The organism is Niabella hirudinis (assembly GCF_051201075.1).
Classification (GTDB): domain Bacteria; phylum Bacteroidota; class Bacteroidia; order Chitinophagales; family Chitinophagaceae; genus Niabella; species Niabella hirudinis.
Genome location: NZ_JBPEHJ010000007.1, coordinates 115,344 through 173,014 on the forward strand (window position 1 = coordinate 115,344; position 57,671 = coordinate 173,014).

General features: G+C 47.3%; 47 protein-coding genes and 1 pseudogene (1 of these 48 only partly in view). 28 read left to right on the forward strand and 20 right to left on the reverse strand.

Annotated elements, in window-relative coordinates; translation table 11 throughout:
* The 5 genes from GGU45_RS14560 to GGU45_RS14580 form a co-directional block, all read left to right on the forward strand.
* Positions 1 to 100: the final stretch of a SusC/RagA family TonB-linked outer membrane protein gene (locus GGU45_RS14560; RefSeq protein WP_435225898.1), read on the forward strand. The gene continues 2,915 nt to the left of window position 1, outside the view; the window shows 100 of its 3,015 coding nt (coding positions 2,916-3,015); its start codon lies beyond the left edge, outside the window; it ends in the stop codon at positions 98 to 100.
* Between the two features lie 49 nt (positions 101 to 149).
* Complete coding sequence (locus tag GGU45_RS14565; RefSeq protein ID WP_435225900.1) at positions 150 to 1,811, forward strand: RagB/SusD family nutrient uptake outer membrane protein; 1,662 nt, start codon at positions 150 to 152, stop codon at positions 1,809 to 1,811.
* A 26-nt stretch (positions 1,812 to 1,837) separates the two neighbouring features.
* Positions 1,838 to 4,357 carry a DUF5703 domain-containing protein gene (locus GGU45_RS14570; RefSeq protein ID WP_435225902.1) on the forward strand — a complete coding sequence of 840 codons (2,520 nt, stop codon included), beginning with the start codon at positions 1,838 to 1,840 and terminating at the stop codon, positions 4,355 to 4,357.
* Between the two features lie 444 nt (positions 4,358 to 4,801).
* Positions 4,802 to 5,104 carry a ThuA domain-containing protein gene (locus GGU45_RS14575; RefSeq protein WP_435225904.1) on the forward strand — a complete coding sequence of 101 codons (303 nt, stop codon included), beginning with the start codon at positions 4,802 to 4,804 and terminating at the stop codon, positions 5,102 to 5,104.
* A gap of 672 nt (positions 5,105 to 5,776) precedes the next feature.
* Positions 5,777 to 8,122 carry a DUF5703 domain-containing protein gene (locus GGU45_RS14580; RefSeq protein ID WP_435225906.1) on the forward strand — a complete coding sequence of 782 codons (2,346 nt, stop codon included), beginning with the start codon at positions 5,777 to 5,779 and terminating at the stop codon, positions 8,120 to 8,122.
* A gap of 18 nt (positions 8,123 to 8,140) precedes the next feature.
* Here the strand turns inward: GGU45_RS14580 and GGU45_RS14585 are convergent, their stop codons facing one another.
* Positions 8,141 to 9,040, reverse strand: coding sequence for a serine hydrolase (locus GGU45_RS14585; protein ID WP_435225908.1), 900 nt, complete (start codon positions 9,038 to 9,040; stop codon positions 8,141 to 8,143).
* Between the two features lie 176 nt (positions 9,041 to 9,216).
* Positions 9,217 to 9,663, reverse strand: coding sequence for a SufE family protein (locus GGU45_RS14590; RefSeq protein ID WP_435225910.1), 447 nt, complete (start codon positions 9,661 to 9,663; stop codon positions 9,217 to 9,219).
* Between the two features lie 230 nt (positions 9,664 to 9,893).
* Between GGU45_RS14590 and GGU45_RS14595 the strand changes: the two genes are divergently transcribed.
* Together GGU45_RS14595 and serC are read left to right on the forward strand one after the other, a co-directional pair.
* Complete coding sequence (locus GGU45_RS14595; RefSeq protein WP_435225911.1) at positions 9,894 to 10,139, forward strand: hypothetical protein; 246 nt, start codon at positions 9,894 to 9,896, stop codon at positions 10,137 to 10,139.
* Positions 10,140 to 10,279: 140 nt separating this feature from the next.
* Entirely contained in the window at positions 10,280 to 11,362 is a 1,083-nt protein-coding gene (gene serC / locus GGU45_RS14600; RefSeq protein WP_435225913.1) for a 3-phosphoserine/phosphohydroxythreonine transaminase, read from the forward strand.
* A 678-nt stretch (positions 11,363 to 12,040) separates the two neighbouring features.
* Here serC and GGU45_RS14605 read toward each other — a convergent pair.
* From GGU45_RS14605 to GGU45_RS14615, 3 genes are all read right to left on the reverse strand, one after another.
* Complete coding sequence (locus tag GGU45_RS14605; RefSeq protein WP_435225915.1) at positions 12,041 to 12,823, reverse strand: alpha/beta fold hydrolase; 783 nt, start codon at positions 12,821 to 12,823, stop codon at positions 12,041 to 12,043.
* 101 nt (positions 12,824 to 12,924) lie between these two features.
* Entirely contained in the window at positions 12,925 to 13,422 is a 498-nt protein-coding gene (locus tag GGU45_RS14610; protein ID WP_435225916.1) for an SRPBCC family protein, read from the reverse strand.
* Entirely contained in the window at positions 13,394 to 13,750 is a 357-nt protein-coding gene (locus GGU45_RS14615; protein WP_435225917.1) for an ArsR/SmtB family transcription factor, read from the reverse strand. Before GGU45_RS14615 ends, GGU45_RS14610 begins: the two co-directional genes overlap by 29 nt.
* Positions 13,751 to 13,983: 233 nt before the next feature.
* Between GGU45_RS14615 and GGU45_RS14620 the strand changes: the two genes are divergently transcribed.
* Positions 13,984 to 14,967, forward strand: coding sequence for a family 43 glycosylhydrolase (locus GGU45_RS14620; RefSeq protein WP_435225919.1), 984 nt, complete (start codon positions 13,984 to 13,986; stop codon positions 14,965 to 14,967).
* Between the two features lie 152 nt (positions 14,968 to 15,119).
* Positions 15,120 to 17,960, forward strand: coding sequence for a DUF8487 domain-containing protein (locus tag GGU45_RS14625; protein ID WP_435225921.1), 2,841 nt, complete (start codon positions 15,120 to 15,122; stop codon positions 17,958 to 17,960).
* Between the two features lie 34 nt (positions 17,961 to 17,994).
* Here the strand turns inward: GGU45_RS14625 and ligD are convergent, their stop codons facing one another.
* From ligD to GGU45_RS14640, 3 genes are all read right to left on the reverse strand, one after another.
* On the reverse strand, positions 17,995 to 20,541 hold the full coding sequence (gene ligD, locus GGU45_RS14630) for a DNA ligase D (protein ID WP_435225923.1): 2,547 nt from the start codon (positions 20,539 to 20,541) through the stop codon (positions 17,995 to 17,997).
* 11 nt (positions 20,542 to 20,552) lie between these two features.
* Positions 20,553 to 21,329: a non-homologous end joining protein Ku gene (gene ku / locus GGU45_RS14635; protein ID WP_435225925.1), complete on the reverse strand. Its 777-nt coding sequence runs from the start codon at positions 21,327 to 21,329 to the stop codon at positions 20,553 to 20,555.
* Between the two features lie 66 nt (positions 21,330 to 21,395).
* Positions 21,396 to 21,593 (reverse strand): DUF6496 domain-containing protein, encoded by a 198-nt coding sequence (locus GGU45_RS14640; protein ID WP_435225926.1) that lies wholly within the window; start codon positions 21,591 to 21,593, stop codon positions 21,396 to 21,398.
* A 413-nt stretch (positions 21,594 to 22,006) separates the two neighbouring features.
* Here GGU45_RS14640 and GGU45_RS14645 point away from each other — a divergent pair, with 413 nt between their 5' ends.
* Entirely contained in the window at positions 22,007 to 23,401 is a 1,395-nt protein-coding gene (locus tag GGU45_RS14645) for an ATP-binding protein (RefSeq protein ID WP_435225927.1), read from the forward strand.
* A gap of 14 nt (positions 23,402 to 23,415) precedes the next feature.
* Here GGU45_RS14645 and GGU45_RS14650 read toward each other — a convergent pair whose 3' ends face one another.
* Positions 23,416 to 23,772 carry a response regulator gene (locus GGU45_RS14650; RefSeq protein ID WP_435225928.1) on the reverse strand — a complete coding sequence of 119 codons (357 nt, stop codon included), beginning with the start codon at positions 23,770 to 23,772 and terminating at the stop codon, positions 23,416 to 23,418.
* Positions 23,773 to 23,951: 179 nt separating this feature from the next.
* On the opposite strand from GGU45_RS14650, the gene GGU45_RS14655 reads away from it, so the two are divergent.
* On the forward strand, positions 23,952 to 25,328 hold the full coding sequence (locus GGU45_RS14655) for a sigma-54-dependent transcriptional regulator (RefSeq protein WP_435225930.1): 1,377 nt from the start codon (positions 23,952 to 23,954) through the stop codon (positions 25,326 to 25,328).
* A gap of 43 nt (positions 25,329 to 25,371) precedes the next feature.
* On the opposite strand, the gene GGU45_RS14660 is transcribed toward GGU45_RS14655, so the two are convergent.
* A complete protein-coding gene (locus GGU45_RS14660; RefSeq protein ID WP_435225932.1) occupies positions 25,372 to 25,833 on the reverse strand; it encodes a PA2169 family four-helix-bundle protein in 462 nt (153 codons plus the stop codon).
* A 345-nt stretch (positions 25,834 to 26,178) separates the two neighbouring features.
* Here GGU45_RS14660 and GGU45_RS14665 point away from each other — a divergent pair, with 345 nt between their 5' ends.
* Positions 26,179 to 28,035, forward strand: a complete 1,857-nt coding sequence (locus GGU45_RS14665; protein ID WP_435225934.1) for a beta-N-acetylhexosaminidase — start codon at positions 26,179 to 26,181, stop codon at positions 28,033 to 28,035.
* Positions 28,036 to 28,087: 52 nt separating this feature from the next.
* Here the strand turns inward: GGU45_RS14665 and GGU45_RS14670 are convergent, their stop codons facing one another.
* Positions 28,088 to 28,519: an SWIB/MDM2 domain-containing protein gene (locus GGU45_RS14670; protein WP_435225936.1), complete on the reverse strand. Its 432-nt coding sequence runs from the start codon at positions 28,517 to 28,519 to the stop codon at positions 28,088 to 28,090.
* A gap of 86 nt (positions 28,520 to 28,605) precedes the next feature.
* A complete protein-coding gene (locus tag GGU45_RS14675) occupies positions 28,606 to 29,628 on the reverse strand; it encodes an LLM class flavin-dependent oxidoreductase (RefSeq protein WP_435225938.1) in 1,023 nt (340 codons plus the stop codon).
* A gap of 120 nt (positions 29,629 to 29,748) precedes the next feature.
* On the opposite strand from GGU45_RS14675, the gene GGU45_RS14680 reads away from it, so the two are divergent.
* Entirely contained in the window at positions 29,749 to 30,153 is a 405-nt protein-coding gene (locus tag GGU45_RS14680; protein ID WP_435226147.1) for a M13-type metalloendopeptidase, read from the forward strand.
* A 35-nt stretch (positions 30,154 to 30,188) separates the two neighbouring features.
* On the opposite strand, the gene GGU45_RS14685 is transcribed toward GGU45_RS14680, so the two are convergent.
* Positions 30,189 to 31,616 (reverse strand): GDSL-type esterase/lipase family protein, encoded by a 1,428-nt coding sequence (locus tag GGU45_RS14685; RefSeq protein ID WP_435225940.1) that lies wholly within the window; start codon positions 31,614 to 31,616, stop codon positions 30,189 to 30,191.
* A gap of 42 nt (positions 31,617 to 31,658) precedes the next feature.
* On the opposite strand from GGU45_RS14685, the gene GGU45_RS14690 reads away from it, so the two are divergent.
* The 14 genes from GGU45_RS14690 to GGU45_RS14755 all read left to right on the forward strand — a co-directional run bounded on the left by GGU45_RS14690 (position 31,659) and on the right by GGU45_RS14755 (position 46,609).
* Complete coding sequence (locus GGU45_RS14690; protein ID WP_435225941.1) at positions 31,659 to 32,549, forward strand: AraC family transcriptional regulator; 891 nt, start codon at positions 31,659 to 31,661, stop codon at positions 32,547 to 32,549.
* Positions 32,550 to 32,690: 141 nt separating this feature from the next.
* A complete protein-coding gene (locus GGU45_RS14695; RefSeq protein ID WP_435225943.1) occupies positions 32,691 to 33,623 on the forward strand; it encodes a dihydrodipicolinate synthase family protein in 933 nt (310 codons plus the stop codon).
* Positions 33,624 to 33,708: 85 nt separating this feature from the next.
* The gene (locus GGU45_RS14700; RefSeq protein ID WP_435225944.1) at positions 33,709 to 35,193 is read left to right on the forward strand and encodes an aldehyde dehydrogenase (NADP(+)); all 1,485 of its coding nucleotides are present in this window, start codon (positions 33,709 to 33,711) and stop codon (positions 35,191 to 35,193) included.
* 113 nt (positions 35,194 to 35,306) lie between these two features.
* Positions 35,307 to 36,308, forward strand: coding sequence for a 4-hydroxyproline epimerase (locus GGU45_RS14705; RefSeq protein WP_435225946.1), 1,002 nt, complete (start codon positions 35,307 to 35,309; stop codon positions 36,306 to 36,308).
* A gap of 163 nt (positions 36,309 to 36,471) precedes the next feature.
* The gene (locus tag GGU45_RS14710; protein ID WP_435225948.1) at positions 36,472 to 37,710 is read left to right on the forward strand and encodes an NAD(P)/FAD-dependent oxidoreductase; all 1,239 of its coding nucleotides are present in this window, start codon (positions 36,472 to 36,474) and stop codon (positions 37,708 to 37,710) included.
* A gap of 220 nt (positions 37,711 to 37,930) precedes the next feature.
* The gene (locus GGU45_RS14715) at positions 37,931 to 39,256 is read left to right on the forward strand and encodes a DUF6055 domain-containing protein (protein WP_435225950.1); all 1,326 of its coding nucleotides are present in this window, start codon (positions 37,931 to 37,933) and stop codon (positions 39,254 to 39,256) included.
* 183 nt (positions 39,257 to 39,439) lie between these two features.
* Positions 39,440 to 41,014 (forward strand): sulfatase family protein, encoded by a 1,575-nt coding sequence (locus tag GGU45_RS14720; protein WP_435225951.1) that lies wholly within the window; start codon positions 39,440 to 39,442, stop codon positions 41,012 to 41,014.
* 66 nt (positions 41,015 to 41,080) lie between these two features.
* Positions 41,081 to 42,490 (forward strand): sulfatase, encoded by a 1,410-nt coding sequence (locus tag GGU45_RS14725; protein WP_435225953.1) that lies wholly within the window; start codon positions 41,081 to 41,083, stop codon positions 42,488 to 42,490.
* 1 nt (position 42,491) lies between these two features.
* Positions 42,492 to 42,797 (forward strand): hypothetical protein, encoded by a 306-nt coding sequence (locus GGU45_RS14730; RefSeq protein WP_435225955.1) that lies wholly within the window; start codon positions 42,492 to 42,494, stop codon positions 42,795 to 42,797.
* A gap of 62 nt (positions 42,798 to 42,859) precedes the next feature.
* Positions 42,860 to 45,049, forward strand: a complete 2,190-nt coding sequence (locus GGU45_RS14735; protein WP_435225957.1) for an alpha-galactosidase — start codon at positions 42,860 to 42,862, stop codon at positions 45,047 to 45,049.
* Between the two features lie 149 nt (positions 45,050 to 45,198).
* Positions 45,199 to 45,471: a hypothetical protein gene (locus GGU45_RS14740; RefSeq protein ID WP_435225958.1), complete on the forward strand. Its 273-nt coding sequence runs from the start codon at positions 45,199 to 45,201 to the stop codon at positions 45,469 to 45,471.
* A 174-nt stretch (positions 45,472 to 45,645) separates the two neighbouring features.
* The gene (locus tag GGU45_RS14745) at positions 45,646 to 45,846 is read left to right on the forward strand and encodes a hypothetical protein (RefSeq protein ID WP_435225960.1); all 201 of its coding nucleotides are present in this window, start codon (positions 45,646 to 45,648) and stop codon (positions 45,844 to 45,846) included.
* 1 nt (position 45,847) lies between these two features.
* The gene (locus tag GGU45_RS14750) at positions 45,848 to 46,171 is read left to right on the forward strand and encodes a helix-turn-helix domain-containing protein (protein WP_435225961.1); all 324 of its coding nucleotides are present in this window, start codon (positions 45,848 to 45,850) and stop codon (positions 46,169 to 46,171) included.
* Positions 46,172 to 46,291: 120 nt separating this feature from the next.
* Entirely contained in the window at positions 46,292 to 46,609 is a 318-nt protein-coding gene (locus tag GGU45_RS14755; RefSeq protein ID WP_435226149.1) for a DUF6438 domain-containing protein, read from the forward strand.
* A 90-nt stretch (positions 46,610 to 46,699) separates the two neighbouring features.
* On the opposite strand, the gene GGU45_RS14760 is transcribed toward GGU45_RS14755, so the two are convergent.
* Positions 46,700 to 49,120 carry a glycoside hydrolase family 95 protein gene (locus tag GGU45_RS14760; RefSeq protein ID WP_435225963.1) on the reverse strand — a complete coding sequence of 807 codons (2,421 nt, stop codon included), beginning with the start codon at positions 49,118 to 49,120 and terminating at the stop codon, positions 46,700 to 46,702.
* 145 nt (positions 49,121 to 49,265) lie between these two features.
* The gene (locus GGU45_RS14765; RefSeq protein ID WP_435225965.1) at positions 49,266 to 49,559 is read right to left on the reverse strand and encodes an aldehyde dehydrogenase family protein; all 294 of its coding nucleotides are present in this window, start codon (positions 49,557 to 49,559) and stop codon (positions 49,266 to 49,268) included.
* Here GGU45_RS14765 and GGU45_RS14770 point away from each other — a divergent pair.
* Positions 49,548 to 49,613: pseudogene (locus GGU45_RS14770) on the forward strand (hypothetical protein); the annotation flags it as partial. The gene GGU45_RS14765 and the pseudogene GGU45_RS14770 overlap by 12 nt on opposite strands.
* Positions 49,614 to 49,690: 77 nt before the next feature.
* Here GGU45_RS14770 and hepC read toward each other — a convergent pair.
* From hepC to GGU45_RS14795, 5 genes are all read right to left on the reverse strand, one after another.
* Entirely contained in the window at positions 49,691 to 51,670 is a 1,980-nt protein-coding gene (gene hepC, locus GGU45_RS14775; RefSeq protein WP_435225966.1) for a heparin-sulfate lyase HepC, read from the reverse strand.
* A gap of 100 nt (positions 51,671 to 51,770) precedes the next feature.
* Positions 51,771 to 53,315 (reverse strand): fimbrillin family protein, encoded by a 1,545-nt coding sequence (locus tag GGU45_RS14780; protein WP_435225968.1) that lies wholly within the window; start codon positions 53,313 to 53,315, stop codon positions 51,771 to 51,773.
* A 238-nt stretch (positions 53,316 to 53,553) separates the two neighbouring features.
* Positions 53,554 to 54,672, reverse strand: a complete 1,119-nt coding sequence (locus tag GGU45_RS14785; RefSeq protein WP_435225969.1) for a clostripain-related cysteine peptidase — start codon at positions 54,670 to 54,672, stop codon at positions 53,554 to 53,556.
* Positions 54,673 to 54,872: 200 nt separating this feature from the next.
* A complete protein-coding gene (locus GGU45_RS14790) occupies positions 54,873 to 56,321 on the reverse strand; it encodes a fimbrillin family protein (protein ID WP_435225970.1) in 1,449 nt (482 codons plus the stop codon).
* Between the two features lie 34 nt (positions 56,322 to 56,355).
* Positions 56,356 to 57,564 (reverse strand): glycoside hydrolase family 88 protein, encoded by a 1,209-nt coding sequence (locus GGU45_RS14795; protein WP_435225972.1) that lies wholly within the window; start codon positions 57,562 to 57,564, stop codon positions 56,356 to 56,358.
* Positions 57,565 to 57,671 lie beyond the last annotated feature (107 nt).

Sequence of the window (57,671 nt, forward strand, 5' to 3'; positions counted from 1 at the left end):
TACCAAATGGAGGGGATGGGACCCTGAAACAGGGCAGGGATTTGCGCCCGGTATACCGTTTATGCGTGAGTATTCCCTTGGCGTTAACGTTGAATTTTAAAAGCAACAATTTACAAAAAGCAGCACGCTGCGATCTAAAAAGTAAACTGATGAAAAAAGTAACATACTTGTTTTATATGCTGGTAGGAATTGTACTTATTACTTCCTGTAATAAGGATAAATGGCTGGAAGAGGTCCCTCTTGATTTCTATTCACCAGCAAACTCATATGCCAAACCAGCAGATTTTAATGCCGCAATTGCCCGCATATATCAAAATACCGGAATTCTACATAACAGGGGCAGTGATGCTTCTTTTCCACTTGAGTATCCATCCGATGTTTCGCTCGATAACCACGGAATTACGCACGACCTGAATTCATATACAAACAGCCTCATTCCCGAAAACAGGTTTGTATTACAGTTCTGGACAGACGCATACCGCATTATTTTCGATTGTAATACCATTCTGGACAGGATAGATAAACCCGAAATTGTCTTTCCAACAGACAAGGATAGGGCCGTTGTAAAGGCGGAAGCATCTTTTCTAAGAGGTTACGCCTACCGGCTGCTTGGTATATTATACGGAGGCGTTCCGCTGGTTCTTAAAGAAGTAACGGAGCCTAAACGTGACTTTGTTAGAGCTTCGGTTGATGATGTCTGGACGCAGGTTATTTCCGACTATACCTTTGCCGCTGCCAATTTGCCGGATCAGTCAGAACTTAAACAGGATGGGAGACTAACTAAAGCCGCCGCGCAACATGCACTTGCCGAAGCTTATATTATTACCAAACAATGGGATAAAGCCATCGCGGCGGCCAGTGCAGTTATTGATAATCCGGCTTATAGGTTAATGACAGCGCGTTTTGGTACCTGGAAGGATAAGGCCGGAGATGTTTATAGTGATTTGTTTAGACGCGGCAATATAAACTACAAAGGAAAAGCAGGTGTTAACACAGAAGCCATTTGGGTTGATCAGTATGAGTACCTGGTGCCTGGTGGCGGTCATCCCAATTCAATTGCTTCATTCTTAGGCCCCGTATATTGGCAGCTTACCGGCAATGACGGCAAGAACCTTTTCATAGGGCCTACTACTCAAATGGGGGGGCGTGGAACGGGCTGGCTTATTCCTACAAATTATGTAATGAACGAAATTTGGACAGATGCCAACGATATACGTAATTCAGCATACAATATTATTCGTGATGTAAAGGCTGACAATCCGGCGTCTGCTTATTACGGAAAATATATTGTCGCCAGCGGCGCATTTACAAACTTTAATAATGCATTAAATAGATGGTGGCATCCTGTTTATACGAAAACCACACCAATAAATGATTTCCCTGCAGAAGTGATTTCCAATCCGGCAACCGGCCTTACGCTAAATACAGCAAATCAAACCTACAACGATACCTATTTTTTCAGACTTGCTGAAACGTATTTATTACGGGCAGAGGCGCATTTAGGCGCAGGACAGGCACAGCTTGCTGCTGACGATATTAATAAAGTAAGGCAACGGGCTAATGCAGCTCCGGTAGCGGCATCTGACGTAAATATATCTTTCTTGCTGGACGAACGTGCACGCGAACTTTGCTTCGAGGAAAAAAGGGTGTTAACACTTATGAGGTTAGGTTTGCAGAAGGAGCGGGTGGACAAATACAATGTAATGACTAAGGGACAAATCCTGGATAGAAACAGATTGTGGCCCATTCCCCAGAGCGAAATTGAAAAGAATACGGAAGCAGTGCTTGAGCAGAACCCCGGGTACAATTAAACAGGCAATTATAATATATTTAAGGTATGAACGAAGAACGAAAAAATCGGTACAACAGGCGAAAATTTATTCAGACGGCGGCAAAACAAGCTGCTGCAACAACGCTGGTTTGGTATGGATTGTCTGACATGGCCGCCATTGCACAACCCATGACGCAACCTGCTGAGGGGAGCGTTTCTGACAACGTTTTACAGGAATTGAAGCAGTATCATATAGTGTGGGATGCACCGGCCAAAAACTGTGCAGACTCCATGCCTCTTGGCGGACACGATACCGGTGTGAATGTTTGGGTTGAAAACGGAGATTTGCTTTTTTATATTCAGAAAAGTGGCAGTTTCGATGAAAACGGCGAATACCTCAAACTGGGAAGGATCCGGGTACGGTTGGATCCTAATCCTTTTGAACAATTCACTTCTTTTCGGCAGGAACTGAAACTTTCTGAGGGTTATATTGATATATCGACTGAAAACTCAAAACCAGATGGCGAGTTATTTAAAACAAAGCTACGCCTTTGGGTCGATGTTAATAGAGCCGTGGTGCATGTCGAAATAGAATCGGATGAGCCACTAAATGCAACGGCAGCTTATGAAAGCTGGCGTTATGAAGATAAGGACCTGGCCGAAACAATTGGCCGCGAACGCTTCGGCTGTTTTGAGCTGGAAGGTTATCCCGGCAAAGTAGTTAAACGAAAGGATCAAATATCGTTTACGCCCAAAGGTGTGTTGTTTTATCATCGTAATGCGGGTGATAAACTGATTCCGGGGATGTTGATTAAACAACAGGGACTGGAAGCTGAAGAGGCTCATATAACCGATGATCTCAAAAACAGAACATTCGGGGGTATACTTATGGGAACAGACTTTGTCCGGTACGGCACCGGGGAGGGGGCTTACCAGAATACTCCATATAAATCCTGGATAATAAAAAGCAGAACCCCACAAAAAAAACATCATTTAATAGTTGCGGGATACATTAAACAGACGGAATTATTTGGCGACTGGAAAGCCGGCTTAGAAAAGCTGGCTTCGGAGGCATTAAAAGATAAAAGTGCATTTGCCGCATCTTGCTTATGGTGGAGACATTTTTGGATACGCAGCTATATTTGTATTTTCCCTGGTAAACCAGACCCTGCCAATCCTGTTTGGCAAATGAGTAGAAATTACCAGCTTTTCAGGTACCAGCTGGGATGTAATGTTGCAGGAGAATATCCCTCTAAATTTAACGGCGGCAACCTTACATTTGATCCGGTGTTAACTGAACCCAAACATACCTATGATCCTGACTGGCGTGCATGGGGAGGTGATGTGTTTACAGCGCAAAACCAGCGTCTGTTGTATTGGCCAATGTTAAAGTCCGGCGACTTTGATGCGATCACCGCTCAATTTGATTTGTACAAAAAAGCCTTACCAGGTGCAACGGCAAGGGTAAGAGCACATTTTGGGCATAAAGGGGCCATGTATTCGGAGTACATTGGTGTACCAGGGCTCGCCATTGGTTCCGGCTGGGGGTGGAGCGGTGCAAAAAAAAGAAACAGAGGTCCTGAAATTCCATTCGGTGCGCCCGAAGCTAATGGATTAGCAGGTTATGATCAACCAGCCGAAGCGGGGATTATGGCCAATGCTTCTATTGCGTATCATTGGGAATCACAATTGGAGCACGCATACATGATATTGGAATATCACCGTTTTACGCGCATTGATATTGGCTCCTATATGCCGTTTATAAAAGCAGCCGTTGTTTTTTTCGATGAGCACTACAGACTTCGGCAAAAAATGAGGAACGGTAAAGAACTGGATGCGGCGGGCAAATTGGTGATTTTCCCTTCCACGTCCTGTGAATCTTACAAGGGAGCCACTAACCCCACAGATTTACTGGCTGGCCTAAAAGCATGTTTGAAATCTTTATTGGCGCTTGACGAAAAATATGTTACACCTGGAGAAAGAAAGTACTTTAAGGACTATTTATTAAGAGTTCCTGATTATTCCTTTGGTGAAAACAATGGGCAAAAGATCATCAAACCGGCCGAAAAATGGTTGAGAGAAGCGAACGTAGAAATGCCGCAATTTTACCCGTTGTTTCCCTTCAATCAGTTTAAAATGGAGGATGCTGAAATAGCGGCTTTTAAAAATGCATACAGTCAGGCTCCTGCATTTAGAAAGGGAGTGGTGATGAGCTGGCACCAGGATGGTATTTTCTTTGCGCGTATGGGTATGACCGAAGACGCAGCAGCTTACAATACCAAAAAACTGAAAAACAGTGAGCGGAAATTTCCGACTTTTTGGGGACCCGGTCATGATTGGACTCCCGATCATAACTGGGGAGGATCGGGGATGATAGGGCTTCAGGAAATGCTGATGCAAACAGTAGATGATAAGATCGTACTGTTACCTGCCTGGCCTGGAGACTGGGATGTTTCGTTTAAATTACATGCACCGCATGAAACTGTTGTTGAGGTAGAATACATAAACAGGAAGTTCAGGAAGCTGAAAGTAATGCCGGCCTCACGTCAAAAAGATATTATACTTCCAAAAAGTGTGGTTTCTTGATCTGCTTCCCTCGTGGTGCTATCTTCTAACACATCTATAAAATCTTTATAGTGACGATTTGTCAAGGATTGATTGGAAAACGAATCAATTATTAGTGAAGACCCTGGAGTGACCAGTCTTGATCAGTAACGTGGAAATACAAATATTAAATCGCAAATGTTTAGAAAAATATGGTTTATTAAACTAATATCATTGGAAAAGTAGTTGCAGCAGTTTTACTGTGTATGTTATTTCAGTATTCATCCATATTCGCACAGTCTGAGTTCGAATTTAGAAACACACGCATACTGGTATACAAGAAAAATGGAGAAGGATTTGTGCATGAGAACGTGCCTTATGCGGCAGAAGCTATTATGAAGATGGGTAAACAGCATGGATTTGTCGTTGATACGACTTCCGACCTGTTATTTCGCAAAAGAGTTATACCCGGGTACACGAGTGGTAATGGTGAGTGATTTTTATACCTTGGATACAACCAATGATGTGCGGTTGAAAGCTCATTTAAATCAAAGACAGGAAAAGAATAAAACCGGTTTTTGGGCTCGTTATGTGCCTAGTGCCTGGTATCATGACTTTGATGGTGGAGTGACTTGGTGTACGACCCTGGGACACGATAAAATAGACTACAGTAATCCTGTTTTTCTTGAACATCTTCCGGGCGGAATTGAATATGTAGCAAAGGCTGTTAAAGCACTTGACTTTTCCAGGGCCTACGCAAAAGAAATAGATGACCCGGTTAAATATTAAAAGATTGACAACTATAGTAACAATGTGACATCAATTTTAATTTACGGGTAGTATGATGAGGGTGGTAACTAGTCTGACTAATATCACCCTTTCTGCTGCGAGTTTCTTTTTCAGACATTATGGTAAGTAGTGGGGCTATTACCAAAGGAGATAAGTTTGTGATACAAATTTTATCAATTTAGCACTAACTGGCTGATGTGTACTTCAAAATCATTGCACGGTATACATCCTGTTGAAGACAGGACGGCTTTTTAGGGTAAAATAGTGTAGGTATTGGAGAAAACTGCGCTGGTTTTTGCCAGAGGATTTTTTTATTTTGAAAATGTATTTTTTGTATAGCGCTGCTGATTGCAATAGATCAGCGACAGGCGGAGAAGTCGCTTTGACCTTCCGGAGAAAGAAAACAATGAATAATACAATGAACAGAAAAGAGATAGCAGGCCGGCTGATGTTTTTCGTCTGCGTGCCTGGCTTTGTACTACACTGAAGGCACAGCAAAATGCGGCCGGTTCAATTTTTAGAAAAGGGATGTTTGGGCACAGTACACATTTTAAGAGTTATTTCAATCTTCTGATGTTAGTGTACATCCCGGACCTGCCGGAATGATCGTTCGGGCGGGCGCGGGTGAGGCTGCCGGAACATGGTTGCAGTAAAAGTTTAAACAACTGAGTAATGAATAAAGAAAAGAGGACAGGACTGGTTTCGCAGATACTGAAATGCATACATGGCAGAAAGCCGGGCCGGTTGATGTGCATGCTGCTGTTGGGTGTTTCTACGTATACGGCGGGACAATCTTTAGAGCCATTTAACCTCCATTTTACCACGCAGGGCAAGGGCTCGGAAGCATCGATGATCCTGGGCAACGGGGATATAACGGCCAATGCATGGGTAGACCGGCAGGATCATCATCTTTACTTTTATATAGGAAAGAGTGATACGCATAACGACCAGGACCAGCTATACAAAGTAGGGAAGATCAAGGTGGGCTTTTACCCCAATATACTCGTGGAGGATAAAGACTATGTAGAAACGTTTCGCATTGCGGACGCCACCTACCGGATTAAGACAAAATACGCGACACTTACCCTTAGAGTGGATGCCAATAACCCGGTGATCTTATTGGACGCAAAAACAACGATCCCGGCTAAGATGACGGTAACGGCCCAGCTAATGCGCCCACCCCGGAGCGGCGCACCGGATGAGGCCTGCGATCGCCTGGTAAAGGGGCGCAGTTCAGACCTGCTTTTTTATTACCGTAACCGGTCCACTGCTTTCTTTGATGAAAATATGCGGGTATTGCACCTGGATGGGTTGCAGATCAATAACCCTCAAAAAAATAAAACCTTTGGTGCACTGGCTACCGGCAGCGGGCTCCACGCTTTGCAGGACAGTATGCTGGTTTCTGCGGCTGCCCGCAAAGCCTTTAATCTTAAAATTGCCGTACTGACGGCGCAAACCGCCACAGAGCAGCAGTGGATAGACAGCATGCAACGGATGGCCGGCAAAACAGACCGGATCCCGGGCGGGCAGATGTGGCGCAAACATCAGCAGTATTGGAGCGCCTTCTGGAACCGGTCATTTATCAATGTCAGCAGTACAACTGTGGAAAAGGATACCCTGCAGGCGGTTACCAAAAGCTACCTGTACCAGCGGTATATCCTGGGTATTTGCGGCCGGGGTAACTTTATGATGCAGTTTAACGGCGCCAGCATCGTAAATGATACCTATACACACCCGCTTAAAACCGCCATTAATACCGTTTCGGGCAAAAGTGCAGACTACCGTAACTGGTCGCCGGTATTGCTTTGGCAAAACCAGCGCCTGCCTTATTTACCCTTGCTTGCCAGCGGCGATTGGGAGCTGATACAGCCCATGATCCGCTATTATACGGAGGTGGTATATCCTGTAGATAAGCTGATTACAAAAAGGAACAAACACCAGCCCGGGGTTGCTTTTGAAGAAAGCGCCACTACCTATGGGGCCATATTGATGAATGTTTTTGGCAATGAGCAGGAGCGACGGGAACGGAAACTAACCGATCCGAAAGACTTTAAAATGCCCCACCTCCAGGATCATATTGTATGCGGGCCCGAGCTGGTGAGTTATTTCCTCGATTATTATAGCTATACACAGGACGAAAACTTCCTCCTGGAAAAATTGCTGCCCATAGCCCGGGATGTAGTATTGTATTTTGACAAGGCATTCCCGCGGGACAGTGCCGGAAAGCTGGTGATCAAAGATTTTAAAGTGCTGGAGACCTATCCGCATGCTACCAATCCTATTGTATTGATCGGAGGGTTGAAATATATACTGCCCCGGCTGGCGCAGTTGAAACAAGCGGATCAGGATTTTAAAGATCAATGCACCCGGCTACTGCAGGAGTTGCCCGGATTTTATACCTATCATGAAGGAGGGCTTTCCATTTTGAAGCCGGCACAGCAGATCACCATTCATCAAAATGTGGAATACCCTGAGTTGTATGTGGTCTTTCCGTTCCGGATCTTTGGAATTGGAAAACCCAATATTGATCTGGCCCTTCATACCTTTAATACCCCGTCTTACTTTGGCACAAAAAATATTAGTGGTTATGAGTCCCGCTCGTATATCAGTTTGCCCAATGGTCTCCGGCGAAGAATGATTTCTTCCTGGCATACAACGGGTATCCAGGCATCCTTGCTGGGATTAAAGGAGGAAGCTGCATTTATTGTAAAGCGTAATTTCCTGTTGAATGATAAGGGCGTTCGTTTTCCCTGTTTCTATTCAAAAGTGGCTTTTGACTATCCGCCCGATATACAGCATGGCGCCATTGCAATGACCACTTTGCAAACCATGCTGCTGCAGAGCGAAGACGACAGGATCCTGTTATTTCCCTCGTGGAAAAAGGAATGGAATGTGCATTTTAAATTAAAAGCGGCTAAAAACACCACCATCGAATGCGAGCTGATCAACGGCCGGGTCAAAAAACTAAAGGTCACCCCTGCAAACCGGGCCGCGGATGTGGTGAATTTATTGAAGTAGAAAGGGCAACTTTTAACATTAATCGATCTTTTCAAAAGCTGTAAACCGGTGTTTGGGCTCGTAGTAGTTCCATATAATATTTGCCAGCTTTCGTGTTAGTACCTCGGCTTCATTATTATCGGTCCAGCTCCGGTCTTTATTATTTTTGGTCAAAATGCAAAAAACGAAATCGCCCCCCGGGGCATTGACGAGCACCACTTCTCCCCGGGCATCATCTACCGAGCCGGTTTTGCAAATGGTACTAACAGTTGCCGGCAGCTGCGATAAAGAGCGGCCATTATAAAACTGGTTTTTTAAGTAGCGATACATCTTATCGGAATACCGCGCGTTAATAACTTTGCCCTGCCGGATCAGGGTAAACAGCTGGGCCATTTCTTTGGGCGTGGTTTGTCCCCAGCCATATTGCTTCCATATATCCTGCCGGCCTGCGGTCCGGGAGTTTACTTTTGTATGGGGCAATCCCAATTGGTCCATGATTGTGTTAATTGCAGCGCCACCGCCTGCCAGCTCCTGCAACCAGATAGAGGCCACGTTGTCGCTATAGGTAAGCATCAGGGAGATCATCGTGGAAAGATCTGTACGCGCACTGTCCTTGTAAAACTGCATCAGCCCCGAACCGCCGTATATCCGTTTGGCATCGTATACAAATTCCTGAGACAATTTGAGTTCATTTTTCGCGATCTTATTAAAAACACCCGCCAGGATGGGTATTTTGACAATGCTGGCAGTAGGAAAGACGGTATCCGCATTTACCGCTACAGCCCTGTTTTTTTTTAGATGGTGCACATACACACCAATGTCTCCATGAAAATCACTGACCGCGCTCCGGATCAGGGCCGTTAATTTCCTGTCTTCTTTTTGGGCATGGCCCAACGTGCAAATAAAAAATAAGCTGGCAAGCAAAATGTATTTTGACATGGATAAACCGTTTTTGACAAATATATGAAATGCCCCGGGGATACGTTATGGCCGCACCAAACCGGACCGTTGAATTTGCCAAAGTTTACGGAAAATAAAAAGCCATTCCTGTACAGGCAATGGCGCCGGAAAAACCGGTTGCTGAAAAACAACTATTGAAAAGGGAAATAAAGCAATTATGATTCCCGCTCCGGAGCAACATTCAGATGCTGCACAATAGCGAGGGATTTTATGCGTTGTATTACGGAAAGAAAATCCCGCATCCAGGATGCCGACAAGTAATTGAACAGTTTGATCTCATGCAAAAAATAAAGATCAGCATTGGTAATAGCCGCCACCGTATGGCCGGAGTATACTTTTAAAAGCAGATTTACCAACCCCCGGGTGATGCCATGCTCACTATCGGCTTTAAAAAAGATGCGGCCATCCTGCTTATAAGCCATTACCCATACTTTTCGGCGGCAACCGGTTACCAGGTTCTGGTCATTCCTCTCAACAGGGTCCATTGGCTGAGATTCATTGGATACCTTTTTCAAATGCCTGAAGTAAGAAAACTTGTTAACGGCTGTGGCCAGGTTTTCAAACTCGGCGATTATTTTGTCCTGCATTTTATTAATGTCCATATAAGGTAGTTTAGTAATACTTTGCCCGGGATAAATTATTGAGTTGCTGTAGGCAAACAATGCTCCTTTGGTATCCCTGCTCGGTAGAAATGGATAATATATTTGGCTATATGTAAAACGCTGAAATGCCCCATAATAGTATATATGTGCAAAAAAATCAACAGTTACGGCAAAATCGATTGGATATGAGGGAGTTCTGAATTGCTTACCTTTGTGGATAAATAGATATTATGGATTATAAATGTACGTTAGACAACGCAGACAGCTTTTTGAATCAGCTAAAATTGCACCGGGACCGAAAGGAAAAAGTAGCTGTTTTATCCGATTTGGGAGGCTGGGAGCGGGCAGAAGGAATGATCCGCGAAATTGTACATAAAGCGGGTGCCGATTATCTGGTGCTGGATAATGGCAGTGCTCTTGATATTGCAAAAATCGTTGCTGTAAACGGTGTATTTAAAACCGATTGCTCCTGTTGAACAATGGATACATGAACAAAAGGCATGGTTTTTCAAGAAAAATCAGCAAACGGGAGCGCATTAGATTTTAATTAAAATATTTAATAAGCTGCAGGGTTCTTATTAATTTCGCACCTCATTATTAAAACCAGTTTTTTAGAATGGAAAGAGTCTACAATTTTTCGGCCGGGCCCTGTGCATTACCGGAGCCGGTGTTATTGAAAGCACAAAAAGAGTTATTGAACTATAACAATACCGGAATGTCCGTAATGGAGATGAGTCACCGATCGAAGGATTATATGGCCATTATCGAATCAACGGAGCAATTGTTTCGTGAGCTGATGCAGGTTCCGGACAACTATAAAGTATTGTTTTTACAAGGCGGCGCTTCCAGCCAGTTTGCCATGGTGCCGCTGAACCTGATGAACGGGAATAAAAAAGCCGATTATGTCAATACCGGGGTTTGGTCCGATAAGGCAATCAAGGAAGCATCGCGCTATGGAAGCGTTAATGTGGTGGCCAGCTCGAAGGATAAAACCTTTAATTATATTCCCAGGCTGGATCCGGCTGCTTTTACGCCGGATGCGGATTATTTTCATATTACCACCAACAATACCATTTACGGAACCCGGTTTAATGAATTGCCGGATACCGGGAATGTGCCCTTGGTAGGGGATATGTCCTCCGATATCCTTTCCAAATATTATGATGTTCGGAAGTTTGGATTGATCTATGCCGGTGCGCAAAAAAATATGGGAGCAGCGGGTGTTTGCGTGGTTGTTGTAAGGGAAGATCTGTTGGGAAACGCCATGGATTTTACGCCCTCCATGATGAATTATAAAAATCATGCAGATAACGGATCCATGTTTAACACACCGCCTACCTATGGTATTTATATCTGTAAGCTGGTGTATGAGTGGCTGAAGGAGCAAGGGGGTGTGGAAGCGATCGCCGCAATCAATATTGAAAAAGCAAATCTGCTGTACACGTATATCGACAATTCGGCACTGTTCAGTGGCACTGCAGCCGCGGAAGACCGCTCTATTATGAATGTACCCTTTATCACAAAGGATCATACATTAGATGACCTTTTCTTAAAGGAGGCAGCTGCCAGCGGGTTTGTAAACCTGAAGGGGCACCGTACCACCGGCGGCATGCGGGCCAGCATTTACAACGCTACTTCATTGGAAACCGTTCAGAAGCTGGTCGATTTTATGAAACAGTTTGAAAAGGCACATGCTTAAACATGCCCGTACCCCAATGGTAAGGAGCTGTCTCAAAGTCGCTTTACAGCATAATGTTGTTCTGAAGATGTCATCCCGGGCTTGACCCGGGATCTATTCTTGTTTCAGCATCTATTGACAAAATCATCTTTAGATGCCGAAACAATCCCGATCGCCATCGCATGTGCGTCAAGTTAATTTTTGCCCCGGGAGCTGCAGCGCAGCGCTGATCCTGTTAGTAAACGACCATACGGGTAATAAAGGTGCAGCGCACCGGTAATCATTGCGGTTTGTACAAGCCGTGCACAGGAAATTACCGCCGCGCTGCGGCTACGGGAGGTTTTGGAGGTTCATCGTTATAAGGGTCAACGGCGCGCTGCGCCTGTTTGCTATTAAAAGATGCGATCTTTTTGGCGCGAAAGGCTTACCCGTACTACATTTCATGGCAACATGATCTGTTCTTAACCTGACGCACATGCGATCGCCATCGGGACGGCATGACAAAATAGAGACTTTTGATACAGCCTCTTATTTTTTATCTTTATCGCATGTTGCATCCCTTCATCGCCACGGTATGCAGGTATACCACATTTCCGCATGCGGAGGCTGAATATTTCCCGTCTCTTTTTTCTGAAAGAAAGTATAAACAGCCCCGATAATCGATACCTTATCCCAATGTGTTTACACTGGTTGCCCTTCTCACCGTTTCTCTTTATCCAGAAATTGCTCTATCAGCAATACAAAGGATTTGTAAGGGGTTTGCCCTTTTTGCGGAGCGGTGATTTCGCCCATATATTCGCCGTGCCCGCCGGGAAGGATCGCCAGGCTGCAATGCGGTATTAGCCTCGATATAGCAATAACGTGTTCGGGCGTAGCCACATCAGCATCCCCGTTTACCAGCAATACCGGCGCCTGTACAAACCGGAGCGCATCATCACTCACATCGGTAAGATGCAATACCCGGTCTTTGCATTTTTGAAAAAGTGTCAGCAGCTTTGTGCTGTCCGGCGTTAATTTTAGAAAAGCATCTTTATAAGGTTGGGGCATCTGCTCTAATGTTCCGTTTTTCATAAACTCCCAAAATTGCGGCAGCGTTCCGTTGCGTTTCAGCAACACCGATCCGGCAACGATCCGTTTACAAAGCGCAGGGTGCCGGAGGGCGATCTGCAATGCGGTATTTCCGCCATTGCTAAAGCCAAAAATATCGGCCTTTGATATGTTCAGGTTGCCGAGTAATGCAGCCACATCATCAGCGTCCTGTTCAAAGGAGAGGGCGGTGTTGCGGTCGCCCGTACGCCCATGGGCCTGCAGCTCAACGCAGATGAGTTGCCGGTGTGGCGCCAGCAGCGGGATAATGCGGCCAAAAGAGGTTTGTATCGTAGAGCCCCCGCCGTGGATCAGTACAAGCGGCGCTCCTTTTCCATAGATCTCGTAATACATTTTTATCCCGTTTACTTCGGAGTAACCTGTTTGTATCGGCATCGGATTATTTTTTATATTAACCGGTAAATGTTGTTGAATTTTTTGCTCCTGCGCCCCGGCTGTTAACAACAACAGAGGCAGGAACGTAAATAAGAACGGTTTCATAACAATTGCTTGAGCCGGTTAAACATTAAGATCCAGCTGGGGAGCGCTCCTGTTTTTTGGGCCAGTGCGGCCGGTACCGTTTGCCGGAGCAGGATCCGTGTTTTGTTGCCCAGCGGTTCAAAGGTTACCGTAACCGTTGTCATTACGGGCCAGTCGGGGGCCATACCGGCCGCTTCCGCCGTAATATCCTCCCCGTTTTCATTGGTAACTACCAGGGTAAATACCAGTTGCCGCGGAGCGGTTATTTCCAGGTAATGCCCCTTGCACCAGCAATCTCCGTGAACCGTGCTGTGGATGCAGGAATGAAAAGATCCGCCCTCCCGGACATCGATGGTTTTAAAGCGGATGGAGCATCCATCCGGGGCATACCACTGGACCAGCTGTTCCGGGTTTGTCCAGGCCTCAAAAACCCGCGCTGCTTCTGCATTAAATACATGGGTTATTTCCACTGCTTGCCTCAAAGCGCTATCGTCTTTTGCTGTTTTTTGTTGCATGACTTTTCTTTTGTGGTTTTGTATTTTCTAAATAATTGTCCAATGCTGCAAACCGGCTTTCCCATAGCGTTTTGTATTGGGTTACCCAATCGGATACCTCGCCCAGCGACTCCAAACAGGCCGTGCAATACCGTTCCCGCCCTTTTTGGGCAACCACCAGGAGCCCGCACTCGGCCAGGATTTTTACATGAACCGATACCGCCTGTCTGCTTACTTCAAATGCTGCTGCAATGGCATTCAGGTTCCGTGGTTCAAACGCTACAAGATCGATGATCTGCCGCCGGATGGGGTCTGCAATAGCCTGGAATACATCGCGTCTGATAATCATAATATGCAATTGAATGATTGCAAATATATGCGCAATTAAATGATTGCGCAAATTTTTTTAGTATGGAGGTTACAGAGGTCTGTGTTATCGCCACTGAAACATAGAAGCACAGACTCTTTTGATGCTCTGGCAATAGCCGCTGCTTTTAAGGTAGAAAACCCCCAAGCCTTCAGTGCCTCAGCGCTTCAGTGGCAATATCCTATTTTTGCGCATTCAACAAAACAGTTTCTGAAATGAACCGTTTAAAAATAATGATGCTCTGTCTGCTGGCACTGCCGGCGCTGCTTTTTTCGCAAAATGTAATTAACCCCGGGGCGGTATGGCCCGATGATAAGGGCGAACATATACAGGCCCATGGCGGCGGCATTATTAAATTGGGAAAAAAATACTATTGGTATGGCGAAGCCCGCCGTGCAGATAATGATCCCGACTACCGGTATGTGGGCTGCTATGAGTCTCGGGACCTGGTGCACTGGAAGAACCGTGGGCCCGCGTTAAAACTTTCAGATCCGGAACAGCTGGGACATCGTTGGGTACTGGAACGCCCTAAAGTGTTTTATAACAAAGGGAGCAAAACCTATGTCATGTATTTTCATCTTGATGATGCACGCTATAAATTGGCGCGGGTTGGAGTAGCCATTGCCAAAACACCACAGGGGCCCTTTAAATATCTCAAAAGTTTCAGACCCCTTGGGCTCGAAAGCCGCGACATCGGCCAGTTTATTGATGACGATGGCACAGCGTATCTTATTTTTGAAAGCAGGCCTACCAAAGGTTTTTATATCGCCGCCCTGTCAAACGATTACCTGGATGTAGTAAAGGAAGTTTGCTTTATCCGTTCGCCGCTGGAAGGGGGCGCCGTAGTGCATTATAAAGGGCTCTATTATGCTATTGGCTCCGCACTTACCGGCTGGAATCCCAATCCGAACAAATATGCCACTGCAAAAACACTGGCCGGGCCCTGGTCGGAGTTTAAAGACATGGCACCCCCCGAAACCAATACCTACGGGTCGCAGTCTACAATGATGCTGAAGGTAGCAGGAACAAAATCCACCACCGTTATTTTTATGGCCGATCAGTGGAAGCCCAAAACGCAGTGGGACTCGCGCTACCTCTGGATGCCGCTCCAGATAGGTGACGGACGCCTCTGGCTGCCGGAACCGCAGCCCTGGATACTGAATGTAAAAACCGGTGAATGGAAATCAGCGGTCCGGTAATGCCGGATCACAATAAAATCTATTCTTTTCAGCATCCTCTCCATTCTTTAATTGAAGCAGGTTCCCCATCTTCGCAGGGCGTAATGGCAGCTACTTGTCTATACAGCGATCTGTTGCCGCTGCCCTGATTTTTGAAATATAAAAAGACATATATGAAACCTTATGTTCGGCTTACTTTTGGTCTGCTGCTGTTTTCTCTTGCCCTAAGCGCGCATGCACAGGATAACCGGATCTACCTTTCCGGAGAGTGGCGTTTTGCCATCGATTCGCTGGACCGGGGAATAACCGAAAAGTGGTTCAATCGCCAACTGGCAGACCGGGTTATCCTTCCGGGCTCCATGACTACGAACGGGAAGGGCAATGATGTGAACATACATACTCCCTGGACGGGGGGCATTGCCGACTCTTCCTGGTTTAAAAAAGATCAATACGCCCCTTACCGGGTTCCCGGCAATATTAAAATCCCCTTTTGGCTACAGCCCGTAAAATACTACAAGGGTGCCGCCTGGTACCAGAAAACGGTAACCATTCCGGCATCCTGGTCGGGAAAAGAATTGGTGTTTTTTATTGAACGCGCCCATTGGGAAACCACCGTATGGGTCGATGGGCAGGAAGCAGGTATGCAAAACAGTTTGGGAGCCTCGCATGTGTACACATTACCGGCGCCATTGAAACCCGGCGCCCACCAGCTTACCGTAAGGGTTGATAACCGGGTAAAAACCGTTAATGTAGGAGTGAATGCGCATAGTATTACCGATCATACACAGGGCAACTGGAATGGGATGATTGGCCGCCTTGAGCTGTTGGCACGGCCGAAGGTCTTTATCGAAGATGTGCAGCTCTTCCCGGATATTGATAAAAAGCAGGTAACTATAAAAGCTGTATTGGTAAATGCCGGCAATCAGCCTGCAGCTGCAACATTGGAAGCGCTGGCAGGTGCCGCAACTGCCGGCGCTGAAAAATTAAAACCCCTAATAAAAAAGATTACGGCGGGCCGGGATACCACCCGGGTAGAGCTGGTTTACCCCATGGGGCAGCGGCCCCTGCTGTGGGACGAGTTTGCCCCCAACCTGTACACCATGCGCCTGGCGCTGTATACAGGGTCCGGCAGGGATGAACGCCGCGTTAACTTTGGGATGCGTGCATTTAAAGTAAAGGGAACGCAGTTTGCTATTAACGGCCGCACCCTGTTTTTGCGCGGCACGCTCGAATGTGCTATTTTTCCGCTTACCGGGTACCCGCCTGCAGATAAGGCATCCTGGCTGCGCATTTTAAAGAAAGCCCGTTCTTTTGGCTTGAACCATATCCGTTTTCATTCCTGGACACCGCCGGAAGCAGCATTTGAGGCGGCAGATGAGCTGGGCTTTTATTTGCAGGTAGAATGTTCTTCCTGGGCCAACCAGGGTTCAAGGATCGGCAGTGGCGATCCGCTCGATGCCTGGATTTATGAAGAAAGCAACCGCATGGTTAAAAACTATGGCAACCATCCTTCATTTGTGATGATGCTATATGGCAATGAGCCCGGCGGACGCCACATGCAGCAATACCTGGTTGGGTTTGTAAAATACTGGCAGCAAAAAGATCCCCGGCGCCTGTATACCACAGGGGCCGGCTGGCCGGTGGTACCCCAAAGCGATTTTAACAGTTCTCCCGATCCGCGCATACAGGGCTGGGGCCAGGGATTGCAAAGCATTATCAATGGTCAGCCGCCGCGAACTGATTACGATTGGGTATCCATTATTTCCAGGTGGAAACAACCCACGGTAAGTCATGAGATTGGTCAGTGGTGCGTATACCCCGATTTTAAGGAAATAAAAAAATACACCGGCATTTTAAAGGCAAAAAACTTTGAAATATTCCGGGCGCAACTGGAAAAAAATGGGATGATCCATTTGGCAGATAGTTTCCTGCTGGCATCCGGTAAGCTACAGACACTGTGTTACAAAGCCGATATAGAAGCGGCATTACGCACGCCGGGCTTTGCAGGCTTTCAACTGCTGGACCTGCACGATTTTCCGGGGCAGGGAACAGCGCTTGTAGGTGTGCTGAGCCCCTTTTGGGAAGAGAAAGGATATGTAACCGGGGCGGAATTCAGCCGTTTCTGCAACGCTATAGTACCACTGGCGCGGTTTCCTAAAATGATTTACCAGAACCATGAAACGCTGAAAGTGCCGGTAGAAATGGCGCAATTTAGTTCAGGGACATTGGGGGCAGGCAGCATTCAATGGACGATTGCCGATGATACAGGTCGTATCCTGTTTAAAGGCGATTTTAAAACAGCCGCTATTCCGGCAGGCAGCAAAGTGCAGCTGGGCACCATCACGCAGCCCCTGGCATCGGTTCAACAACCTTCGCGCTTGATTGTAACGGTAAGCGCCGGCCGCTATAAAAACTCCTGGGATATTTTTGTGTATCCCTCTGTATTGCCTGCTGCACCCGCTGATGTGCGCGTAACACAGCAGCTTGATGCGGAAAGCATAGCCCTGCTGCAAAACGGGGGAAAGGTATTATTGAGCTTAAAAAAAGGAACATTGAAAGATGCTGCCGGCGGTGCTATTGCTGTTGGCTTTTCCAGTATTTTCTGGAACACTGCCTGGACAAACAACCAGCCGCCGCATACATTGGGTATTCTCTGTGATCCGCGCCATCCTGCCTTAAAAGAATTTCCAACACAGTATCATAGTAACTGGCAGTGGTGGGATGCGATGAGCCACTCTAATGCCATCATACTGGATTCGATCTCAAAGGGGCTGAAACCCATTGTACGGGTCATTGATGATTGGGTAACGGCAAGGCCGCTGGGTTTGATTGTGGAGTGCGCTGTCGGAAAGGGGAAGCTCATCATCAGCGGGATCGATCTGCTGAGCGATTCCGAAAAACGACCCGAAGCAAGGCAGCTCCTGCACAGCCTCCTGGATTATATGGACAGCAGCCGGTTTAACCCGGTAACGGCAGTAACGGCGGAAAAGATAAAAGCCTTGATAAAAGAGTAACGCGTGGTAAAAGCGATGCGCGGGGAAAAAACCGTTATCCCTGTTCCAGTTTTTTGATGCATTGCAGCATATTGATGCCCTTGCCCAGCACCGGTTTAAAAAGGTCGCCCTGCTGTGCCAGTCGTTTATGTATCGTTTTTATCGTAAACCGGCGCGGATCCAGTCCGGGCTTTACTTCCTTCCAGTTTAGCGGTGTTGATACCGTGGCGCCGGGCCGGGGCCGCACACTGTAGGCGCAGGCAACAGTTTGGCCCCTCCGGTTTTGCAGATGATCGATGTATATTTTTTTATTGCCTCTTTTTTTCAGGCTCCGTTCCAGGGTAGTTGTTTCCGGCAGTGCATGAACAACCTGCAGGGCCACCAGGTGCGCAAAATCTTTCACCTGTTCATAACTGTATTTATTTCCCATTGGAATGTATACATGCAAACCGGTGGCTCCGGAAGTTTTACAAAAAGAAACCGCCCCGCAGTCGTCCAGCACCCGTTTTACGGTTAGGGCAGCTTCTACCACCTGTTCGAAGCTATTCTTCTCCGAAGGGTCTATATCCATGATGAGGTAGGTGGGCGCATCAGGCTTTTGGGTAGTGCTGTTCCAGGGGTTTAGCTCAATGCAGCCCAGGTTGGCGAGGTACAGGAGCGATGCCCGGCTGTTGCATACCACATAGTCGATTTCTTTCTGGTTGCTTTCCGAAAAGACCGGGGTGGTGGGAAACCAGGCTGGTACAATGGAACCGGCATTCTTTTGATAAAAACTTTCCCCCATAATGCCATCGGGAAACCGGTTCAGGCTTTCCGGTCGGTTTTTGAGGTAAGGAAGTATATAGGGCGCTATCCTGTTGTAGTAGTCGGCCAGGTCGCCCTTGGTATAACCTTCTGCCGGCCAGTAAATCTTTTGCGGGTTGGTTAGTTTTACCGTTTTTCCATCTGCTTTTATAATCGTTTCCTCTACCTGCGAAACAATTTTCCGTGGGTTGTTTTTTGTCTCTTTGACGGTTGTGTTGTTAGTCATTGCCGTTTCATTTTCAGGGATCACGACCTCTGTTGCAGGCTTGTCTTCCCGCAGCCCCAGGAAAACGGGATGGCGAAATATATGATCCTTTGTTAATTCGGAGAACTTAATTGTACAAACCAGTCTGGGCCGTATCCAAACGGCGGGCATATTCGTCCTGGGTCGCGTTGCAAAGGGCGACTCCGGTACAATGAGGGGTTGCATTTTTTTAAAGAGGGTATCCAGCAACCGGTCTTCAAAACCTGTGCCGGTATGGCCCGCATAGCGCAGTTGCTGATCTTTGTATCTTCCAAGAATCAGTGCGCCAAATTTTTTACGTGAACCCCGGGGCGCGGTAAAACCGGCAATCACCACTTCTTCCGTATGGTGATGTTTGATCTTAAGCCAGGCTCCGCTTCTGTGCCCTTCTGCGTAATGGCTGTCACCCTTCTTAGCCATCATACCTTCAAGGTCTTTTTCCCGGATCATTTTAAAAAAGGGGATACCATCACCCACTATATGATCACTATACCGGATCCATTTGTTTTCTGTCAGCGCCTGCTGCAATAAATCCTTTCGTTGCAGCAGGGGCAGTTCCTCCGTTCTTTGCCCGTTCAGGTAAAGCAGGTCAAATATGTGGTAAACCACAGGAACCTCCGGCCGCTCTCCAAATTGCTGCAATGCCTGAAAATCGGGAAACCCCGCGTTATTGTAGGCCACTATTTCTCCGTCTATTACCATGTTGTGCTGCTGCTCCTGCAATGCAGCAGCAATGACCGGATACCTGCCGGCAAAGTTGAGCCCGTTACGGGAGTAGAAACGGAAATCTTTACCTGTTTCTGCAATAGCGCGGTAGCCATCCCATTTTATTTCAAATATCCATTCCTGATCTGTAAAAGGCCGGCCGGCAGCAGTGGCCAGCATAGGTTTTATAAATCGGGTATATTTTTTTTCGCTCCCGGTTGCAGCCGGCCGCGGCGGAGCCGGTGCAGGCTTATTTTTTTCAGCGCTTTTTTCGCGGGCTGCGGCGGTTACTTTTGATTTTTTTTTTACGGACTGCTCAGCATCATAAGGCGCATCCATTGCATAGCGGTCCTTATGTTTCAGCAGCAGCCAGGCATTATCTTCCTTTGTGTTCTTCATCCGTACCAGCGCAAATGCACCTTTTAATTTTTTGCCGTGGAGGATGAATTTTACAGAGCCGTTTGTCAACTCCTGCAATAAAACAGTTTCTTCTTTTTTGCCGGGCTGTTTTTCAAGCGCCTCGTAAGTGCCTGCATCCCAGATCTCCACTTCGCCGGCGCCGTAATTGCCTTTTGGGATGGTGCCCTCAAAGTATTGGTAGTCGAAGGGGTGATCCTCTACCTTCATGGCCAGCCGCTTGTCTGCAGCGTTCAGCGAGGGCCCCTTTGGTACCGCCCAGCTTTTGAGCACGCCTTCCATCTCCAGCCGGAAGTCATAATGCAGGCGGGTGGCGGCATGACGCTGAACCACAAAATGCAGGGCCTGCTTTCCAGTGCCTGCGCGCATTCCTTTGGGTTCGGGCGTTTCTTTAAAATCTCTTTTTTTCTGGTATGTTTTAAGTAGGCCCACGGCTTATAAATTTATGATATCTTTTTTGCTTTGGAAGCGGCCAGGCTGGCTTTCAGCTGCTCCATCAGGTCCTTTGATTTATTATAAACCACCTTCATTTTGGGCTGGCTGATCTTTTTTCCTTTTGCCCTGGAGTGGATGATCTTCAGGAGCGCGGCTGTATAATTGTCCTTATAAGCATTGATGTTAAAGGGTTGGGATAATTGGCCGATCAGCGTAGTGGCCATTTTTAATTCGGAAGGTTTAATGGCTCTTTTTGGAGTCTTCAGTTCATCCGTAGCTCTTATTTCCTGTGCATACCGGATACGCTGAAAGAGCAGCAGGTCTTCATAAAACCGCAGCACACCCAGGGCCTCTTTGGTGCGCAGGACAAACGTGCCTACCCCCGCCATCCCTGTTTTTTTCAGTGCCTCTGTTAGCAGGGCATAAGCCGCCTCTCCGCCTTTCTGAGGTTCCAGGTAATAAGGGGCCTCAAAAAGAATGCTATCGATCTCCGCCATTTCTACAAAATGGTCAATCGTTAGCAGTTTTGTTTTTTCCGGCAGGGCTTTCTCGAAATCGGCCTTATCCAGCACCACATACTTTCCTTCATAGTCATAAGCCTTTACGATATTTTCCCAATCTACTTCCTTACCGGTATGCTCATTGATTCTTTTAAAACGGATATTGCTAAGGTCCTTTTTGTCCAGCATATCGAGGTCAAGGCTGCTTTCTTCGGTGGCTGCATACATTTTTACGGGAATATTTACCAGTCCAAAACCAATAGCGCCGGTCCATATTGCTTTCATATTTTATAGGTTTAGTGTCCGGGTATCTTCAGGCAGGTTTCATTATGCATCCGCCTTTTCTGCGGATCAGGCATGCTGTTTTTTTCCCGGGCTGGATTTTTCAGGAACCTTGGCGCCGCTTTCCCGTGCTTCAGACAGGCCAATAGCCACGGCCTGTTTCCGGCTGGTTACTTTTTTGCCGCTGCCGCTTTTCAGTTCACCTTTTTTCATTTCACGCATGGCTTTTTCTACTTTATTGCCGGCTTGTTTTGAATACTTTGCCATAATTGGATCGTTTTTATTAGTAAACCTACAAAAGCCCTGCCAGTTGCTGCCGGGAAAAGGCTTTCGCAGATCATGCAGATGATCCGCGGAGAAGATCAGCATGGAAGATCCGAGCAGATCAGCGGCGAAAAAACATCCCGGGTGCATTCCAGATTGTCGCACTCCCATAAATGTAATGTCACCCAAGATGTCATCCCGGGCCTGACCCGGGATCTATTCTTGTTTCAGGGCCTATTGAACGACAATATGCATAGATGCTGAAATAAATTCAGCATGACAGCTACAATTTGGAATGCACCCCGGCCTTTACGAAAGTTATGTATCTTTATTCCCCCTCTCCATTCAGCACTTGTATTTTGTAAAGATCTGTCTGTTACGCTATTGTCGGGTAGTTTAATGTAAATCTGTTCTGTATGATGTTATCCTTAAATAAAATAAGGCTCGGATATGCGCTTTCTTCCCTGTTGCTCCTTGTATCTTATGTGCTCATCCTTTCAACAAACCGCCGGCTGCAGCAGGAGAAGAACTGGATCGTTAGCAACTATACATTGATCAATAAAATGGCAGAAGTTAAAATGACGATGGGGGAAGCTGAATCAAATGTACGCGGTTATATTATCAATGAGCTGCCACAGTTTCTTGAGGGGTTTTATGCGGCCCGGGATCATCTTGGTGCCTTACATAGCGGGATGAAAGAGCTAACCCCGGCTGATCCTGTGCAGTCCGCTAATGAAGAAGGGCTGAGTTTGATGATCCAACGGCGGCTCTCGGGGCTTTCCGGTGCTATTGCCTTGCATCAGGAAAAAAACATTCCACTGGAACAGTCATCGGTAGGCCCCGAATCGCTGGCGCAGGCCGATAGTATTGATGACCAGATCCGCAGGATGACGGAGATTGAGGAACAATTGATGCGGAAGCGCATGTCGAAATTAAATAATTTCTATACCAGTACGGAAGCCGTTACCTTCCTGTCGTTATTTATGGCATTGCTGGCTGTACTGTACGCCGTTTTTACCTTTAACAGCCAGTACCAGCAAAAAAAGAAAGCAAACAGTATTGCTCATCAATACCGGAAGGAACTGGAAGATAATGTAAAGGAATTAAGCGAGAAGAATGCTGAACTCAGTGAGCTAAAGGGCGTTGAAAAACTGGCTACAATCGGGCGTGTGTCAAGGGTAATGGCTCATGAGGTCCGCAACCCGCTCACCAATATAACGCTGGCTACCGAACAGTTGTCTGATCTTCCGGGAATTGGAAAAGACGCAGAGGGCCAGTTGCTGGTCAATATTGTCCGGCGCAACTCAGCGCGCATCAGCCAAATGGTTTCGGACCTCCTCAATGCTACAAAGTTTATGCAATTGGATATGCAGAAGGAAGATATCAACAAGATCCTGGATGAAAGCCTCTATATGGCAAAAGACCGGCTGCTATTGCGAAAAGTGCAGGTGGTTAAACATTACTCGGCCGATCTTTGCGATATTATGGTAGACAAGGAACGGATAAAACTGGCCTTTTTGAATATTATTGTAAATGCTATAGAGGCTATGGGAGAAGAAAACGGAGTGCTGGAACTGGCTACAAAAAAAGAGGACCGAAAATGTATCGTTGAGATCCGCGACAACGGGAGCGGGATGGATGAAAACACCTTACAGAACCTTTTTGAGCCTTATTTTACATTAAAGAAAAAAGGGAATGGCCTGGGGCTTACCAATACCCAAAACATCATTCTGAACCATAAAGGAAATATTAAGGTAAAAAGCGTAAAACAGCGGGGGACGGTCTTTACAGTTGCATTGCAGCTGGCATAACCCCGGGGCGGGCTTCAGGAAGGGAGCCGGGATAGTGCCTGATCAATAATTGCGAGGATGGATTGCCGGGTAAACGGTTTGCCGATAAAATCATCCGCCCCGTTATTCTTTGCCATTTTCCGGTCATAGCTGGTGTCATAAGCCGTCATCATCACCACTGCTGCATGACCAATTTCCTTGAATTGCCGTATATACTGAAAGCCCGGGCCATCGGGCAGATGATTATCGAGAAAAATTAAAAAGATATCCGGCTGCTGTTTCATTACCTTTAACCCCTCGTGGATGGATCCGGCAAAAACGGCTTCTATATTGCGTTGTTTTAATATATTCCGGATCAGGTAATACATGTCGTCCTCATCGTCAATGATCATTGTTTTTAGCGATGGGGGTGGTAACAGATGTACGGATTGATATGGGAAAAGCCGGCTTTCCACTTTTTATCTGACCGGCAATTATTTTGCCAAAATCAGGCAGCGGGTAATTTTCCCGCATCAGAAAAAAAGTCGGCACGATTTACGCTATAAATAGTGTGTAAAAAAGACCTCAGAATATGCCCGCTAAACTACTCATTATTGATGATGATGCAGATTTGTGTCAATTACTGACGCATTACCTGATAAAAAAAGGGTATGAAGTTGAAACTGCTTTTTCCGGCAACAAGGGAATCGCAAAATATAAAGCTGCGTCTTTTGACGCTGTTATTGCCGATTACCGGTTGGGTGATATGGATGGCGTTCAGCTGGTACAGAGGTTGAAGGAAGTCAATGAAAAAGCCGCAATTCTGGTTATTACCGGGTATTCAGATATCCGGCAGGCCATTGAGGTTACGCGGCTGGGCGTAGTTGACTATATCCCCAAACCCCTGGTGCCGGAAGAAGTGCTGGAATTGCTGAAAAAGATGACAGCTGCGGAGTGTGAAAAAAAAACGGGAGCTTTTTTGGGAAGCCCGGAAATTGTTTTTAATGAAGAATGTTATATAGGCAAGTCCAAACCCACTGCGCTATTGTACCAGCAGGTAAAAATAGTGGCGCCTACTAACTACAGTGTGGTGCTTTATGGAGAAAGCGGCACGGGAAAAGAGGTGATGGCCCGTACCATTCATTACAACAGCAATCGTTCCGGTAAGCCCTTTGTTGCGCTCGACTGCGGTACGCTTTCGCGGGAGTTGGCTGGCAGCGAGCTTTTTGGTCATGTAAAAGGTGCTTTTACCGGCGCCTTGCAGGATAAGGAAGGCCATTTTGAAATGGCCGATGGCGGCACACTTTTTTTGGATGAGATTGCGAACCTCACCATCGACATCCAGGCGGCGCTGCTCCGGATCATCCAGGAACGAAAGTTTAAAAGGGTGGGGGGCATCAAGGAGATGGTAGCGGACGTAAGGATCGTTGTCGCTTCCAATGAGGACCTGAAGGCGGCTTACCAGGCGGGGCGTTTCCGGGAAGACCTCTATCACCGGCTCAACGAATTCGCCATTCATTTGCCGGCATTGCGCAACCGTAAAGAAGATATTAGCCCCCTTGCAGCATTTTTTTTAAAAAGATGCTGTGATGAAAGTGATAAGCAGGTTACCGGCTTTTCGGAAAAGGTGATGGCCGCTTTTCAGCGCTACGACTGGCCCGGCAACATCAGGGAACTGCGCAATACCGTGCGCCGCGCCGTGCTGCTGACGACCGGTGATACCATTGAAGAAGATGTATTGCTGCCCGAGATCCTCAACTGCGCCCATGCCGTACCAGACATGCCCGATACCGATCCGGGGGCCGCACAGCAACAGGACCTGTTAAAGGAGGTAGCCGGCCGCGCCGAGTATCAGGCTATCATGACCGTGCTGCAACAGGTAAATTTCAATAAGAAGAAAGCCGCTGAGCTCCTGAATATAGACCGGAAAACCCTTTATAATAAATTGAAACTTTTTCAGGATCTATGACCTCCGGTGGGAGTTGATGACGCTGCATATATCTGCGGCTCATCTAAACATGCTGTATATCCCTTAATACTTTTATTTCATCATGTGCGGCCAACAAGGATGCTTTTTGGGATGAAAGGAGGGTGAAGAGTTCAGCGGGCAGCCCGGGCTCATTGAGCGCGTCTGCGTAGGCCTGCTGTACGGCATCTTCAATCTGCTCGCAATGCATGAGAATGGTTGTCCGGTCGGAGGTGACCATAAATACGGCTTTTACATCCAGCCATATCCGGTACAATTTGCCCGCTCCGGTACTGCCGGTTGCAGGGGTTCCTCCAAGAAAGCCTACCATTTTCGACAGGTCGGTATTAAAGTCCCGGCTGTTTGTAATCATTTTGCTGAAGAGAAGCGCAAGGTCGCTGTCATGGCCTTCCCTTAACTCGCTGCTCAGCTTTTCATAACCCGCGATACGATCGTTGTTGATACGGATCAGGTCATTTAATAACATCGTATAATCCTGGTAATTCATAATATCTGGTTTTTACGTTATTTGTAAATTGTGTTTAGGAACCTGTTTTAAAAGCTATCTTATCAGGCCCCAACTATTGCGCCAGATACCTTTGAGGGTTGATGCGTTGCCTGAATAATAGAAGGTGACGGAAAAGTGTAGACAAAAGATCCGGACCGTGTATTTTTATACCCATTGAGCCGGGTTGTTTTTTTTGGGGGGGGCGCTTTCCCGTTATTTAGGTTATTAAAATTACAGAATATCAGAAACTTTTTAAAAACGAATCCGGTATGCACCCTGCTTGAAATTGGTATGTATGCTTATATCTATAATTTTATAACTTCACCCCCAACTCAAATTTTATATATGAAAAAGAATGCTTGCCTGCTGGTTGTATCAGCGCTGCTTTCCTTTACTGCCGTTACCGCGCAAACAAAACCGGCGATTGTGCCCGAGCCCGTATCCATTGTGGAAGGCAAAGGCGCCTTTATAGTGAACGATCATACGGCCCTGATCATTCCCCGGAGCGCCGGCCTCGATGGCTATATACGGGAATGGATCGGGGATATAGCCGGTCTTAACCTGCAGGTAAAAACAGCCGTCGCCAGTGGTGAGCAGGCTATCCGCCTGGTATTGGACCCGGCGCTGCCGGAACCAGTTCATGACGAAGGATACCGCCTGTCTGTTACGGCGCAGGAAATAAACGTAAAAGCGCGCAAAACAGCCGGCCTGTTCTACGGACTGCAAACCCTCCGGCAGCTATTGCTGCTTTCACCGGAGCAGGAGCATCAATACCGGGTACCGGCCATGGAAGTGGTCGACTACCCCCGGTTCAAATGGCGGGGACTGATGCTGGATGTGAGCCGTCATTTTTTTCCGAAGGAATTTGTAAAAAAATATATTGATGATATGGCACGGTATAAATTCAATGTTTTTCACTGGCATTTGACAGATGACCAGGGCTGGCGCATTGAAATAAAAGCATTGCCCCGTTTAACAGAGGTGGGCGCCTGGCGGGTGCCCCGTACGGGCCAGTGGTGGTCTTTTGATCCGCCCGGGGCTAACGAAAAGCCATCCTATGGCGGGTATTATAGTCAGCAGGATATAAAGGACATCATTGCCTATGCAGCCGAAAGAAACATTACGATTGTGCCCGAAATTGATGTTCCGGGCCATTCGCTGGCTGCCATAGCGGCTTACCCCTACCTGTCGGCAACCGGCTATATTTACCCGGTAAACCCCGGCAGTAAATTTTATAATATTGACGACAATACGCTCAACCCGGCGGATGAACGGGTATATAGTTTCCTCGACAAGGTTTTTACCGAAGTGGCGGCTTTGTTTCCCGGCGCCTATATACATATTGGGGGCGATGAGTGTACCAAACTATTTTGGCAGCGCTCAGCCATGGTACAGGATTTTATGAAGCAGCAGGGCATAAAAACGGAGCACGGATTACAGAGCTATTTTATAAAGCGCGTGGAAAAAATCCTGAAGAAAAAGGGAAAGAAATTGATTGGCTGGGATGAGATCCTGGAAGGCGGACTGGCCCCGGAAGCCACCGTAATGAGCTGGCGCGGTACACAGGGCGGGATTGAGGCGGCCAAACAGGGGCACCAGGTGATCCTTACGCCCAATAATAATGTATACCTGGACCTCTACCAGGGCGATCCGTTACTGGAGTCGGATACCTACAGTATGCTTCGCCTGAAGACGAGCTATCAGTGGAGCCCGGTACCACAAGGGGTTGATGAAGCTTTAGTATTAGGAGGCCAGGGCAATTTGTGGACAGAATCAGTGCCAGGCGGAAGACATGCGGAATATATGACCTGGCCGCGCTCACTGGCCCTGGCCGAAGTTTTCTGGTCGCCACAAAACAAGCAGAACTGGACCCGGTTCCAGCAAAAACTGGAGCCCCAGTTTAATGTGCTGGATGCCGCGGGGATCCGTTACTCCCGCGCGGCTTTTGATGTACTGGCAACGGCAAAGCATGATGGTGAAAAGCAATTGCTGGTATCGCTGGGTACCGACATTGATAGCCTGGATATTTATTATACGCTGGATAATACCAACCCCGACACTGCTGCTGCCCGTTATAACGGTACGCCTATCATCATTCCCAAAAGCTGTTTCCAGCTAAGGGCGCAATCGTTTCAAAAGGGTAGGGCCATCGGACAACTATTGATTGCCCCACGCGAAACGCTGGAAAAAAGAGCGCCTTGATAGCAACAAAAAAGGGGAGCGAACGGCTCCCCTTTTGCTGACAAAAAAATGTTTATTTTACATTGGCACTAACGATCTTGGCCAGGTCAAACATAGATACCTGGGATTTGCCGCCGAACAATGTTTTTAATTTATCATCCGCATTTATCATCCTTTTATTGGTCGTATCCTGCAGCCCCTGTTTTTTAATATAGGCCCATATTTTTTTGATAATATCCGGGCGGGATGCTGCTTTATTACCAATAACAGCCGCCAGTGCCGGACTGGGGGTAAGTGGTTTTAATAAGGCGGGATTGATCTTTCTTTTTTTCTTTGGAGCTGCTTTCTTTGGAGCTACCTTTTTAACGGCAGCCTTTTTAGGAGCGGCTTTTTTTGCTGCTGCTTTTTTTACAGGAGCTTTTGTTGCTTTTTTGGGCGCGGCTTTTTTAGCGGCGGCTTTTTTGGGTGCGGCCTTTTTTGCTGCAGGTTTTTTCGCTGTTGCCATGATAATGGGTTATGTTGTAAAATTTAAATAACGTAATAAAGTTAGCAAAAACATTGGTTAAAAATAAGATATCTCCTGAAACAATTTCATCGCCAGCCCAATCCCGGTGCCACGTGTTCCAATATGGACGAAAGCACATGCACGTTATAGTCTACACCCAGGGTATTGGGGATCGTAAGCAGCAGGGTGTCCGCCTCCCGTATCGCTTCATCGGCCGCCAGTTCCTTCATCAACTGGTCTGGTTCTGCGGCATAGCTCCGGCCAAAAATAGCGCGTTTGTCTGCTTCCAGGATCCCCACTTTGTCGGTCCTGTCTGCCTCCTGACCAAAATAGTAACGGTCCTGGTCGTTTACCAGCGCAAAGATCGACCGGCTTACGGAAACCCTGGGCTCATGCGGATGTCCCGCTTCTTTCCATGCCTGTTTAAACAACCGGATCTGTTCGGCCTGCTGTATATGAAAGGGCTTGCCGCTTTCATCAAATTTGAGCGTGGAACTTTGCAGGTTCATACCCACCTTGCCGGCCCAGGTTGCCGTAGCATCGGAAGCGGATCCCCACCAAATGCGTTGACGCAGGCCCGGGGAAAAGGGCTCCACGCGCAGCAGTCCGGGAGGGTTCGGAAACATAGGATTGGGGCTGGGTTGGGCAAAACCAATTCCCTTCAGCTGCTCAAAGAATTCTAATCCTTTCCGGCGGCCCATCTCAACATCGGTTTCCCCCGCTGCGGGCGTATATCCAAAGTGACGCCATCCGTCAATAACCTGTTCGGGCGATCCCCGGCTGATGCCCAGTTGAAGGCGCCCACCGGAAATTAAATCGGCGGCGCCGGCTTCCTCTGCCATATACAGTGGGTTCTCATACCGCATATCAATAACACCGGTGCCTATTTCAATTTTGCTGGTTCGGGCGCCAATGGCCGCCAGCAAAGGAAAAGGGGATGCCAGCTGCCTGGCAAAGTGATGCACCCTGAAATAGGCGCCATCAATGCCGATGGCTTCTGCTGCTACTGCTAAATCAATCGACTGCAGCAAGGTGTCACCCGCAGTTTTAGTGTTGTAAGCCGGATGATTTGCCCAGTGCCCAAACGATAAAAATCCTATTTTTTTCATCTGTTTATTTGTTTTTTCAGCAGGAGCGAAAGAGTTCATCATCGCTCATTTACTGAGATCATTACATCGTTTCCCGAATTTAGCAAATAACAACGTCTTTGCAACAATTGTTTATTTGATATATTTGACGAAAAAGTAAAACAAATACAGCAGCTGTACGATGGTTTCGTAGTGCTGGATGCTATGCATCTTAACGGTAAGCTGACATCAGGAGAAAATATTGCGCACTTTGGCGGGCTGGCCATTGCCTACGATGCTTTTAAAATGACCCAACAAGGGCAAAGCGCATCAAAAACGGATGGCTTTACATCGGACCAGCGTTTTTTCCCGGCGTTTGCCCAATTATGGAGAAGTAAATATACAGATGCCATTATGCGGATGCTGGTCAATACGGATACGCATTCTACGCCGGCCTGGCGCGTAATTGGCCCTTTGATGAACTTCGAACCGTTTTATAAAGCCTTCAATGTACAGCCGGGCAGCAAAATGTACCTCCAGGCAAAGGATATCATAAAGATCTGGTAACCTTTATTTCGGGTTATTGTATATGCGTCAGCTTCTCAAAAGCGGTCATATCCTGTAGCCCGCAAAATAAAACCGGTAATAGGAGTGGGGTCCTTCAAGCTGTGCGGGTGATGATTTACCCCGGGTTTATGGATTACCATAATGCTGCCGCCTGCGGCTGTGATTTTTTGCTCAAAAGGCGCGGTGTTTTCTGCCACAGGTACCACATCATCTGCATCGCCCACTACGTGGAGCATTGGGAACCCCAGTTTTGCAATTTTGGTTGCATGATCCAGCGGGTTGTTTTTAAACCGGAGCGCCTGTGCTTCGGTAAGATGATAATCTTTTTTAAAGTTGGCCCAGGGCTCCTCAGCGCCGGCGTTCCGTTTGTTACCGGGCCAGCTTACCAGGTTCAGCACGGGTGCGTCCGCATAAATGCAGGCCACTCTTCCGGGATTGGCAAGCGCCCAGTTGTATACATAGATGCCCCCGCGGCTCATGCCTTCCAGTACCGCTTTTTTACTGAGGCCGCATTGCTGCATCAATGCATAAAATTGATTCCAGCTATTCACCGCTTCTTTATTGCCAAAGAGTTCCGCTACATCACAGTACGCGACATGAAACCCCCGCTCAAGCAACGAAATATCGGTTTGCGGCTCATGCCCCCAAAACCGGGCACGCCATACCCAGGGATGCCCTTTGGCTGCCGCCCGGGGTTTTACCAGTTTGCAATTGCGGCCGGCATACTTAAAATCAATGCAATCAAAACCATAAAAGGAGCTGATTTTTTTTTCTTTCTTTATCAGAGAAAAGCTATTATAGTTTTTGTCGGTAGTTGCTTTTACCAGTTCATACAGGCGTTTTGCAATAATGGCAGCGCCCTGGCTGGTGGGATGAATCTGGTCAGGGAACAGGTCGGGCCGCTCTGCAAAATAAGGATAGAAGTTGATGGTCTCCAGTTTGGTTTCATAAGCCGCCTGCTGTATCATCGGGGCAATTTGTTTCACAATAACATCGTTCCATATCTGGCTGGTATCCGTCATAAAAGAAGCCACAGGCTGTAGCAAAACAATGCGTGGTTTTGTCGCTCCGTTTTGAAAGGAAGCGATCAGCGCTTTGTATTCGGTTACAAATCGATTGTAATGTGGACGGTTAACGGCTTTGCTGTCGTTGGTGCCCAGTTTTATAAAAACAATATCCGGATTAAAAGCCAGCGCCTCTTTATATTCTTTACAATCCCAATAAGGGTTGGCGCCCCCTTTTAACAGGGTAGCGCCGTTATGACCAAAGTTTTTTACATCGTAACCATCGCCCAGCATATTTTGCAGTTGGGCGGGGTAGCTGTTGTGCTCCCTGTCGGCAATGCCTGCACCATACGTAATGCTATTGCCCACACAGGCTATTTTTATTTTTTTTTGCGCAAAAAGAGGTGTAACGGCAAAAGCCAGGATAATGATAAGTGTAGTTTTTATGCCCCGTTTCATAATCGAATATCGCATTTATCTGTTTCATCCATATTCAAAAGTATGTATATTTATTCAATGAAGGTATTGCAGTTTACCATTCCGGTGGTACACGATAAGTCGGTAATTGTACAGGAAGAAAAGCTCCCTTATTTCTACCCCTACCTGCATCGCCACACCGAGGTGCAGATTACCGCTGTTGTAAAAGGAACGGGCACCCTGGTGGCGGGCACCAATATGTGCTCTTTTGCTCCGGGAGATGTGTTTTATATTGGCGCCAATCATCCGCATGTATTTAAAAACAGTGCGGAGTATTTTGAAGCAGGTTCAGATAAGGAGATCCGGGCGATTACGCTGTTTTTTGATCCGGGCAAGAAGCTGGAAGCCTTGTTCGGGCTTCCCGAAATGCGGCTTGTAAAAGATTTTCTGGAGGCACACCCTTCGGGCTTTAAAGTATCGGACCCGCATACGGAATCCATTACCAGACGGTTATATACACTGTTGGGCAAAAGACATGTATCCCGTATTACGGGTTTTCTTGAATTGCTGACGGCCCTGCACAATGTGCGGAAATTTGTAGAGCCCTTTGCCCCGGCTGTGCTGGGCGATGTGAGCGAAAGCGAAGGAATAAAGGTCGGCAGCATTTATAACTATATTCTGCAGCACTTTGATAAGGATATTTCTCTTGAACAGATATCGGCTGTTGCGCACATGACCCCGCCCTCATTTTGCCGTTATTTTAAAAAGCAAACAGGAAATACATTTGTTGGATTCCTGAATGAACTTCGCATAAACGAAGCCTGTAAAAAGCTGATCACACCGGGTGAAGAAAATATATCGGGTATTGCCTATACCTGCGGGTTCAACAGTATTACCAATTTTAACCGGGTATTTAAATCTATTATAGGGGTAACACCCGTGGAATACCTGAAAAATTATAAAAGCAGGCTATAAGCGGTGTTTTATATTTCGTTATGTCTAAAATAGAATGCCCTGTTGAGGGGATGGGGTAAAATCTGCCTGCAATCGGTTAAATAAATGCATCGCCAATGTTTTAAGGCCCTGTAATTTCATACCTCTAAAAATATATATAACATGCAATTTCAGTGGAAAGGTGTAATGCCTGCAATAACTACAAAATTTTCCGGTAATGATGAGCTGGATCTGCCGTTATTTCAAAAGAATCTCGAAGCGCAGCTTCAGGCCGGCGTCACTGGCATTATCCTGGGGGGCACACTTGGCGAGGCAAGTGTTTTAACAACCAATGAAAAAGAACGCCTCGTAAAATTTGCTATTGAAAAAATAGAAGGCCGGGTGCCGGTGATCCTGAACATAGCTGAGGGCAGTACCCGCGCGGCAATGGAACAGGTAGCACTGGGAGCAGCCTGGGGCGCGGATGGCCTGATGTTATTGCCTCCCATGCGCTATGTGCCTGACCACCGGGAACTGGTAGCCTATTTTAACACCATTGCGCAGGGTACCGGTTTGCCGATCATGCTGTACAACAATCCGAACGATTATAAAACACTCATCACGCTGGATGCATTGGAAGAACTGGCTGTCAATGAAAATATTGCTGCGGTAAAGGAAAGCACCCGCGATGTATCGAACGTAACCAGAATGCGCAACCGGTTTGGCAACCGGTATTCGATCCTTTGTGGGGTAGATACCCTTACATTTGAGGCACTGGCGGCGGGAGCCGATGGCCTGGTGGCCGGGCTGGTTTGTGCTTTCCCTGCGGAGACGGTAGCGGTTTACGAATTGGTAAAGGCAGGAAGATTTGCCGAAGCGCTGGAGATTTACCGCTGGTTTATGCCCCTGCTGGAACTGGATATACATGTAAAGCTGGTACAATACATCAAGCTGGCCGAGCAGCAAACCGGAATTGGCAGCGAGCAGGTGCGTGCACCCCGGCTAACGCTTGCAGGCGAGGAGCGGGAGCGGATCCTTGGTATTATTAACAAAGGCATCGCCACAAGGCCCGATGTATCGCATATTATCGGCACAAAACAAAGGATTAGCGGGTAAGACACAGGATGGGAAGCCATGGTGTCAAAGGGGCGTCATTCGCTGCGAAATAACGCGTCACCTTTCCCTGCCTAAAAATATTTTTATGAACCAATCGAAATCATTATTAGACGAACATGCAAGCCGTGCAAAAGAGGCCTGCCGGTTTTTAAGATCAACTACGGTAAAAGACCGCGCGGCCTTTATGCATGCGGTGGCTAATAAAATTGAAGCCCTGGGCCAGGAGTTATTGGATACTGCCCATGCCGAAACGGCCTTGCCCTTTCCAAGGCTGACCGGCGAAAAAACCCGTACAGTGGGACAATGGAGAACTTATGCCGATGCGGTGGCAAAAGGCCTGTATACGGATGCACGTATTGATACCGCTGATGCAGCCAAGGCAAAAAATGATATTCGAAAATACAATGTGGGAATAGGGCCGGTACTGGTTTTTGGCGCCGGCAATTTTCCCTTTGCGTTTTCCACCGCAGGCGGAGACACAGCAAGCGCTTTGGGCGCCGGCTGCCCGGTTATTGTAAAAGCGCATCCCGCGCACCCGGCAACATCGCAGCTGATGGCAAATGCTATTGAAGCGGTCGTAAAAGAAGTGGGTTGGCCTGCGGGCGTTTTTGCCCATGTGGCCGGCGATTACCTGGAAGGCAGCAATGAAAGAACAGGTACGTACCTTACCGCACACCCGTTTATAAAAGCCGTTGGCTTTACGGGTTCTTACGGAGGCGGTAAGGCCCTGTTTGATGTGGCTAACCAGCGCCCGGAGCCGATTCCCGTATTTGCAGAAATGGGCAGTGTAAACCCGGTCTTTGCTTTTTCAAACGCATTGGAGCAGCGGGCGGAGGTGCTGGCAATGGAATATGCCGCATCGCTCACCCTGGGCGTTGGCCAGTTTTGCACCAACCCCGGAATTTTTATTGCCGTAAAAGGAGTGGGGCTCGATCGCTTCAAAGCAGCCCTGAAAAATGCAATTGGATCGGCGCTGCCCGCTGCCATGCTTAATGAGGGCATCCATGCGCATTTTGAAAAAAACAAATCTCTGCTCAGTAGCCAGGATGGCGTAGCGGTACTGGCAGAGGCGGCCACTGAGGCATCGGATGGCCAGGGCCGTCCAAAAGTGATTGAAGTTAGCGCGCAAAAATTTATCAGCAATCCCCTGTTGAGCGAAGAAGTGTTTGGCCCCTTTGGCGTGGTGGTAACAGCGGATCATGATGGCGAGGTAGGGATGATTGCGGAGCAACTAAGGGGGCAGCTAACGGCAACCCTTGCTGCTACTACGGAAGACCTGGCTGCACATAATGACATTATTGCGTGTATTGAAGAAAAAGCCGGCCGGTTATTGTTTAATGGGATGCCTACCGGGGTGGAAGTAGTGTATGGTATGCAGCATGGCGGTCCCTTTCCCGCCAGTACCGATGCGCGCTTTACATCGGTAGGACCCGATGCTGTAAAACGGTTTGTACGTCCGCTGGCCTTTCAGAACTGGCCGGAGCAGCATTTGCCTGACGAATTGAAAAATAATAATTCTTTGAATATTTTTCGGATGGTGAATGGAAAGTTGACAGCGGATAATGTGTAGCGAATAGCCACGGAGCAACAACGGCACAAAAGTGCGATGATAAATTGTAAGATAATAGCAATGAACGAAAGAGCCTTAGTGCCTCCGTGTCTTAGTTGCAAAAAAACATAGCAATGAAAAAAACTTTTTTTTGTATTGATGCACATACCTGCGGATGCCCGGTACGCCTGGTAGCCGGCGGCGGCCCCCTGCTGAACGGCCATAACATGATGGAGAAACGGCTGCATTTTATGGCAGAATATGACTGGATACGCCTGGGTCTGATGTTTGAACCGCGCGGGCATGATATGATGAGCGGAAGCATTTTGTATCCCCCGGCTGATCCGGCAAATGATACGGGGGTGCTTTATATCGAAACCAGCGGCTGCCTGCCCATGTGCGGGCATGGCACTATTGGTACGGTAACAATTGCTGTAGAAGAAGGATTGGTAATTCCGAAAGTTCCGGGTAAGCTGAGGCTGGAGACTCCGGCCGGCCTCGTGTTGATAGATTACACACAAGACGGCAAGAAGGTAAAAACAGTAAAACTCACCAACGTAAAATCATTTTTATACAAAGAAGGGCTTACCGTAACCTGCCCGGGGTTGGGCGAGATGGTGGCAGATGTGTCCTACGGCGGAAACTTTTATGCCATTGTAGACCCGCAAAAAAACTTTGCCGACATTAGTCATTTTTCGGCAGCACAGCTCATTCATTATGGCAAACTCATTCGCAAATTGCTGAATGAAAAATATGAATTTGTACATCCCGAAAATGCCCATATTCATGGGCTTTCACACATTCAATGGACGGGCAAGCCGATGCGCAAAAACTCCACAGGAAGAAACGCTGTGCTGGTAGGCGAAAACGCATTAGACCGCAGCCCTTGCGGCACGGGCACTTCGGCGCGGATGGCACAGTGGTATGCTAAAGGGAAACTTAAACGTGGCGATGAGTTTATTCACGAAAGTTATATAGGTTCTCAATTTACCGGACGCATTGAAGATGAAACTTTCGTGCAGGACAAGGCCGCTATTGTGCCTTCTATTGAAGGCTGGGCAAGGATTTACGGATACAACACGATCAGTATTGATACCGAAGACGATCCCTATGCGCAGGGGTTCCAGGTTTTGTAGTGTATTGTGATGCGAAGCGAAGATGCTTTGCATAGTATCAATGCAGAAAATCCAAAATGAGCCTTTGGATTTGATGTAATGGCGCCATTTGCACTGCAGATGAACCGAGCGTGGCAAATGCGCTGCTATGTGCACTGCCGCCGGGTTAATAAAAAATAAAAAAATGAAAGCGATTATTATAGGTGCAGGCATTGCAGGGTTATCGGCGGCCTATTATTTAAACAAAGCCGGATGGGACGTGCAGGTACTGGAAAAAGGCGATGGGCTCAACAATTGTTCATACGGTAACGCCGGTATGATTGTGCCCAGTCATTTTACACCATTGGCGGCGCCGGGTATCGTAGCCCGGGGTATTAAGTGGATGCTGAGCAGCAAAAGCCCTTTTTATGTGCGGCCGTCATTGAATATTTCGCTGTTGGATTGGGGTATGAAATTCTTAAAGCATGCCAATGAAAAAAATGTCGATCGCAATGCGGAAGCCATCAGGGATCTGAACCTGTTTAGCAGTAAGCTTTATGATGAATGGGCCGCGGCCGCGGGGTTTGATTTTGAACTGCGGCAGAACGGCATTATGATGCTCTATAAAACCCGCGATACGGCGCATGAAGAAGCCGTGCTTGCCGAAAAAGCACAACGATTGGGTTTAAACGCGGTGGTGTATGATAAAAACGGGATCCGGGAGCTGGAGCCGCATTTAAAAATGGATGTTGAAGGGGGCGTATTGTACAAGTGTGATGGTATCCTGTACCCGCCGCAGCTGATAAAGCAGCTCACGCAGCACCTGCTGTCAGGCGGGGTGCAAATCCACTACCAAACGGGTGTAAAAGGCTTTAAATCGGCTGGCAATGCATTAACGGAAGTAGTTACTGAAAAAGGAAATTTTAAAGCAGATGAGATAGTGATTGCTACGGGGCATGAGCTTCCTAAACTGGCCTCCCTGCTGCAACTGAGGCTGCCCCTGATGCCCGGCAAGGGCTATTCTTTTATGTACCGCCCATCGCCGGCCACATCCATGATACATGCCGCGTTGTTGCTGGAAGCGCGCGTGGCCGTAACACCCATGAACGGGCAGATCCGTTTTAGCGGCACCATGGAACTGGGGCCTGCCAGCAATAAAATTCATCTCAACCGGGTAAAGGGGATTGTGGAAGCAATACCCAAATATTTTCCGGATTGGCAGCCCGGTTTTCCGGCCAATACCTGGTACGGTTACCGGCCCTGCGCGCCTGATGGGCTGCCCTACCTGGGCCGTGTTAAAAAAATAAGCAATTTAAGTGTTGCCGGCGGCGGCGGCATGATGGGGCTTAGTTTGGGCCCGGCTTATGGTAAAACGATCGCGGATATTTTATCAGGGAAAAGTACAGAAACAAGTATTGAAACCTTTAGCCCCGATAGGTTTTAAGGGAATAGTGGGATCAATGCCAGGTTCTGAGAAGCCGTTTAAAAATAGAAGGATTAAAAACCAGTAAGGCATTAAGAATAGTTTAGTAGCCGCAGCTCTCAATGAATCTTAACTTAATGGTTTTTGAGGTTTTTAATGTCTGTTATACGGAATCTTAATAGTGAAAATTTAAACAGCTTCTTCGATATTCAAACGAGTTTTTTTAAAAAAGAAAATAAATATGTCGCTGATTCAATTTGCAAACTACCCGGTCAGGACCCGCAAAAGCGTTCTTTGTTTTTTATGGATCCTACTTGCCGTTGTGGCGTGTAATCCCCTGTGGGCGCAGGCAGGTAAGAAAAAAGCCTATATCCCCGACAGCCTTTCCACGGTGCCCCCCGGCAACGATTTTGCAAACAACCAAAGTGAATACAGTAATAAAAGAAGGCTGGAGTCGGATAATTTTATTATGTTTTGGGCAAAAGAATATGGCGATGACCCTTCCCGAAATCCAGACAGTACAAAACGCTTTGATGCCCGCCTTGCCTTAAACGAATGCGAACGGTTTTATGATTACTATGTAAACCGGTTAAAGATTATACAAAAGGGAACATCTGTTACAGATAGGTACAAGGCCATTCTCCTGGTTACCGGCGGTAACAATAAAACGGCCTATGGCTGGGGTAAGGATAGTGTGGGAGTACTTTGGACGCCTGCGGTGCGCATCCACAGTTATCCTTACGGAGTGCTGGCGCACGAGCTGGGGCATGCGTTTCAGTACCTGGCCGACTGTGATTATGGCAGCCATTTTAACGGGCCCTTCAACGAGATGGCCGCACAATATATGTTGTGGCAGGTGTACCCGCAATGGATGACTTTTGAGCATTTTCACTTAACGGCATACTTAAAAAATACCTATTACGCTTTTCTGCATCCGGAAAATCAATACCATTCGCCCTATGTACTGGAATACTGGGCCAATAAGCGGGGTGAAACATTTTACGGCCAGTTGCTGCATGCGGTAAAAAAAGGCGAGGATGCCGTAACCACTTATAAACGCATTACGCATACAAGCCAGGAGCGCTTTAATGATGAAATGTTCGATGCCGCCCGCCGCTTTGTAACCTGGGATCTGAAAAGGGTAAAAGAAGTGGCAAAACCTTATGCCAATATGCACTATACAAAAACCGATGCTATAGGCAAGGGATGGCACCGTATCGCTAACGAAAATTGTCCGCAAAACTATGGATATAATGCCATCCGGTTACAGGTGCCTGCCAGCAAACGTAAAATTGGGTTGCATTTCAGGGGGCTGTCGGATGAGGCGGCTGCCGGCTGGCGTTATGGATTTGTAGCCGTTAATAAAACAGGGGAGGTGGTTTATGGAAAAATGAATCGGAAGGCGAAGGGCGCCGGTCATTTCAAAGTTCCCGATCATACGGCCTTTTTATGGCTGGTGGTAAGCGGCGCGCCTGCAGCACATGCCGCTGTTGGCAGGAAAGATGAAGACAACCCGCGCTGGCCTTATCAGTTTAAGCTGGATGGAACGGATGTCTACCGGAAATGAGATGCCGGGTTTGAAATACCGACCGCCACAAAGACACCATGGCAAAAAAACGCACGAAGCATTAAATGAAACTGCCGCGTCTTGCTCCGTTGCGTCATTGCCTGAAATAAATATAACACAATCGCGGACTACCTGCACGCTAATGGTTGGAAGTAACTGTGCGCAGCCTTAACTTTACATATAATGAAAATAAAGACCCTGTTCTGGATATTTTGGACGTTATGCCTGGCGCCGTGCCTGCAGACCTTTGCGCAGCAGAAGCCGCCCAATATTTTGTTCTGTATTGCCGATGATGCTTCATACCCCTTTATGAGCGCTTATGGGTGCAGCTGGGTAAAAACGCCGGCTTTTGATAAAGTAGCCAGAAATGGTATTCTTTTTAATAATGCTTATACGCCCAATGCCAAATGCGCACCATCACGCTCCTGTATTGTTACGGGTCGTAACCCCTGGCAGCTGGAAGCCGCAGGAAACCATTGGTCATATTTTCCTCAAAAATTTAAAACCTATGTGGAAGCGCTGGGCGAAAGGGGATACTTTACGGGCTTTACCGGCAAAGGCTGTGCCCCGGTGGTGGCAAAAACGGCGGATGGTAAGCCAAGATCCTTAACCGGCAGGAATTATAACCGGTATAAAACAACGCCGCCATCTCGCCAGATTTCGACCGATGACTATGCAAAGAATTTTGAGGCATTTATAAAAGAAAAACCAAAAGATCAGCCCTTTTGTTTCTGGTATGGCGGATGGGAGCCCCACCGTGGTTATGAATATGCCTCCGGTATAAAAAAGGGAGGAATGAAAACGACTGATATTACAGCCGTGCCGCCCTTTTGGCCCGATACCGATTCGGTGCGTACTGATATGCTGGACTATGCTTTTGAACTGCAGTATTTTGATCAGCAGCTGATGAAAATACTGGATTTGCTGGAAGCCAGCGGAGAATTAGATAATACCATTGTCATTGTTACATCGGATAACGGGATGCCCTTTCCCCGGGTAAAAGGGCAGGAGTATGAATACTCCAATCATCTGCCCCTGGCCGTTATGTGGAAACAGGGGATTAAAAACCCGGGCAGGATGGTTGATGACCTGGTAAGCTTTATCGACTTTGCGCCTACCTTTTTAGAACTGGCCGGTATAAAGACCAACGCAGCGGGAATGCAGCCCGTACAGGGCAAAAGCCTTACCGATATTTTTTATTCCTCAAAAACAGGGATCGTTAATCCGCAGCGCAGCTATGTATTGATTGGCAAGGAACGTCACGATGTAGGCCGGCCGGGCGATGTGGGTTATCCCATACGCGGTATGGTTACCAGGGAATATATTTACCTGCACAATTTTGAAACCGGGCGCTGGCCGGCGGGCAACCCCCAAACCGGCTATACAAACGTAGATGGCAGTCCCACAAAAACGGCCTGCATTGAGGCCGGCAAAAAGAATGAAACCCTTCGTTACTGGCAATGGAGCTTTGGCCGGCGCGGCGCAGAAGAGCTGTACCGCCTGCAACCCGACAGGGAATGCCTGAACAACCTGGCCGCCAACCCGGAGTACGCAGGGATCGCTTCGGGGCTGAAAGAAAAGCTGTTTTCTGAATTAAGAACGCAGCAAGACCCCCGCATATTGGGCAATGGAGCCCTGTTTGATAATTATCCGTATGCCGATAAAACGGGGATTCATTTTTACGAAAGATATATGCAACACGACAGCACATTAAGATGGGGCTGGATCAATGATTCCGATTTTGATGATGGCCATTAAGAGCCATATAATCTTTTATCAACTGCGATGAAATATCTTGTTTTTATTTTTGATAAGTGTATGCAAATGAACAAAAGACTGGCGCTGTTTGCGATCCTTATAATGGGCGCATTGACGGGTAATGCGCAACCCGGTAAAAAAGCTGCGCTGCGGGGTTCCCGGCCCAATATTATTTTTATACTGGCGGATGACATGGGATATAACGACCTGGGCACTTACAATAACCCCTGGTTTAAAACACCCCATATAGACGCCCTGGCGGCCGGTGGCTGGAAGTTTACCAAAGCGTATGTAAATGCACCCAATTGCGCACCATCAAGAGCCTGCCTGGTAACCGGCCGCTTTACGCCGGTGCATACAATATACACGGTAGGCAGCTCAGAAAGAGGCCGGGCAACGGACCGTAAGCTGGTTCCAGTAAAAAACAACACGGTACTCGATACTTCTTTTTATACCCTTGCCGAAATGCTGCGTGATGCGGGGTATGAATGCAATCTGATTGGCAAGTGGCACCTGGGTGAAGGGGCTTTTGATCCCGCCGGCCAGGGCTTTGAATACAATGCCGGCGGCAACAACAGAGGTAGCGTACATTCTCATTTTAATTATAAAAAAGAAATCCCGGGTTTTGAAGATCTGCCCGATTCTGTTTTCCTGGCCGATGCCATTACGGAAAAGGCCATCGCCAAAATTAAACAGCACCGCAATCATCCTTATTTCTTGTACCTGCCTTATTACTCGGTACATTCGCCCGTGCAGGCACCGGATAAAAAGCTTATAGAGCGGTACAAAAAAACAATTCCTGCCGGCGCTCCCTATTCGCCGGTCTATGCGGCAATGATGCAAAACCTGGATGACAATGTGGGTAAGATAATAGCCGCCGTAAAAGAAAAGAATGAGCTGGAAAACACGCTGATTATTTTCTTTTCAGACAACGGGCCGGTGCTCAATTATACACAGGTGGATTTGCGGGGCGAAAAAGGTTCCCTGTATGAGGGAGGCATTAAAGAACCGCTCATCATGAGCTGGAAAGGCCATTTGCAACCGGGGAAAATCATCGATGACCCCGTATCAGCGGTAGATTTTTATCCCAGTTTTGCGGCGCTTGCCGGAACAAAAAAACAGTTACCGCAACTGGATGGAAAATCGTTGCTGCCCCTTTTTGAGAACAAGCCGGTGCAGCAAAAAACAATGATATGGCATTTTCCGGCCTATCTTGAGGCCAACCGGAAAACAACGATGACCTGGCGCGAAACGCCCGCAAGCGCTATCAGGGAGGGAAAGTGGAAGCTGGTGGTGCATTACGAAACGGGCAGCCAGGAACTGTTTGACCTGAACGCCGACCCCAAAGAAACGCATAACCTTTATCAACAACACAGCGCACAGGCCGCGCTGCTGAAAAAAAAATTAAGTAATTACCTGGAACAAACCGGCGCCTTTGTTCCCTCCGTGTTGAATCCTAAATATAGATCTTTCTGATATGAAGCATAGCATGGCTGTTCCCCGCCCGTTTACCCGGCATCTTTTGTACCTGCCACGCATCACGCTGGGATTGTTTTTTCTTCTTTTGTCGCAGATCTCCGGTGCATCAAACGATACAAGCTATTATCATCTTGCATCAATGGGTATCAAACCCAACACAGGTCTGGATGTTACTGCGGAGTTGAGTCAGCTCATCGTCAAAATAAAAACCGAACGAAGGCCGGCCCGGCCCGTGGCTGTTATTTTTGAGTCTGGCCGACTTCCGGTTCGGCAATCCTGCTCTGCGGCAATGGCCGCTTTTTAACCAGCTGTTTACAATTTTTAACCTTTTGACAGGATCCTGAAAAATAGGTAGTAATTTGACGGATGAATTTAAAAAACCAGCTGTGTTGCCTCCTTGCAGCAGTTTCTTTTCCGGCAGCAATTTTTGCCCAGAATATCGCTATTACAACGGATCATGTAGCGCTTGTTTACCAGGTAGATACCAACAAACAGTTACAGCAGGTTTACCTCGGCAAAAAATTAAGCAGTGCATCGGTTTACCGGGATGTTAATCCCGGCTACCGGAACGAGAATGCCACGCTCAATACCGCCTATGCAACCGGCGGCGCTACCTATTTAAACGAGCCGGCTATAGCGGTGCAGCATGCCGATGGCAACAGGTCGCTGGTCCTGGATTATATTTCATCTCAAACAAAGAACATCGCGCCGGATGTTGTACAAACCGATATCCAGCTTAAGGACCCCGCATACCCGTTTTTTGTAACCCTGCATTACAAAGCATTTCAGCAAGAAGATATTATTGAAACCTGGACCACTATCTGGCAGGAGGAAAAGGGGGCGGTTACTTTAGACCGCTATGCATCGGCCTTTATTAATATTGCCTGGCCTCAAAACTATCTGACCCATTTTTATGGTGAGTATGAAAAGGAAATGGAACCTTATCAATCCCTGTTACAACCGGGTATTTTTAGTATACAGTCCAAGCTGGGAGTGCGTACGGCCGCCAATTATAATCCATCGTTCCTGCTATCGCCTGCCAGCGATGTATCGGAGACCTCCGGCGAGGTATTGGCCGGCACATTGGCCTACAGCGGCAATTTCAATATCCAGTTTGAAAACCTGAAACTGAATATTGACATGGGTAATAATCTTAAAATTATTCCCGGCATTAATGCTTATGCTTCGGCTTATGAGCTGCGTCCCGGCGAAAAATTTGAAACGCCCCGTTTTATATTTACATATTCAAATACCGGAAGGGGACAGGTTAGCCGGAACTTTCATCACTGGGCGATTGACCATGGTATCTGGAACGGTCATCAGAAACGGCTAACCCTGTTAAATAACTGGGAGGCCACTTATTTTTCCTTTAACCAGGATACCATTGCCGGACTTTTTGACGGCGCTAAACAATTGGGGCTCGACTTGTTTTTGCTGGATGACGGCTGGTTTGGTAATAAATACCCGCGTAACAATTCGCGTGCAGGCCTGGGCGACTGGCAGGCCAATAAAAGGAAACTGCCCGGCGGGGTGGGTTACCTCGTAAAGGAAGCTACCGCCAGGGGCTTAAAATTTGGTATCTGGATAGAACCGGAAATGGTGAACCCCGCAAGTGAATTGTATGAAAAACATAAAGACTGGCTGATGATAGCGCCAAACCGGCCCGAACATCTTTACCGCACGCAGCTGGTGCTGGATTTGATCAATCCCAAAGTACAGGATTTTGTATTTGGTGTAATTGATAGCCTGATGCAGCAGGCGCCCGGTATTGCATATATGAAATGGGATTGCAATCGCTCTATGGATAATGCCTATAGCCCCTGCCTGGGAAAGAAGCAGAACGCGTTATATGTGCGGTATACCCAGGCTTATTATAAGGTACTCGGGCGCATCCGGGCCAAATACCCCGATCTTGATATGATGCTTTGCGCCAGCGGCGGCGGACGTGTGGAGTATGGCGCCATGAAGTACTTTAATGAGTTTTGGCCCAGCGATAATACCTACCCCAAAGACCGGGTCCGCCTGCAATGGACCACTTCTTATTTTTACCCGGCGCTTACCATGTGCGCGCATGTGACCGCAGCCGGGAGGGAATCGTTGAAATACAAAATGGATGTGGCCATGAGCGGTAAGCTGGGTTTTGATATCGTGGTTAAAAAACTGACGGAGGGAGAACTTTCGCTGGCCCGCACCACGGTTGATAACTATCACCGCCTGCAGCAGGTGATCAGTTATGGAGACCTGTATCGCCTCATATCTCCCTATGCTACAAATTTTGCCTCCCTTATGTATGTGAACGGTTCAAAAACCAGGGCCCTGGTTTTTGCATATAGCCAGGAAACCATGCAGCAGGACACCTGGCCCGAATGGAAGCTGCAGGGGCTCGATCCGAAGAAACATTATCGCATTAAGGAGATCAATTTATTAAACGATACCAGGCCGCAGTTCCCCGAAAGCGGTCAGGTATTTAGTGGTGAAACACTGATGGCGCAAGGGCTTAAATGGTATTTAAAGAAATCCGAAACCAGCTCCGTGCTGGAGCTGGAAGCGATGTAGCAGATGGCAGGTACACCCCACAAAAATAATTTTGCCGCCAGGGTCTTATTAAGCCTTTTAATAAAATAAGAATCCAGGCAGAAGAAGCTACAACAGGTACTGATGCCAATGCTGACGTAAAGCTGCGTTGGGTCATTTTGCCGGCCGATGTGAACACGAATGTTGATTTTGTCAACATCCGGATACTCACAGAGGCGTTATACAACAAGGGGGTAACCAACGGCTCCAAACCTAAATACGCAACAGGAATGAGTGAAAGAAGCCCGGTTTATACCGAGCGTTTTGCAAGACAGGGCGATATTACTGCCGCTCAATCGGTTTCCATTTTTAATGAATTAAAGAATAGAGGCTTTATTGATGATAATAATTATTTTGGTGGATATTCCGATGTCTTTTTAAACAGAAGAAAAACAGCGTGTTGATGTATTTTTTGAAGAATGCAGATGCTATAAATGGTTTCGTATATTTTTGAGTTGTGCGTCAGCATTTCCGACCATCCGCCCAGGCATTTACTGGCGAAAAATTACATTTTTGAGACTTTTGATAAAAAGCATTTGTTTCCCAATTGGGAAATTAATATCTTTGAAAAAATTCGAATGAAAACAAACTTCGACATAGAATTGTTGCCAGAAGCAATTGAGTTTTTAGATAATCTTGATGACAAAACGAGCGGAAAAGAAACTTTGGTTGTGGCAACACACGGAATTTTGAAGAAAACCCAGAAAACGCCACCAAAAGAAATAAAGAAAGCAGAAGAAATAAGAAAACAATATTTAAACAACAAGACAAATAAATAATATGGCAACAAATAAATTTAAAACCGTTTCGCTTGACACAATGATAGACAAACACATTGGCAAACGTGGAACTGAAAAGCGGGAAGCATTTGAAAACGAATTGAGAATTGACTTGTTAGGACAAGCCATTAAACAGGCTCGACAAGAGCGCAATTTGACACAAGAAGAATTGGGAGAACTTGTTGGTGTACAAAAAGCGCAAATTTCCAAAATTGAAAACAGCGTAAAAAATGCTCGGTTTGAAACAATTTTAAAAGTCTTTGAAGCATTGGGGGCAAAAGTTAATTTCAATGTTGAACTCAATAAAAGAAAAGCTGCATACTGACACAATATGCCGAGCGCACAACAAGCGGTTTTGCGTTAATGTGGCTGACGAACAAAGGGCTCAACTTGAATAATTCTATTTAACTTTGGGTGTAAAACACAAAAAGTTGAAGTTTCTCAAATTGCTTTTGAAGCTGATGCGTGTTTGGGGACATGCCCGATTTTTACAATGACAATAGTTGGTGACGGGACTGCACATTATAATGCAAAAATGTATAATGACAAGCAAGGAACATTTCATACTATAATTAAACGCTCACAACTAGACAGTTTAAATCAACTTATCGACAAGTCTGATTTTCCCAGTTTAAAAAATGAATATGCTAGTGATTGGACAGATCAACCTACGTATACCATAACCATAAAGTTTAATAACGGACAGACCAAAACGATTAACGATTACGGACCAAACGGACCAGAGAAGCTAAAAAATTTATAACATCTGATATTTTCATTATGACAAACGCAGGATTGGAAATAAAACAGTACACAACAGGTGCATTTGTGTTATGTCGGCGGATGGCTTTTGTTAATTCAAAAAGTATTTGTTCAGCGAAGTTTTTAGCCCCGCAGCGAGATTGAGTTTTATGATTTTGCTGCCATATTTTACGCTGCAGCTTCCACCTTTCTTTGAATAGATAGTTCCTGCGGTCAGTAGTCCGTTGCGCCATTGCAGATCCGCTACAAAACCACCGCGTGCCACCAAACCCTTTATACTTCCGTTTTTCCAGGCATCGGGTAAAGCGGGTAGCAGTTCTATATAGTCTTCATGACTTTGTAAAAATAGTTCGGCCATTCCGGCGATGACGCCAAAGTTGCCGTCTATCTGGAAGGGCGGGCCGGCATCAAACAAATTGTAATAGGTGCCGCCACCGTCATTGTAGCGGGTATCCACTGCCGTGGTTGGCCTTAACTGGTTGTTTAAGATACTCAGGGCCCGGTTGCCATCATGCAGGCGCGCCCAAAGGGCAATTTTCCAGGCAAAGGTCCAGCCCACACCACCATCGCCCCGGGCCTCTAAAGATTTTTTTACGGCGGCTGCTAATTCAGGTGTTTTATGTAGGGTTATCTGGTTGCCCGGGTAAAATGCAAACAAATGCGACAGGTGCCGGTGTGTGGGCTCTGTTTCTGCAAAAGGGTGGGCCCATTCCATCAAACGCCCATCGGTGCCTATCTGTAGGGGCGCCAGGTTGGCCTTTGCGTTGTTAATATCGTTGATAAACACGGGATCTTTTATGCTTAAGATCCGGGCTGTTTTTATGGTGTGGTCAAACAGGTTGAAAATCACCTGCTGGTCGTGCGAAGGGCCCATGCTTATTTGTGCCGTAGAACCATCCGGCGCTTTAAAACTATTTTCCGGTGATGGCGATGGCCCCGAAACCAGCTTGCCGGTTTGCGGATCTTTTACCAGCCAGTCTAAGTAAAACAGGCAGGCGTCTTTTAACAGGGGATAGGCTTTGGCAAGAAAAGCTTTATCCTGGCTAAATGCATAATGTTCCCATAGATGCTGCATTAGCCATGCGCCGCCGCCAATGTGCATACCCCAGCTGGCCGCCTCACCGGGGGAGGTATAGCCCCACACATTGGTAATAGGGTGCAATGCCCAGCCCCGCAAATGGTATTGGATACGGGCGGTCTTTTTTCCGGGTGCTGAAAGTGAAGCAATCAGATCCATAAGGGGAATATGGCTTTCTGATAAATTGACCACCTCCGCAGGCCAGTAGTTCATTTGCACATTGATATCGGTATGGTAATCGCCGTTCCAGGGTGTTTGAATTTTGTTGGCCCAGATGCCCTGCAGGTTGGCAGGCAGTCCGCCCTGGCGGGATGAGGACAGCAACAGGTAACGCCCAAACTGGAAATATAGGGGATAGAGCGCCTGTTCGTTTTTGGTTTCAAAATTCTTTTGTACCAGTTCATCGGTTGGTAATGCACTGCCGGTATTGTCTAATTCAAAACTTACCCGTTTCATAAAACCGCTGAAGTCCTTTGTATGCGCCTGTTTGAGCGCTGTGTAGGTTTTGGCCGTTGCCCTTTTTGTTGCGGCTTCCAGCTCCGCCTCAAAATTGCCATTGACAAAATCCGGGTAATGCTGGCGGTAATTGGTTTGAGCGGTAACAATAAGGGTTACCGCGCTGGCATTTTTTATTTGCAGGCTGTTGCCGGTTGCTTCAAGTCTTCCACCGGTAAGCACAGGGGTTACATAGGTCTTGTAGCGCATACCATCGGCTCCCCGGCCATTGTTGAGTACGCCCTGCATAACGAGGCGCTTATTGCTTACGGCAGTATTGAATTTTTCGGGCCGGTTGATGGTTAGGTCAAAACTGATAGCGCCGGGCTTGCTGGCCGTAAGCCGTATCACCAGCGCTTTGTCCGGATGGCTGGCAAATACCTCGCGGGTGTAGACTACCCCGTTTTGGGTAAAACGCGTGGCGGCAATACCGTTTATTAAATCCAGTTCGCGATGGTAATTGGTATATGATGCGTTGCTGTTGAAGCTGAGCCACAGATCACCCAGGGTTTGAAAACAGCCGAAGGGTACATTGGCGCCGTTGCCATTTCCCGATCCTTTTTTGGAAGTGATTTGGGTTTTATTGGTGAGCGCAGTGGCTTCTTTATACTTCCCCTGAAAAAGCAACGCTCTTATCTGCGGTAGGTATTTTGCGGCTTCGGGGTTATCGCCCTCATCCATACTGCCGCTCCACAAGGTTATTTCGTTAAGCTGGATGCGCTCTTTATTGACATCGCCGAAAACCATTGCGCCGATATGTCCGTTGCCTACGGGCAAAGCCTTCAGCCATTCGGGATCACTTACCCAGCCATTGGGATTGTCCTTTACCGATGCATTGGCGGGGCCGGTGTACCAGGTTTTTGCAGCGTTGTGTATTGTCTGTGCCTGACTATTGGTTGCCAGTAATATAAAAAATAGCAGGATGAATATTCTGTACATATAATGGTTTTGAAAAAACAGGAGTCTCAAATTTAGGGTTTATTTTTATGCATCCGTTTTGGCGGATCCACTTTTACATTGGATATTTATTATTTTCCATTTCCCGTTGCCGGGAAGCGTTTAAGGTTTACGTTGGATCCGTTTTTTAACGGATGCTGATCGCTCCACCTAAACAACGGCCTTGCCAGGGCAGGGAAAATGTTTTTACAAATGTGAAGCATTTGATGGCTTCAATGACGCCTTCTTTGATGCCGAGCTCTGAATCTTTAATACCTCCGAAGGGAGAACTTCCGATACGATAGCCCGGCACTTCATTGATGTTGACCGTGCCCACTTTCAGTTCCCGTACAAAACGGAGTGCATACTCCATGTTGTTGGTCACGATACCACCGATGCGTTTGAATTTGTTTATGCACTCAATGGCCCCATCAGCTACCATCTCGAAAAAACGGTGTTTAAATTAAGCACCGGCGATTCTTTATACTTTGATGGCAATATTCCGCATGTGCCGGTAAAAGAGTTAGGAAAGAAAGTACTGTTACTGGTCGTTTATTTTTTGTTTCAGCATAACTACAAGCGGGCGCTGATCCTTTTGTTCATACCATCCACCGTTAAGGTGATTTCAACCTTTCCGTTTACAAAATCATTCCCTGCATTTTCCTTTAAAGATATTGCTGGTGTTTTGCTGCCGCTGTAAGGATACAGGATGGTAATAAAGGTCTGCGTTCGTGCATCTGTCTTTGGCTTTTCAAAAGCAAACAGGGGGCGGGGTAGTTCTTTCTGATAGAAATAAGACAGTTTGCCCTGCTCTTTTTTTAATGATACCTTATCGGAATTGAGGTTTTGAATCAGTAGGTTATTGCCATCGGCATAACTGGTGTAGACTTTATTGGCATCCTTATCATACACCGGTTTGCTGTCTTCCTTCAATACAAAATGGGCATCCAGTGTACCGGTGGCTTTGCCAATGGCTTTGTCAATGATCAGGAAATATTTTCCATCAATAAACAGCACGCTGCGCTGATGATCCAGGTCTTTGTAGCTGGGGTTGGTATAGGTTAAAAGCTCACCCCGGCCCTCTCCCATGGGAGAGGGAGATGGTTGCCATTTATCAAGGTGAGCTTTGGTAATGATCATATTTTCATCATTAAGTGTAAGTGTGCTATGGATACGGGTTTGGCGGTACCAGTTGCGTTGTTTCGTTATCTCCGCATCGCCGCTGTAAACGAATACACCGGCATCGGGCGTAAAGTTGCGGCCGTTTACCCAAAGTTCAAAGGTGCCGTTATCGGGCTGCGCATGAAATTCGCCCGGCGGGCTGGCTTTCAGTACCATGATCGTTGAACTGCTGTCCCAGCCATTGCGGAACGTGTAAAACCCTGCTGTAGTAAGTCCTTTAGTCAGCCAGCTGGGCTGCGGCGCGTTACCATCGTTAGCAAAATACTGTATGGCTTTATTATCGGGGAACAGTTTCTGCCAGGATTGAAACTGCCGGAGTTTTCCATCCTTTCCGCCAATCCAGGAGTCGCCAAACATGGGTTGGTTATAATCCGGAAATGTAATATTGATATAAGCCATTATCATGTTTTCAACAGTTTTTTTATAGCTGTCGGGAAATTCTTTTTCCAGCCCGGCTTTTTGCGCGGTACGGTAGGCCTTTAAAAAGATATCGATAGCAGCCGCATGGTACACCGGCGATAGCTCAAACTGTATACCATCAGGGTATACCTGCTTTTTAATTTCAGTGTTCAGCACATCAATACCGGTGCTTCTCCACCGTGGGGCATTTTTAAATTCGGGAAAAGAGGCCCCGGCAAATAAAGTGCGTTGGGCTTCAAACAAGCGGTGGTTGCCTTCTTCTGCAAAATTTTTTGAAAGATAATCCGCCTGGGCCTGGTAGTTCGTTAAAAAATTCATTAAGAAAGCCGGGGTAAAACTTTTTGCATTTATAAAAATACTAAAAGTAGGCGCCAGGCTTTGTACCCTGTCTGATACTTCGAGGGGGCGCCAGGCGAAGCGGTCATTGTCTTTTGAAAGGCCCTGCCGGTTTTTCTTTGCCCAGTCGGAAAACTGCAGCATCCACTCACGTGCGTATTGCTCATTATGCGTGGTGTTGTACACCAGTGCCATCGACTGCCACCACCTTACGCGATGCAGTTGCCAGCGCACTTCATTGTCCTTTACCGGCCAATATTGCCAGTTGATATCTTTGCCATAGTCAAAAAAGCCATAGCCCTTCTGCGGCTGAAATTTATGCAGCAGGGCACTGTCTGCCGCAGCCTGTGTAGCTTTGCTTATTTTCTGGTTAATATCCACATTGCTTTCGGCATTGCTGAAATCGGGCTCTTTGCCGTTGTATTTTTTCCGGTAATATTGTAAAAGCAGGGTGGCGGCTTCATCGTATCGATGGCCGTTAACAGCGGTTTTTACTTTTTGTAATCCCGGGTAGTTCAGGTTGATGATGTCAAAACTTTCTTTGGGGATGGATTGTTGCGCGTGCGTGGCGCCTGCCATCAGCCATGTAAGTACGATCATTATTGTTTTGTTCATACGATTTTGTTTTTTGCCACTGAAGCACAGAAACACCGAATTTTTTCTTTATGCATTAAGAATGAAAGCTCAACGATCTGTATTTTCCTTAACAATATCCTTAATTCAATTTATAGATCCTTATATCATCGTGATAAATAACCCGGGTAAGCCCTTCCTGCAAACCGTACAGGCCCCATTTAATATAGCCAATATTTCCAATGGCAGGGTCGCCGGCAAATGTGCCATAATTGGTTCTTTCATCCACCAGCGTATACCGGGTTTGTCCGGGCAGCTTCATATAGGTTTTAATGTAGCCGGTAAGATCGGTTCGGGCCGTCCACCTGGCGTCTATTCTAAAATGGATCCATTGATTGTAATAAGGCCGCACATCCGGTAAAAAGTTGTACACCCGCTCGTTGTCTACGTACCGCAGTCGTAATGCATTCCTGGCTACACGCAGCTGCAACGGCACGCCCGAATTGGTTTCCGTATTGCCGGATACTTTTAACTGGAAGATATTCGTTTCCTGGATGGGGTCCGTAACCCAGGGAGTCCAGTCTTTCAGGTATACGGTAAACTCATATCGCTGTTCGTCCCCGGGAGCAAAACGGCCATTGGGCTTATAGGCCGCTGTGGCGCTTTCGCTGCGCCAGGAGCCATCAGAGTAATAGCCGCTGTCGCCGTATACGATCTTGTGGGCGATGGCATAGTTGCCGGTTGCGCCGGGCGACACTAAGTATGCTGCATCGGTTGCAGTGGCATTTGTCACTCCTATGTCGGGTATTCCGCCGTTTAGCGTACCATCCTCATAATTCATGTTCATCAATAGCCGGGAGGAAGTAGCATTTTGCAGGGTGACAATATAGTTATAGCTTCTACCTTTTTCAAAGGTTGTGCCAGCCGGGAAGGCCCAGGTATATGTGCTGCCCGATGGCAGGGTAAACTGTACTTTTTTTCCCGCCGCATCGGCAAGGGGCAGGAGGATGGCGGTTACTGTTTGCGCGGCACCGCTGATGGTTACCCTGGCCGGGATATCGGCCACTGCCGTACCTGCGGAAAACGAGCCGCTGGAAAGGTTAAAATCTGCCTGGGTATTCAGGCCCTGGAAAATGGCATCAAGGCCATCAAGCAGGGCGCCGTTACCCGAACTTACCGTAAGCGTAACCCTAACCAGCTGGTGCTCAAAATTTAGATTGGGGCTGGTAGTGCTGGTCTTGCTAAAGTTAGTGGCGTTACCGGCATACATCAGGTCGATGGCCTGCGGGTTGTTTTGGTTAGCCAGGTTTATTTTGTAAATACTGCCGGTTAAACCGGGTTGGTATGGGTAATAGGCGCTGAAATTTACGCTGCTGCCATCTTCGGGATAGCCAAGAATATGGTCTCCATGGGCGGTAAAATTGCCATCGCCTGTTGTGGTGTATTTTTTATTGGCTGCCAGGTTGGTTCCACCCGGGGCGGCGTTCATAAATACGCCAATGCTGTCGTTTGCGTTCCAGGTATTGCCACTGGCCCTGGTAACGGCATGTTCATCTACAGCGGATGTGAACCGGATTGCAACGCCCGGGCCAGGTATACCAGCCGGGGCGCCTTTTTTTTGGCAGGCAACCAGGACTAACGCGGCATAAAGCAATATTGTTCCCGGGCTTGTTAACCGTTTATTCATTTGCAAGTAGTTATATCGTATAAAAATAGCGCCGTGTAATTAACGAGCGTTTCAAAAATCAGCAAAATAGTTTCAATTTTGTTGAAAACATAAAAATGTAACCACAGAAATTCTGTGTAGTTGCCACTGAAGCACTAAAACACAGAATGCTTTAAGTTGCTCTCTCAGATGGCGCCAATTTCTACGCAGATAACTGTTCCCTTTTTTGTGTTTCAGAATCTCCTGTGGTAAAAAAACGTCAAAATAGCTTATCCACACCCGCCGCGCTATACCAGCCCAAAGTATAGTAAAAAGGATGCGCCCATTCGTTGGCGGCTATTGGGATATAGCAGGAAAGCCCCGAAAAGGCATGAATGGGCTTGCCTAAAAAATTGGGGGTATTTACTTTATATAAAACTACTTTGCTCATAGCAGCCTGTATATCCGTTAAAGCGGCCGCATCAAAATTTTTATTCAAAAAATCCATAAAATCAAACCCGGCGGTAGGGGAATTGGGATCAAAATCCAGTCGCTGAATCTCGCTTCTTCTAAAACCCGGGTTGGCAAAAGGATGACTGTAAAACAGATTTTTGGCGGCCTTTGCCAGCCCATCGAGCTCACTGGTTTTTATTAACGAGTAAGTGGCGGATTGCAGGTTGCCGCTTTGAGACCTATAATAATTATAGTAAGCGCCTGCCACCTGGCGCAGCCCCTGCTCCGGCGCGGCATCAAAAAGATATTTTTCTACCAGGTTATAAGGCAGGCCCACGCTCAGCACCTCGGTGGGCGAGGCCAGGATATAGGTGGCTTTGTCTTTCAGCTCATACATGACTTCTACCGATGCCATGGAACAGGCATCAAAAACAAGGTATTCGAGGTTATCAGGCAGTGCGGTCTTCAGACTTTGCACATCCATTTTGCTGCCGCCGTCATCGCTGAAAGAACGCAGTGCCACGGTTGCTGTTTTGGGCAGCCAGTTGGTGGCGTGGCTCCAGAGTATGGCGCCGTAAGACCTGGCAGGGTACAAAGATTCCATATCATTGAACACCATTTTCATAATGGCAGGGTTGGAGGCATCATGGTCATTATATATTTTTATCTTGCGGCTGGTGATCTCGGGGCCCGTATCATGCGAAATTTCGTAGAGGCAGGGTTGCTGGCCAAAGATTTTGGCGTAGACGATCAGCTTGCCATTGATGCTGGTAAAGCCTTCCTCCATTTGGTTAATATTGGTAAAGGCATTGGACGCCAGGCTGTTGTTGGCCGACATGTAGATCATTACCACTTTGGAAGCCAGTGGCTTTACATCATTTTTGCTACAGGAAAAAAGGAGCACTAACGGCACCCACAAAAAAAATAAAAAAGATTTTAAGTTCATTTATGGGTAAATGGATTTTTGAAGTGGCTTTACAATCTTTGCGCTTAAACGCTTTTTATTAACCGCAAAGGGCTCAGCGATTTTCGCAAAGTTCGATGTGTTTCATTACTAAACTTTTCAGCAACTTTCCGTATAAGACGGCAAAACAGCAACGGCCGTCTGCTGGGACAGCCGTTGCTAAATATTTTTTTACCAGGCAACTATTTGGTGCCCTCCAGTTTCATATCATCTATCCGGAAAAAGGTTCCGTTGGTGCCGGCTGCAGCGCCTTTATGCCCGGTGATTTCGAGAACGCCGGTAGCACTTGCGGCTGCGGTGCTCAGGTCTATTTGAACGTCTGCCGGAGTGTTGGTACCGGAAAAAACCGTGCTGGGGAACGTATAGTTTACATTATTATAGTTTACGGTAATGATGGTGTCCATATCAATATTGTTGGACGCGGATGCTGTATTGGATGGCCCTATTTTAAAGGAGAGTTTTAAATTGCTGAATCCGGTTGTGTTAATCCCTTCTATTTTTAAATTTTGATCGGGGCTGCCGCTAAAGCGTGCCGTATTACCGGGTGTGGGCATGCCATTACCTGTTGTTCTTACCTGGCCGCTTCCGCTAAAAATTAATCCTGTACCATTGTCATAGCCGGTGTAATTGACAAAGCTCGGGTTAGCGCTGGCATCCGCCGTTCCAAAGCTTTCGGTAAAAACGGTTTGTAAAACAGGCGTGGGTGTAATAACATCAGGATTCAGCGTGGTGCTGCCGCCGGGCACGTCTACCCAATTGGTAATGGTGACGGCGCCTAATAATACCACGGTGGTGGTGGGTGCTGTGCCATTAAGGGCAATGGTATAACTGTATTTTTTACCGGCTTCAGCCTTGGCTCCGGCAGGAAGGGTCCAGGTATAGCTGACGCCATTCAGGCTAAAGATTATTTTTTTGCCCGCTGCATCGGTCAGGGGTAGTAAAATAGCCGTGGCTACAGGGTCGGTGCCGCCGGTTTCCATTTTTGCGCTAATGGTGGCAGGGCTGGCGCCGGTACCCAGTGTGCCTGTTGCCAGGTCAAAGCTGGCGGTGGTATGCTGATCGTGCAGTTGGGCCGTTACTCCGGCCACGCTGGCCAGATTGGTACCGGGTTTGATCGTTATTTCTAATTTTGATAGCTGGTGGGTAAATGCCAGGTTGGGCTTTGTACTGCTGCTTTTGTTAAAGTCCGCTGTTTGAGGCGCATACATCAGATCGATTGCGGCGGGGTTGGATTGTGTAGCCACATTTACTGCGTAGCTGGTGCCGCCTAAGTCTGCGCTGTAGGGGTAGTAAGCCGTAAAGCTCACATTACTGCCATCGGATGGGTAGTTGGTGGGGTCGCCTGCCTCGGTAAAATTGCCATCGCCCGTGGTGGTGAACTGCCTGTTGGCGGCCAAACCGGCGCCACCCGCAGCAGCATTCATAAATACGCCAATAGCATCATTAGCCTCCCAGGCGTTGCCTGTTGCTTTTGTGCCGATAGCGGTTTCAATGGATGAAGTGAATTGCAGTTTGCCGTCTGCTGTTGCGGGGCTGTTGCCATCGTCTACATTGCTTTTTTTGCAGGATGCGGTGGCTACCATCATCAGCGCAACAGCAGTCAATGGTAAAATTTGTGTCTTTTTGTACATCGTTTTAGTTTTTAGTTATTCAAATGGAAGACGTTCATCGTTTTATCTTCTTTATTGCGGCATATTTTTTCAGCGCTTCCAGGTAGTAATAGTCGGCGTAATTAATGGGAGTGTCTATTTCCGAATTGAACAGGAAGGCGCCTACGCTGTGTTTCAATATGAAAAAATGGTTCTCGCCGGGCCCGGCCAGGTATTTATCGGATGACAGGGATCTTAATATATCTTCGGCATAGTCAACGTACTTTTTACCATCCGCTACTTCGGTGCTCAGGTCCAGCAGGCCGCAGGCTATTACTGCGGCGGCAGAAGCATCGCGGGGCGCCCGTCCATCTTCGTCCACATCGTAAGCGTTGTGCACATCAAAATCCCAAACCGGTACTTTATCCTTGGGCATATTGGGATGGTTCATAATAAAAGCCGCAATATGTTTGGCCTGGTTCAAAAAAGCAGAATTTTTGGTGTTGGCATAGCACATGGCATAGCCGTATAGCCCCCAGGCCTGGCCGCGTGCCCAGGCGCTTTCGTTGGTAACGCCCTGATGGGTGCCCTTGCCCAGCACTTTGCCGGTGGCGGGGTCGTAATCTACCACGTGGTAACTGCTATAGTCTTTCCGGAAGTGGTTTTTCATAGTCGTAAGTGCATGCGTGCTGGCTATTTTGGTATAACCAGGTTGTTTAAACTGGCCGGCTGCCCAGTACAGGTATTCCAGGTTCATCATATTATCTATAATAACCGGGTACTTCCATTTGCCAAAATCCCAGCTGCGGATAACGCCTGTTTTGGGGCTGAAACGGGCGGCCAGGTGTTTGGCCCCGTCCTGCAAAACCGGCAGGTAGGTATTGTCTTTGGTAATACGCCAGGCATTGCCGTAGGAGCAATAGAGCATAAAGCCCAGGTCGTGGGTATCGGTAACATACCGTATGGAGTCCAGCGCCAGGGTAAAACGTTTGGCGGCTGATGCCAGGGCCTTATTGCCCGTTAGTTCATACCCATACCAAAGGCTGCCGGGGAAGAAGCCGGTGGTCCAGTCGCGGCAATTGGCCAGGCGCACCGTGCCACAGGTTACAGAGCGGGGGTTTTGACCGGGGATATACACTTCAGCGGCTTTAGACAGCTGCGCATCAATGGTGCGGGTTGCGTTGGTAAACCAGGCCGGTGCCTCCCGATGGCTATCATCGGGATGAGAAAAAGAGGTTGCGGTAAAGGCGATGCCGGCAACAAAGGCCGCTAATCGTTTGTACATATAATGATAATTAAAAGTGATTCCCTATAATAGTTGAACGGTAATAAAAGTAGCGTACGTTAAAAGCGATGACTTCCTGAAATGTTTTTTTTTGTTTAAATTTTGAT

What these genes read in the sequence shown, in the direction of transcription:
- GGU45_RS14700 (WP_435225944.1), top strand. Translation starts at nt 33,709, where the DNA reads ATGAACCAATCGAAATCATTATTAGACGAACATGCAAGCCGTGCAAAA.
- GGU45_RS14725 (WP_435225953.1), top strand. Translation starts at nt 41,081, where the DNA reads ATGAACAAAAGACTGGCGCTGTTTGCGATCCTTATAATGGGCGCATTG.
- ku (WP_435225925.1), bottom strand. Translation starts at nt 21,329, where the DNA reads ATGAAAGCAATATGGACCGGCGCTATTGGTTTTGGACTGGTAAATATT.
- GGU45_RS14760 (WP_435225963.1), bottom strand. Translation starts at nt 49,120, where the DNA reads ATGTACAGAATATTCATCCTGCTATTTTTTATATTACTGGCAACCAAT.
- GGU45_RS14765 (WP_435225965.1), bottom strand. Translation starts at nt 49,559, where the DNA reads ATGGTAGCTGATGGGGCCATTGAGTGCATAAACAAATTCAAACGCATC.
- serC (WP_435225913.1), top strand. Translation starts at nt 10,280, where the DNA reads ATGGAAAGAGTCTACAATTTTTCGGCCGGGCCCTGTGCATTACCGGAG.
- GGU45_RS14565 (WP_435225900.1), top strand. Translation starts at nt 150, where the DNA reads ATGAAAAAAGTAACATACTTGTTTTATATGCTGGTAGGAATTGTACTT.
- GGU45_RS14710 (WP_435225948.1), top strand. Translation starts at nt 36,472, where the DNA reads ATGAAAGCGATTATTATAGGTGCAGGCATTGCAGGGTTATCGGCGGCC.
- GGU45_RS14785 (WP_435225969.1), bottom strand. Translation starts at nt 54,672, where the DNA reads ATGAACTTAAAATCTTTTTTATTTTTTTTGTGGGTGCCGTTAGTGCTC.
- GGU45_RS14675 (WP_435225938.1), bottom strand. Translation starts at nt 29,628, where the DNA reads ATGAAAAAAATAGGATTTTTATCGTTTGGGCACTGGGCAAATCATCCG.
- GGU45_RS14640 (WP_435225926.1), bottom strand. Translation starts at nt 21,593, where the DNA reads ATGGCAAAGTATTCAAAACAAGCCGGCAATAAAGTAGAAAAAGCCATG.
- GGU45_RS14705 (WP_435225946.1), top strand. Translation starts at nt 35,307, where the DNA reads ATGAAAAAAACTTTTTTTTGTATTGATGCACATACCTGCGGATGCCCG.
- GGU45_RS14655 (WP_435225930.1), top strand. Translation starts at nt 23,952, where the DNA reads ATGCCCGCTAAACTACTCATTATTGATGATGATGCAGATTTGTGTCAA.
- GGU45_RS14750 (WP_435225961.1), top strand. Translation starts at nt 45,848, where the DNA reads ATGGCAACAAATAAATTTAAAACCGTTTCGCTTGACACAATGATAGAC.
- GGU45_RS14610 (WP_435225916.1), bottom strand. Translation starts at nt 13,422, where the DNA reads ATGCAACAAAAAACAGCAAAAGACGATAGCGCTTTGAGGCAAGCAGTG.
- GGU45_RS14645 (WP_435225927.1), top strand. Translation starts at nt 22,007, where the DNA reads ATGATGTTATCCTTAAATAAAATAAGGCTCGGATATGCGCTTTCTTCC.
- GGU45_RS14735 (WP_435225957.1), top strand. Translation starts at nt 42,860, where the DNA reads ATGAATTTAAAAAACCAGCTGTGTTGCCTCCTTGCAGCAGTTTCTTTT.
- GGU45_RS14730 (WP_435225955.1), top strand. Translation starts at nt 42,492, where the DNA reads ATGAAGCATAGCATGGCTGTTCCCCGCCCGTTTACCCGGCATCTTTTG.
- GGU45_RS14615 (WP_435225917.1), bottom strand. Translation starts at nt 13,750, where the DNA reads ATGATTATCAGACGCGATGTATTCCAGGCTATTGCAGACCCCATCCGG.
- GGU45_RS14585 (WP_435225908.1), bottom strand. Translation starts at nt 9,040, where the DNA reads ATGTCAAAATACATTTTGCTTGCCAGCTTATTTTTTATTTGCACGTTG.
- GGU45_RS14715 (WP_435225950.1), top strand. Translation starts at nt 37,931, where the DNA reads ATGTCGCTGATTCAATTTGCAAACTACCCGGTCAGGACCCGCAAAAGC.
- GGU45_RS14690 (WP_435225941.1), top strand. Translation starts at nt 31,659, where the DNA reads ATGTATATTTATTCAATGAAGGTATTGCAGTTTACCATTCCGGTGGTA.
- GGU45_RS14660 (WP_435225932.1), bottom strand. Translation starts at nt 25,833, where the DNA reads ATGAATTACCAGGATTATACGATGTTATTAAATGACCTGATCCGTATC.
- GGU45_RS14620 (WP_435225919.1), top strand. Translation starts at nt 13,984, where the DNA reads ATGAACCGTTTAAAAATAATGATGCTCTGTCTGCTGGCACTGCCGGCG.
- GGU45_RS14650 (WP_435225928.1), bottom strand. Translation starts at nt 23,772, where the DNA reads ATGATCATTGACGATGAGGACGACATGTATTACCTGATCCGGAATATA.
- GGU45_RS14670 (WP_435225936.1), bottom strand. Translation starts at nt 28,519, where the DNA reads ATGGCAACAGCGAAAAAACCTGCAGCAAAAAAGGCCGCACCCAAAAAA.
- GGU45_RS14795 (WP_435225972.1), bottom strand. Translation starts at nt 57,564, where the DNA reads ATGTACAAACGATTAGCGGCCTTTGTTGCCGGCATCGCCTTTACCGCA.
- GGU45_RS14580 (WP_435225906.1), top strand. Translation starts at nt 5,777, where the DNA reads ATGAATAAAGAAAAGAGGACAGGACTGGTTTCGCAGATACTGAAATGC.
- GGU45_RS14790 (WP_435225970.1), bottom strand. Translation starts at nt 56,321, where the DNA reads ATGTACAAAAAGACACAAATTTTACCATTGACTGCTGTTGCGCTGATG.
- GGU45_RS14605 (WP_435225915.1), bottom strand. Translation starts at nt 12,823, where the DNA reads ATGCCGATACAAACAGGTTACTCCGAAGTAAACGGGATAAAAATGTAT.
- GGU45_RS14570 (WP_435225902.1), top strand. Translation starts at nt 1,838, where the DNA reads ATGAACGAAGAACGAAAAAATCGGTACAACAGGCGAAAATTTATTCAG.
- GGU45_RS14745 (WP_435225960.1), top strand. Translation starts at nt 45,646, where the DNA reads ATGAAAACAAACTTCGACATAGAATTGTTGCCAGAAGCAATTGAGTTT.
- GGU45_RS14780 (WP_435225968.1), bottom strand. Translation starts at nt 53,315, where the DNA reads ATGAATAAACGGTTAACAAGCCCGGGAACAATATTGCTTTATGCCGCG.
- GGU45_RS14575 (WP_435225904.1), top strand. Translation starts at nt 4,802, where the DNA reads ATGGTGAGTGATTTTTATACCTTGGATACAACCAATGATGTGCGGTTG.
- GGU45_RS14625 (WP_435225921.1), top strand. Translation starts at nt 15,120, where the DNA reads ATGAAACCTTATGTTCGGCTTACTTTTGGTCTGCTGCTGTTTTCTCTT.
- GGU45_RS14695 (WP_435225943.1), top strand. Translation starts at nt 32,691, where the DNA reads ATGCAATTTCAGTGGAAAGGTGTAATGCCTGCAATAACTACAAAATTT.
- hepC (WP_435225966.1), bottom strand. Translation starts at nt 51,670, where the DNA reads ATGAACAAAACAATAATGATCGTACTTACATGGCTGATGGCAGGCGCC.
- GGU45_RS14720 (WP_435225951.1), top strand. Translation starts at nt 39,440, where the DNA reads ATGAAAATAAAGACCCTGTTCTGGATATTTTGGACGTTATGCCTGGCG.
- GGU45_RS14590 (WP_435225910.1), bottom strand. Translation starts at nt 9,663, where the DNA reads ATGGACATTAATAAAATGCAGGACAAAATAATCGCCGAGTTTGAAAAC.
- GGU45_RS14665 (WP_435225934.1), top strand. Translation starts at nt 26,179, where the DNA reads ATGAAAAAGAATGCTTGCCTGCTGGTTGTATCAGCGCTGCTTTCCTTT.
- GGU45_RS14685 (WP_435225940.1), bottom strand. Translation starts at nt 31,616, where the DNA reads ATGAAACGGGGCATAAAAACTACACTTATCATTATCCTGGCTTTTGCC.
- GGU45_RS14595 (WP_435225911.1), top strand. Translation starts at nt 9,894, where the DNA reads ATGGATTATAAATGTACGTTAGACAACGCAGACAGCTTTTTGAATCAG.